This window comes from Kitasatospora sp. NPDC041917 (assembly GCF_055589745.1).
This window is the reverse complement of sequence record NZ_JBVJBI010000020.1, coordinates 1-56,984: the sequence shown is the minus strand read 5'-3', so window position 1 is coordinate 56,984 and position 56,984 is coordinate 1. Positions and strand designations below refer to the sequence as shown.

Below are 56,984 nucleotides of genomic sequence, written 5' to 3'. Positions count from 1 at the left end.
TACCCGGCGGCGCAGGCCCAGCCCGGTTACCCGCAGCCGCAGCCCGCGTCGGGGTACCAGGCCTATCCGCCGGCCGCCCAGCCGCAGCCGGCCTACCCGGCCCAGGACCACCACCAGGGCTACGCCCCGGAGCAGGGGCAGGACTACGGCCAGGGGTACGGCCAGGGGCACGACGCGACCCGGGCGGGCGGCTCGGGACGCGGCGGACGTTCGTCCAACAAGCTGATCATCGGCGGCGTGGTGGCGGGCTGTGCGGCGGCCGGCATCCTGGTCGCCGTCCTGATGAGCGGCGGCGACGAGACCAAGGACGACAGGAAGACCACCCCGGCGGCCGCCACCGCCGGCGCCACCACCACCCCGGGGGCGCCGAGCGCGAGCGGCTCCGGCGCGGCCGTCGACCCGGAGGTCAAGGCCCAGGCGCAGCCGCTGTCGGACCTGCTGAGCACCGCGAGCGACAGCCGCAGCTCGGTGGTCTCCGCGGTCGCCTCGGTGCAGAAGTGCGACAAGCTGCCCGAGTCCCAGCAGGCGCTGACGGCCGCGGCCGGCAAGCGGCGCGAGCTCCAGAGCAAGCTCGGCCAGCTGAAGGCCGACAAGCTGCCCGGCGGTCAGCAGCTGGTCGACCAGCTCAACGCGGCCTGGACGGCCTCGGCCCAGGCCGACGACGAGTACGCGCTCTGGGCGCAGGACGCGCAGGGCTCCTGCGACGCGAAGAAGCAGGACAACCAGCACTACAAGAACGCCGTCCAGGCGAGCGGCACCGCGACCACCGCGAAGAAGCAGGCCGCCACGCTCTGGAACGCGATCGCCGCCCAGACCGGACTGCCCAACCGGAGCGACGGCGACCTCTGAGCGACGGCGGTCGACGAGGGACGGCGACGGCGGCTCCTGAACGACGCCGGCCCGTGAGCGACGGCGGCCGGTGAACGACGAGGGGGGACGGGCCGCAAAGGCCCGTCCCCCCTCTCTCGCCCCGGGCGGTCCGGGTCAGGCCGGCGGACGGCCCCCGGTGAGCGCCCAGCGGATGTCCACGAAGCCGGGCTGCTGCAGGGTCATCCGGCCGTTCTTGACCACCTGGTAGGTGACCCAGGTGTTCACCAGGCGCGGCGACCCGCCGCTGGGCAGCATGTTGGTGGTGCCCCAGTTGAGCGGCGGGGTGATCCCGACGTCGATGCCCTCCCCGCTGTCCAGCAGCGAGGAGACCGTCTTCGGGGTGACCGTCCGGCCGCCCTCCGCCAGCTTCTGCACCGCCGTCCGGAACACCTCGTACGCGACCCAGGTGGTCTGCACGCCCGGGTCGGAGACGTCGATGGGGTGCCCGCCGGTGGTGTCGGTGCGCACCACCGCGCGCAGCCCGTCCCAGATCTTCGCCGACTCCGGCGGGTACCAGCTGGTGACGTAGGCGCCGCCGAGCGGGCCGGAGTCGCCGCCGGTGGAGTCCACCACCGACTGCTGGACGCTGCCGATCACCGAGGCGATCCGGGTGTTCTTCGCGTTCAGCCGCCGGTAGGAGTCCAGCAGGTTGCCGGTCGGCTCGGCGGCCAGGGCGCTGGTGATGCAGTTGCCCGGCTCGTCCTTGCCGATCGCCTTGCGGATCACCGGGGTGTAGTCGGAGGACTGCTCGGGCGCCTTGACGTCCGTCAGCCTGATCCCGGCCGGCCGCAGGGCGGTGCCCAGGTAGCCGAGCAGGTTGTCGCCGGCCGGGGTGTCCGGGCGGACCAGGGAAACGGTCCGGCAGCCGGCGTCCACCAGCTGGCGGCCGTTGCCCGCGATCAGTGCCGGCATGCCGCCGTCCACCGGGTAGGACAGCGGGCTGGAGAACTCCGGCTGGGAGAGCCCGTAGCCGCCGATCAGCGGGATGCCGGCGCGCTCCAGCACCGGCATGAACGCCTCGCCCCACTGGCTGTAGGAGCCGATCACGGCGACCACCTTGGCGTCCACCGCCTGCTGGGCACAGGCGCGGGCACCGTCCGCGGTGTTGTGCTCGTTGCAGGTGATCACGCGCAGCCGGTGGCCGTTCACGCCGCCCTTGGCGTTGACGTCCTGGCCGATGGCGGAGGCGAGCGCCGTCATGCCCGGGCGGTCGGCGGAGCCCGTGCCGGCCGGGGCCCAGGTCATCACGGTCAGGTCGTCGCCGGTGGTCGAGGCATCGGCCGGTCCGCCGCACGCGGAGGCCGAGAAGAGGGTGGGGAGCAGGGCCGCGGCGGTGGCGGCGGCTGCGATCGGGCGGCGGCGGCGCCGCCCGATCGGGGGACGGGCCTGGAAGGAGTCCCTTCGGCTGGTCATCGCTTTTCCCTCTCTGGGGCGCACTCCGGCGCACCGGAGCAAGCCAAGCCCCGGCGTCACAAGCCGAGAGGGCAGAAATGCGAACGGATGGCGAACGGCCGCCGAAATCCGGAGTGGTACGCGTGTAGATCGCGAGTGGAGCACGAACAGACGGGGAACGTACGATCGTTCACCATGTCCGCCAGCACAGATTCTTCGTATCGGTCCGCCCGAAACCCTTCTCGTCCGGGCCACCGCTCCAGCACGATGGGCGGCATGCCGCTCAACGACCTGCCCTGGTGGCGCTGGCGAGCCCGACTGCGCTCGGCGCTGCACATGCTGTCCGACCCCGGTTTCCAGCAGGAGACCTGGCTGACCGGCCGGGAGGGGTACGGCGACGTGACCGACGCCGTCTACCGCCTCGTCGAGGACACCTGGCTGGACCGCTGGTCGGCCGAGAAGTACATCGGGACGATCCTCCGCGACTCCGCCGAGGCCGCGCTGGTGGACGTCGCGGTGCTGCGGGCCGTGCAGATGCTGCACGAGGTCGGTGCGGACGCGCCGGCCTCCGCCTACCTCGGCCACCCCGGCTGGCCGGAGACCGTCCGGGCCGCCCGCGAGGCGCACGTCGTGCTGGCCTCGGGCGACGGGGACGACCCGGACGCGTCGCCCAAGTCGCTGGACGTGCTGCGCATCCTCACCCAGCTCTGACCCGCCGGACCGCCGCCGTCCCGCAGTACGGGCAGCGGGGCGGCGGGTGTCCGGGATGTGACACGCTGGACCATCCACGCACGTCACGACCTCAGAACGGGAAACTCCCAGTGGAACAGCAGCCGGTCAGCGCCCAGTACGTCCTCACGCTGTCCTGCCCCGACAAGCAGGGCATCGTCCACGCTGTCTCCAGCTACCTCTTCATGACCGGCTGCAACATCATCGACAGCCAGCAGTTCGGGGACGGTGACAGCGGGCTCTTCTTCATGCGGGTGCACTTCTCCGCCCCCGAGCCGGTCACCGCCGACAAGCTGCGGGCCAGCTTCGCCGCGATCGGCGCCTCCTTCGGGATGGACTGGCAGATCCACCCGACCGAGCAGCGGATGCGGATCGTGCTCATGGTCAGCAAGTTCGGGCACTGCCTGAACGACCTGCTCTACCGCACCCGGATCGGCGCCCTGCCGGTGGAGATCGCCGCGGTCGTCTCCAACCACACCGACCTGCGGGACCTGACCGAGAGCTACGGCATCCCGTTCCACCACATCCCGGTCACCAAGGACACCAAGGCCGAGGCCGAGCAGCGGCTGCTCGACCTGGTCGCCGAGGAGAACGTCGAACTGGTCGTGCTGGCCCGCTACATGCAGGTGCTCTCCGACCGGCTGTGCACCGAGCTGTCCGGCCGGGTGATCAACATCCACCACTCCTTCCTGCCGAGCTTCAAGGGCGCCAAGCCGTACCACCAGGCGCACGCGCGCGGCGTGAAGCTGATCGGCGCCACCGCGCACTACGTCACCGCCGACCTGGACGAGGGCCCGATCATCGAGCAGGAGGTGGCCCGGGTCACCCACGACGTCAGCCCCGACCAGCTGGTCGCGCTCGGCCGGGACGTCGAGTGCCAGGCGCTGGCCCGCGCGGTGAAGTGGCACAGCGAGCACCGGGTGCTCCTGGACGGGACCCGTACGGTCGTCTTCGCGTGACCGCTCCGCGCAGGCGTTTCGCGTAGGCGTTCGCGCGGACGGCGGGCCGCTACGGCCGGGAGAGCAGCGGGAGCGCGTGCAGCACCTCTCGGACCGCGGCCCGGTCGCCGTGCTCGCCGACCGGCAGCCGGTCCGGGTCGCGGTGCGCGGCGGCCAGCTGGCACAGCTCCAGGCCGTCCAGCACCATCGACGCCACCGGCTCCCCGCCGGGCGGGCCGCCGCTGCCGACGGCGGCGCCGTCGCCGTCCAGGGCGATCAGCCACTCGCCGCCCGCCGGGCCGTCGACCATCAGCCGCACCCGCCGGGCCGTCCGGGCCCCGCCCTCCGGCGCACCCGGCGCCCCGGCGTGCTCGGGCCGGGCCGCGCGCAGCCCGGCCAGCGCCCGGGGGAGCAGCCGGACCACCAGCTCCACCATCTGCCGCAGGTGCTGCGGCGTCGGCGGGTCGTACGGGTAGGCGACCGCCCGGGCCACGTCCTCGCCGTGCACGAAGCACTCGAAGGCGCGGTCCACGAAGGCGTCGCGCAGCGGCAGCACCGCGAAGCCGTAGTCGACCGGGGTGTTGCCCTGCGGCACGAGCGCGGCGCTGCGCACCAGGTCGTGGGCCTGCCGCCGCCAGCGGGAGCGCACCGACTGCGGCGCCAGGCCGGCCTGGTCGGCGATCAGCCGGGCGGTGCGCGCGGTGACCCCGGCGTACCGGCCGCCCTGCGGCGGGACGCGCGGCACGGACGGTCCGGCGGCCGGCTCCTGCGGGGGCACCCGCCGCCCGGCCGGTGCGGCGGGCGGGCCCGGAGCGGCCGGCACCGGGTCGGGCAGGCCGAGTGCCAGCGCCAGGAAGCCGTCCACCGCGGTCAGGTGGCCCAGCACCTCGGCCGGGCGCAGCCGCTCGGTGCCGCCGTGCCACGGCAGTTCCGCCACCTCCTGCCACTCCTCCGGGCCGAGGTCGCGCAGCAGCGCGTCGAGCTTGGCGGTCTCCGCCGTGTACGGCATGCCCCAGGCGGGGACGGGCAGTTGGGCCGGCCGACGGGCCAGGCACCAGTCGAGCACCTGCTGGCGCAGCGAGCCGGGCTGGTCCAGCGGCTCGTCCAGGGAGAGCCAGCCGGCCGCCTCGCGCAGCCGGGCCGCCTCCTCGGCGCACTCCCGGCAGTCGCGCAGGTGCTGCTCCAACTCGGCGGCCTCGCGGGCCGGGCAGGCGCCGAGGGCCCACGCGCCGAGCATCGAGCGCAGGGCGTCGTGCCGCTCCTCAGTGCTGCTCACGTCTCCCCGTTCCCGTCCCCGTTCCCGTCCCCGATGCCGTCCCCGATGCCGTCCTGGCGGGCGCGTTCGTCGGCCAGTTCGGTGGCCAGCAGCTCCAGACCGAGCCGCATCCGCTGCTTGGCGGCCTGCTCGCTGATGCCGAGCAGTCGGGCCGTCTCGCGGTAGGTGCGGCCGTCGTAGTAGGTCACCGCGATGGTCTCACGCAGGGGTTGGGGCAGGGAGTCGACCACGTACTGCATCCTCGCGGCGGTGGCCACGGCGCGGATCTCGGCCTCCGCGCCCGGTGCGAGTTCGGTGGCCCGCCGGGCCCGCAGCCGTTCGACCGCGCGGTGGTGGGTCAGCGCGCCGAGCCAGGAGCGCAGGGTGCCCCGGTCGGGGTCGAAGTCGTCGGGGTGCTCCCAGACGTGGGCGAAGACCTCCCGGGTGAGCTGGGTGGCGGCGGCCTGGTCGGCGAGTATCCGTCCGGCCAGGCCGTGCACCATCGGTGCGAGCTGGTCGTAGAGTTCGCCGAGCGCCGTCTCCTCGCCGCGGGCGAGGCGGCGCTGCAACTGCTCGTCCCAGCGCGGGGTCCGCTCCGGGGTGGCCATCGGGAACCACCCTCCTGACCGGGTTCGCTGGCTTACCCAACGGTATCTTGCGGCCGGGTGGCGCCGGGGGCGATTGCGGCAAGAACGGAACCGTTCCTGGCGGATCACCCCTCCTCATGGATGTGCCTCCCGGCCCGGATCCCTCGCCCGGATCCCCGGCCCGGATCCCTCCGGGTTCCTCGCCGGGGTCCCTCGCCCGGGCCGGGTCGTCCTCCCGCGGCCGGATCGTCGGACGGTACGACGGTCGGCCGGTGGGACCCGTCCGCCGATGCCACTGTTCGAGGGCCGTCGGACATATGTCGCACGGGTGGTTCGTGAGTGGCGGGCGGGGTGCGCGGGGCGCGCGGCGGTAGGTTCCCGACTGCGGGACCGGCGGGTCGGCCCGGGGTGGACGATCACCGGTACGAGCCTCGCGAGAGTGAGCGGGACAGTATGCACCGCGCTGTCGCCCGATCGCCGGAATATGCCCGAAGCGCTTGCTGCGGTCCGTCCCCCCGCCCATCCTGAGGCGTATTCGTGTCGCGGCCGGGTGCCCGACCGACGAGACGGCGCGGGCGAGTGGGCGCGGACGGACAGACCGGGCGGGCGCCCGGGCACGGCTCGGGTGGCGCCGGGCGACGTGCGGGGGCCCGCCGGCCGATCCGGCCCGATCGGGACTATGGCCGAACTGCGAATGCGGGTGGTGGAGCGGTGCAGGTTCTTCAGGTACAGCTGGCGGTGCAGGCTGACCCCGCCGAGGTCGGCCGGGCCCGCCGGTGGGTGCGCTCGCGGCTGCTGAACCACGGGGTGGACCCGGACGCGCCGATGGCCGAGACGGTGGTGCTGGTGGTCTCGGAGCTGGTGACCAACGCCGTGGTGCACACCGGCTGTCCGGCCGTGCTGAGGCTCTGTCTGCCGGTGGCCGACGGCCCGCAGGAGGGTGGACCGGCCGCCCCGCTGCGGGTGGAGGTCGCCGACGCGAGCCGGGCCGCACCGACGCCGCGGCACGCGGGCGCGGACGAGGACGCGACCAACGGGCGCGGTCTGGAGCTGGTCGAACTGCTCTGCGAGCGCTGGGGCTGGTACCCGGAGGACTCGGGCAAGCGGGTCTGGTGCGAGATCGGCAGCGACGCCCGTCCCGCGGATCCGCTGGCCGACGTGGACTGGGCGGCTTTGGCGCAATAGCGGCTTTCGCGGCGGCCGTCGGACCGTGCCGATCACGGTGCTGATCACCGGCCGAAAGGTGACGCAACCATTCCGAATTTCGGACTACCCATTGACGTGACGTATCCGACTGATCACGCTTGGGTGCGGCGCTCCGTCGCGAGGGGACGCCGAGGGGACGTCCGTCCACCGCCGCGGTGCCGCTGTCCAGGGGATTCGTGCCGGCAGGGCGGACCGCGGACGGCCGGTCACGGGCCGCTCCTCGGCGAGTGCGGAGGGCGTGGCGCGGAATCAGGGCTCGCGCGCCGGGGTTGGATGGCGGCCTGCCGTACCGTGCTCGGGGTGGGCGCGGCCTGCCGCCATCCGATCCGCCGTCGGCGCGCGACGGGATCCGGCCACCGGTCGGGCGGTCGCCGGGCCGTGCTCAGGAAGCGCGGCCTTCCGGGAGGGAGCGGAAGGTGCGCCGGTAGGCGCTCGGTGCGACGTCGAGCCGGCCGCGCAGCTGCAGTCGCAGCGAGGCGGCGGTGCCGAAGCCGGACTCCCGGGCGACCTGGTCGATCGTCAGATCGGTCCGTTCCAGCAACTGGCGGGCCCGCTCGGTGCGCTGGGTGGTGATCCACTGGCCGGGGCTGGCGCCGGTCTCCTCGCGGAAGCGCCGGGTGAAGGTCCGTACGCTCATCCCCGCCCGGTCGGCGAGCTGGCGCAGCGCCAGTGGCCGGTCCAGGTGCTCCAGCGCCCAGGCGCGCACCGCGGCGGTGCCGCTGCCGCCGGAGTCCACCGGGCTCGGGGCCTCCACGTACTGCTTCTGCCCGCCCTCGCGCCACGGCGGCACCAGGCAGTTGCGGGCCACCGCGTTGGCCACCGCGCTGCCGTGGTCGCGGCGCACCACGTGCAGGCACAGGTCCACCCCGGCGGCCACCCCGCCGGAGGTGAGGATGTCGCCGTCGTCGGTGTAGAGCACGTCGGGGTCCAGCCGCACCTTGGGGAACAGCCGGGCGAAGCGCTCGGTGTAGCGCCAGTGGGTGGTGGCCGGGCGGCCGTCCAGCAGGCCGGCGGCGGCCAGGATGAAGGAGCCGGTGCAGATCGACATCAGCCGGGTGCCGGGCCGGATCCGGGCCAGCGCGGCGGCAAGGGGCGGGGTGAAGCAGGCGTCGGCGACGGCCGGAGCGGAGTCGGCGGAGGCCGGGATCAGTACGGTGTCCGCCCGTTCCAGCAGTTCGGGTCCGTGGTCGACCATGACCCGGAAGTCGGCGCTGGTGGTGACCGGCCGTCCGTCCAGGGTGCAGGTGGCCACTTCGTACAGCGGCCGTCCGTCCGGGTCCTTGGCGCCGCCGAAGATGCGGGCGGGGATGCCGAGTTCGAAGGCGATCACGCCCTCCAGGGCGAGTACCGCGACCAGGTGTGCCATGCCGTCCCCTCGGGCGTCGGTGGGTCCGGGCCAGGGTACTGCGGGCCATGGCCCGAATCTTGCGAAAGCTGTCATTCAGGCCACTCGTCCGGTCCCGGGCGGCCCGGAACACTCGTTCGCGTGACCGAACGCAGCGCCCTCGCCCCCGCATCCCGCTCCGAACCGCCCGACCCGGCCAAGCGCCCCCGGGTGCACTACGCCTGGGTGGTGGCCGGCGTCTCCCTGCTCGTCCTGCTCGGCTCGGCCGGCTTCCGCTCCACGCCGAGCCTGATGATGGACGCCCTGCACAACGAGTTCGGCTGGTCGCTCGGGACGATCTCCAGCGCCACCTCCGTCAACCTGACGCTCTACGGCCTCACCGCCCCCTTCGCCGCCGCCCTGATGGACCGGTTCGGGGTGCGCCTGGTGGTGGTCTGCGCGCTGCTGACCATCTCGGTCGGCTCCGGGCTGACCATGCTGATGCGCGAGCCCTGGCAACTGGTGCTCTGCTGGGGCGTGCTGGTCGGCCTCGGCAGCGGCTCGATGGCCGGAGCCTTCGCCACCACCATCACCGGGCGCTGGTTCCGGGCCCGCCAGGGCCTGGTCACCGGGGTGCTGACGGCCGCCGGAGCGGCGGGGAACCTGGTCTTCCTGCCGATCGGCGCCTGGCTGGTCGAGCAGCACGGCTGGCGTTCGGCCGTGGTCGTGGTCTCGCTCGCCGCCAGCGCCGTCGCCGTCCCGGTGCTGCTGCTGATGCGCGAGCGCCCCGCCGACCTCGGCCTGCTCCCGTACGGTGCGACCGAGGCCCCGGCCGCGACGGTCACCGACGGCCGAGCCCTGGCCCGCTCGCTGCGGGTGCTGCGGAACGCCGCGCGCGTCCGGGCGTTCTGGCTGCTGGCCGGCTCCTTCGCGATCTGCGGCGCCACCACCGCCGGCCTGGTCGGCACCCACTTCATCCCGGCCGCGCACGACCACGGCATGCCGGTCACCACCGCCGCGAGCCTGCTCGCGCTGATCGGCGTGTTCGACGTGCTCGGCACCGTCTTCAGCGGCTGGCTCACCGACCGGGTCGACTCCCGGGTGCTGCTGACGGTCTACTACGGGCTGCGCGGCCTGTCCCTGCTCCTGCTGCCGCAACTGCTGGCCGGATCGCTCCAGCCGCCGATCCTCGCCTTCGTGATCTTCTACGGCCTGGACTGGGTGGCCACCGTGCCGCCGACCGTCGCGCTGTGCCGCCGGCACTTCGGCGAGGACGCCCCGATCGTCTTCGGCTGGGTGCTCGCCGCCCACCAGATCGGCGCGGCCGTCGTCGCCGGACTGGCCGGCCTGGCCCGTGACGCCCTCGGCAACTACGACCTCACCTGGTACGGCGCCGGCGCGCTGTGCGCGGTCGCGGTCGGGCTCTGCCTGGCGCTGCGCGGGGGGCGGGCCGATCGGGCGGTGCCGGCCCTCCCGTGACGGGCGGTCCGCGCGCCCGGGGGCGGCGCCGGCCCTCCCGGTAGGACCGTCGTACCGGAGGTCTAGGCTCCGCTCCATGGCGCTCACCTTCACCCTGGACCCCGAGCTCGACCCCGATCTGAGGACGGCCGTCGTCCGGCTGTGGGCCGACGTCACCAACGCCGGCGGGGCGGTCGGCTTCGTGGCGCCGGTCACCGAGGAGGAGGTCCGGGACACCGCCGAGCGCCAGTTCGCCGGGGTCGGACCGGACGGCCCGGACCGGTTGCTCGTCGCGCACGAGAGCGCGACGGGCCGACTGGTCGGCGTGCTGTTCTTCGAGTCGATGCGCTTCGACCTCATGGAGCACTGGCGGATGCTCAAGCGGGTCATGGTGCACCCCGACTTCCAGGGCCTGGGCCACGGCGCCCGACTGCTCGCCGAGGCCGAGCGGACGGCCCGGGAGTGGGGCCTGGAGTCGCTGCGGCTCACCGCGCGCGGCGGCCTCGGGCTGGAGCGGTTCTACGCCCGCAGCGGCTACCGGGAGGTCGGCCGGGTGCCGGCCGCGATCCGGGTCGCCCCCGGGGACGACCGGGACGACATCACCCTCTGGCTCGACCTGCGCTGACGACCGCCCGCCGGGCCGGGGGCCGGATCGGGTGCCCCGTGCCCCGCTCCGGCCGTCAGGCATGCTTGACTGGAGAACCCGCCCCAGCGCAACGAAGAAGGACGTGTCGAGTGACCAGCAACGGCCCGGAGAAGTCGCACGCCACGCTCCGCTACACCTCGCTGCGGGTCAGCATCTTCCTCGGCTGCCTGCTGGTGGCCCTGCTGCTCGGGCACTTCGGCGTCATCCCGGTCAGCGGTGAGGCCGGCATGATCTTCCTGTTCCTGCTGGCCGCGGTCGCCTCCGCGCCGCTCAGCTACGCGCTGCTGAGCAGGCAGCGCGACGAGATGTCCGCGCAGATCAGCGGCAAGGTCTCCGGGATGCGCAGCCGTACCGCCGACCGGATCGCCGCGCAGAACGCCGAGGAGGACGCCGCCGACGACGCCGCCCGCTCGGCCACCGCCGGCCAGAACTGACCCGGGCCCGGCCCCGGAGCGCAGCCGCCGTGCCCGCCACCCGAGACTCCGAGCCGTCCGAGCCGTCCGCCGGGCAACCGTCCTCCGAGGGGGCGTCCGTCGAGGCGGCGTCCGCCGGGCAACCGCCCTCCGAGGGGGCGCTCGGCACCTGGCCGGCCCCCGTCCGCCGCCCCACCGGGCGGGACGTGGCGCGGCTCGCCGGGGTCTCCCAGGCCACCGTCTCCCTGGTCTTCTCCGGCGCCGAGGCCGGCCGACGGGTCTCCGAGGCCACCCGGGAGCGGGTCCGGGAGGCCGCCCGCAGCCTCGGCTACCGCCCGCAGGCGGCCGGGCGCCAGCTGCGGCTCGGCCGCAGCGGGATGATCCTGCTGGCCGTGCCGAACCTCCAGGGTCCGTTCTTCGGCCGGGTGCTGGAGGGCGTCCACGAGGAGGCCGGCCGCAACGGCCTGGCCGTCGTGGTCAGCTCCGGCTGGGGCAGCGCCACCCTGGCCGAGGCCGCCACCGCCGGCCGCTTCGACGGCCTGCTGATCTGCTCCCCGGACGACAGCCAGCTCGGTGAGCTGCCCGTCGACACCCCCGCCGTCTTCCTGGACGCCGACCCCGGCACCGACCGGGCGCGTCCGACCGTCGAGCTCGACGTGGCCGGCGGGATGCGTGCCGCGGTCGAGCACCTGGCCGCGCTCGGCCACCGCCGGATCGGCCGGCTGCGCTCCAGCCACTCCGCCTACACCTTCCGGGTCCGGCAGGCCGCCTTCGAGCAGGCCGTCCGTGAACTCGACCTGGACGTCGTGGAGTTGGGTGTGAGTCTGAACGACGGCCACCGGGCCGCGCGGACCGTCGCGGGCCGGCTGCTGGAGCGGACGGACCGGCCGCGGGCGGTGATCTGCGACGACGACGTGGTCGCCTCCGGGGTCTACCAGGCCGCCGCCGAACGGGGGCTGCGGGTGCCGGAGGACCTGTCGGTGGTCGGCATGGACAACGTCGCGGTGGCCGCGCTGCTCGCCCCGCCGCTGACCACCGTCGACCTGCCGGGCGAGGAGCTGGGCCGGGCGGGCGCGGCCGCGCTGGCGGCCCTGCTGCGCGGGGAGCGGGTGGCGCCGGTCGCGCCGCTGGCCACCTCGCTGGTGCTGCGCTCCTCCACGGCGCCGGCCGGTACGGCCCCGACCTGGCGGTGACGGTCCGTCACCGGTGACAGGACTGCGCCCGTCGGCCAGACCACCGGCGGGCGCAGTCGTTCGTGGGGGTGGGTCAGCCCACCGGGACGGGCCGGGCGGCCGGGGCGAGCGGCACCGGGTGGAACCAGCGCCGGGCGCCGAACAGCACCAGCCCGCCGAGTGCGATCCCGCCCACCGCGCACAGCGCCACCGGGCGCAGCGAGTCCTCGGCGAGCTTGCCGGAGACGGCGTAGCCGAGCGAGTTGCCGGTGGCGAACAGCGTCACCAGCCAGGCGAAGGCCTCGGTGACGGTGCCGGTCGGCGCCAGTTCGGCGACCAGGACGAACGCCGCCGCCAGCAGCGGGGCCAGCATGACCCCGGAGAGGAAGGCCAGCGCGGCCATCGGGTACGGCCCGGGCAGGGTGACCAGCGGCAGGTAGGAGGCGGCCATCGCGAGGGCCATCACCCAGGTGCGGGTGGCCGTGGTCCGGCGCCAGGTGACCGCGCCGTAGGCGAGCGCGCCGAGCAGGCCGCCGAGCGCCGCCAGTGCCAGCAGGGTGCCTCCGCCGCCGGGCAGCGTACCGACGTGCTGTTCGGCGTAGGCGATGAACAGCACGTTCTGCGCGCCGACCGCCCAGCCGGCCCCGGCCAGTCCGACCAGCAGCAGCACCAGTCCGGGGGAGCGCAGCGGCCCGAGCAGTCCGGCGGACCGTTCCTGCGCCGGGGCGCGCCAGGCCCGGGCGGGCCCGGCGGTGGCGACGATCAGCGCGCCGGCCAGTCCGAGCCCGGCGGCCACCCAGAGTGCGGCGACCGGGCTGAACAGCCCGGAGATGGTGGCGACGGCCAGCGGGCCGGCCACGTAGAGGATCTGCTGGGCGGCCGAGTCGAAGGCGTACGCGGTGTCGAGCTGCTTCTCCTCGACCACGTCCGGCCAGAGCGAGCGCAGGCAGGGCTCCAGCGGGGGCATGGCGAGGCCGGCGATCGCGGCCCCGATCGGCGCACCGAGCGCGGAGCCGGGGGCGAGGGCGAGCAGCGCGTACCCGCCGCCGGCCACCACGGCGGAGGCGAGCAGGACGCGCGGCTGTCCGGTGCGGTCCACGATCCGGCCGAGCACCGGGCCGCCGACGGCGGCGGCGATCGCGTAGGCGGAGGTGGCCAGTCCGACCCGGCCGTACGTCACCCCGGCGTCGCGCAGGGCGAGGGCGATGACGAGGGCGGTCATGCCGGCGGGCAGGCGGCCGAGCAGGGTGCCGAGCAGCAGACGGGTGACGTGCGGGGCACGGAGCAGGGCGAGGTAGCCCATCGGCCGTCCTCTCCGGGTGGGCAGGCAGGGGCAGGGACGTCGTCAAAGTTATACGTATAACTGCTCAGCGGTCAATCGGGCCGCCGAGTAGGCCTGATGGGGCGTCAGCTTCGTTCGTGTCCGGAGTCCGGGCCGGTGGCGGGCCTCGGGCGGCGTGCGCGCTGCGTGACCTCAAACAAGTACTTTGAACATCTCAAACCTTTACTGCTAACGTATCGGCCATGACAGCCTCAGACGCACTGCGGATGCACGGCCCGGGCCCCCTGCCCGGCGCCGCCCGCCCGTGTGCTCTGACCGGTGCTGTGGACAGCCCGCGCCGTTGTCGCGCCATGCGCTGTGCTGCCCTGAGCTGTACCGCGGCGGCACGCCCCTGACCGGGGGCCCGACCCCTCCCGTCCGGCCCCGCGCCGTGCCGCCCGCTCCGCCCCCACCTCACCGTCAGCAACGCCCTCCCCCGGAGACGCTCCCCCATGTCCACAGCGCCCGAGGCGACCTCGTCGCCGTCCGTGCTCGCCCGCATCCGCAAGACGCCCTTCTGGGTGCAGATCGTCGCCGGCCTCGTGCTCGGCGTCGGCCTCGGCTACCTGGCCCGCGCCGCCGACATCTCCTGGCTGGCCACCACCCTGGAGACCATCGGCAAGATCTTCGTCCAGCTGCTCAAGCTGGCCGTCCCGCCGCTGGTGTTCACCGCGATCGTGGTGAGCGTCGCCAACCTGCGCAACGTCACCAACGCGGCCCGCCTGGCCACCCGCACGCTGCTCTGGTTCATGATCACCTCGCTGATCTCGGTCGGCATCGGCATCGGCCTGGGTCTGCTGACCAACCCGGGCGAGGGCACCAACCTGAAGACCGAGGGCCTCAAGGCGCTCGACTCCAAGGGCACCTGGATCGACTTCCTGACCGGGATCTTCCCGACCAACATCGTCGACTCCTTCACCAAGGTGAACGTGCTCCAGATCGTCTTCCTGGCGGTCGTGGTCGGCGCGGCGATCCTCAAGCTCGGCGCCAAGGCCGAGCCGGTCCTCAAGCTCAGCGAGTCCGTGCTGGAGCTGACCCAGACCGCGCTCTGGTGGGTCATCCGGCTCTCCCCGCTCGGCACCCTCGGCCTGATCGGCAAGTCCGTCGCCAAGTATGGCTGGGACCTGCTGAAGCCCTTCGCCACGCTGACCCTGGACATCTACCTCGGCTGCGCGCTGGTGCTGTTCGTCGTCTACTCGCTGGTGCTGCGCTTCGCCGCCGGGCTCAACCCGCTGCACTTCTTCAAGGGCGCCTGGCCCGCGATCCAGCTGGCCTTCGTCTCCCGCTCCTCGGTCGGCACCCTGCCGGTCACCCGCCGCGTCACCGAGCGCCTCGGCGTCCCGAGCGAGTACGCGTCCTTCTCCGTGCCGTTCGGCGCCACCACCAAGATGGACGGCTGCGCCTCGATCTACCCGGCCGTCGCCGCGATCTTCGTCGCCCAGGTCTTCAACATCGAGCTGGGCATCAAGGACTACATCCTGATCGCCTTCGTCTCGGTGGTCGGCTCGGCCGCCACCGCGGGCCTCACCGGCGCGATCATCATGCTGACGCTGACCCTGTCCACGCTGGGCCTGCCGCTGGAGGGCGTCGGCCTGCTGCTCGCCATCGACCCGATCCTGGACATGATGCGCACCGCGACCAACGTCGCCGGCCAGGTCGTCGTGCCGATCGTGGTCGCCGCCCGGGAGAAGATCCTGGACGTCGCCGCGTACAACAACCCGTCCGGGGACCTGTACGACGAGGCCCCGGAGCCGGCCGTCGCCGCAGGCCAGGGCGGCGCGGCCCCGGTCGCGGCCTGAGGCGGAACGTGCGGTCGAACGCCAGAGGGGACGTTCGACCGGCATGACGGAAAGGGCCCTCTCCCGGTGACGGGAGAGGGCCCTTTCCGCATTCCTTCGCTCCGTGCCCGAACTTCCACTCCGGGACGGGCTTTCGAAAAGGCAGGGGGCCCGCCGACCGGCGGGCCCCCTTGGGTACTGCTCTTGTGCTCATGGTGGCGGCTGTCGGGAGCCGCCGGCGGACCCGTACGGGTCCCGAGCGATCAGAACATCAGAGGATGGTCAGACAGCGGTGACGTTCTCCGCCTGCGGGCCCTTCGGGCCCTGGGTGACGTCGAAGGTGACCGTCTGGTTCTCCTCCAGCGAACGGAAGCCGTTCGCGTTGATGGCGGAGTAGTGAACGAAGACGTCGGGGCCGCCGCCATCCTGGGCGATGAAGCCGAAGCCCTTCTCAGCGTTGAACCACTTGACGGTTCCCTGAGCCATGCCGTTCTCCTTGCGATGCGTGTCGGGGGCCACACCGTGTGACACCCGGTCCGCTGCGCTGATCGCCCTGCCTCCGGACGTGTCCGAAATTTTTCGATATTGCTGAAAAACTACAAAAAGCCTGCGGTTACATGCTCCGCAGGCTTCAAGTACTGCAAGGGGAATCAAACTGCAACTGAGGGCAACGCTAGCATGCGGCCGCTGTGACGACCAGAGGTCACTTGCGGCGTGGAAGGCGCGTGTCGTAAGGCCCGGAGTGGGCGTGGAAAGGAGCGTCGACGCCGCGTCGACGGCGCGTGAGGGCGTGTCGGACGGCCGGTGCGAGCCGCCGCGAACAGCAGGCATACGCTGCGGGGAGGCACGAACAGCAAGGGAGCGGCGCAGTGGCAGCACCGGAGGCACGGACACCGGACGCGCGGACGCGGGAGCCCCAGGAGAACACACCGGTCAGGCCCCGGGTCGGCCACATTCAGTTCCTGAACTGCGTACCCCTCTACTGGGGACTCGCCAGGACCGGGAACCTGCTCGATCTGGACCTCACCAAGGACACCCCGGAGAAGCTGAGCGACCAGCTCGTCGACGGCACCCTGGACATCGGCCCGATCACCTGCGTGGAGTACCTGCGCAACGCGGACGACCTGCTGGTCCTGCCGGACATCGCGGTCGGCAGCGACGGCCCGGTGATGTCCTGCCTGATCGTGAGCAAGGTGCCGCTCGCCGACCTCGACGGCCGCCGGGTCGCCCTCGGCTCCACCAGCCGCACCTCCGTACGGCTCGCCCGGCTGCTCCTGGAGGAGCGCGAGGGCGTGCGCCCGGACTACTTCAGCTGCCCACCGGACCTCAGCGCGATGCTCGCCGAGGCCGACGCCGCCGTCCTGATCGGCGACCCGGCCCTGCGCGCCTACCTCGGGCAGGCCGCCGACCTCGGGCTGACCGTCCACGACCTCGGCGAGATGTGGAAGGAGTGGACCGGACTGCCCTTCGTCTTCGCGGTCTGGGCGGTGCGGCGCGAGTTCGCCGAGCGCGCCCCGGAACTGACCGCCGCGGTGCACCGGGCCTTCCTGGAGTCCCGCGACCTGTCGCTGGTGGAGGCCGGCAAGGTCGCCGAACAGGCCGCCCGCTGGGAGGCCTTCGGGGCGGACGTGCTGGAGCGGTACTTCAGCGAGGCGCTCGACTTCTCGCTCGGCGAGCGGCAGCTGGCCGGCGTCACGGAGTTCGCCCGGCGGGTCGCGCACGACAGCGGGTTCGCCCCCGACGTCGCGGTGCGGCTGCTGGAGCCGGCGGCGTTGCCGCTGGGGATGCAGCAGGGGATGTAGGGGAGGTAGGGGATGTAGGGGCGCCGTCCGGCTGCGGGGTTCCCGCACCTGTTCGCGGGCCCCTGCCCGTCTTCGTACGACCGGCGCCGCCGCGCGGGCGGAAGGGTGAAGACAGGCCCGAGGGCCGGGCGGAGCACCGCCCGGCCCGGTACGGTCTGCACCCGAGGCGCGTCCGGTGGGCGGTCGGCGGAGCGCGCGTGCGAGGGCGAGGGGAGCGTGCGGGATGCGGGCACTGGGGTCGGACGATCCGCGCCGGGTGGGCGGCTACCGGCTGCTGCGGCGGCTCGGCTCGGGCGGAATGGGCCGGGTCTACCTCGGCCGGACGGCCGGCGGGCGCACCGTCGCCGTCAAGGTGGTGCGGTCGGAGCTCACCGACGACGCCGAGTTCCGCGCCCGCTTCCGTCAGGAGGTCGCCGCCGCCCGGCGGGTCGGCGGCGCCTGGACCGCGCCCGTGCTGGACGCCTACACCGAGGGCGCCCGCCCCTGGGTCGCCACCGGCTACGTGGCGGGCCCCGCGCTCGGCGACGCCGTCCGGACGTACGGGCCGCTGCCCGAGCCGGCCGTGCGCTCGCTCGGCGTCGGGCTCGCCGAGGCCCTGGCCCACGTCCACGGACTCGGCCTGGTGCACCGGGACGTCAAACCGTCCAACGTGCTGCTCACCCTGGACGGACCGCGGCTGATCGACTTCGGGATCGCCCGGGCCCTGGACGCCGCGGGCGGCCTCACCCGTTCCGGTTACGTGGTCGGGTCGCCCGGCTTCATGTCACCCGAGCAGGCGAACGGGCAGGCGGTCGGGCCGGCCGGGGACGTCTTCTCGCTCGGCGCCGTCCTCGCCTTCGCCGCCACCGGCGTCCACCCCTTCGGCGAAGGGGTCAGCGCGGCCGTGCTGCTCTACCGGGTGCTGCACGAGGAGCCGGACGTGGCCGGGCTGCCCGAGCCGCTGCGCGGGATCGTCCTCGGCTGCCTGGCCAAGGACCCGGCCGCCCGGCCCACCCCGCGGCAGCTGCGCGCCCGGCTGGACCCGGACGGTACGGCCGCCGCCCGGCTGGCGCAGGGCGGCTGGCTGCCGGGGGAACTGGCGGCGGGGGTGGGACGCAGCGCGGTGGAACTGCTGGACCTGGACCTGGACGGGGAGATGGGGGAGCCGGGGGAGCAGGGGGAGACGGGGGAAGCGGCTCCGGACGGGGTGGGCGCGGACGCGGGTGCCTCCGGTGCCTCGGCCAGGGCGGTGCGGACACCGACCTTCGTGTCCGCGGGCGGGCCGCAGGGCGCGGGGGAGCACCCGCCGCTGAGCGGGGCCGTCCGGGACGGGATCGCGAAGGGGGCGCGGCCGCGGCGGGCGCGGAACGCGGCGGCGGTCGCGGCGGTGCTCGTGCTGCTCGGGGGCGGTGGGTACGGGCTGTACGGGTGGCTGCACCGGGCCGAACCGGCGGTGTCGGGCCCCACGGCGGCGCCGCTGCCGGAGGCGTCCGCCGACCCGGGCCGGGCCGTCCCGCCGAGCGGCGTCGTCACCTCCGGGTCCACCTCGGCCTCCGGCGCTCCGGGAAGCGCGACGGCGTCCGCCCCGGGTGCGGTGCCGCCCGGGACGGGCGGGCCGAGCGTGGTGCCCGCCGCCTTCCTGGGCACCTGGAGCGGGGACATGGTCACCGACAAGGGGCTGCCCGGCGGGACCACCACGCTCACCGTCCGTCCGGCGGCGATCGGTCAGGAGAGCACCACCAGCCGCAACGCCGTCTCCGGGCTGCTCTCGATCAGCTGCGAGGGCGCCTGGACCCTCAAGTCGGCCTCCGCCACCAAGCTGGTGTTCCAGTCCCGACTGGTCCGTTCCTCGATCCCCGGCGCCTGCACCGGCGGCTCCAACGCGGAGACGCTCACCCTGCAGTCCGACGGGACGATCCGTTTCGCCTCCGCCGACCCGCCGGCCGGGAACCCGGCCGGCACGATGCGCAGGGCCGACGGGGCTGGCGGGGCTGGCGGGGCCGACGGCTGAGGGTTGCGGCGGGGACGGGCCGGGGCATGGTCCGGTCGCGGTCCGATCGTGTTCCGGTCGCGGTACAGGGGTGGCCCGGACGCGGCCCGGGGCGGCCCGTGCGCAGTTCAGCGGGCTGACGCGGGCGGCGGAATGTGCTGGCGTAGGCTGGTTCGGCCGTACCCGAGTAGCACTTGAGAGAGAGAAGGCCGCCAGGTGACCGAGCTCGCAGCGACCACCCTCGATGCGTCCAGCACCGACCTGAAGGCCGTGCTCGACCGCGCCACCGCCGGTGACCGGATCACCCCGGAGGAGGCGCTGGAGCTCTACCGCTCGGCGCCGCTGCACGCGCTCGGCTCCGCCGCCGACGCGGTGCGCCGCCGTCGCTACGCGGGTACCGAGCACATCGCGACGTACATCATCGAGCGCAACATCAACTACACCAACGTCTGCGTGACGGCGTGCAAGTTCTGCGCCTTCTACGTGCCGCCGAAGAGCGACAAGGGCTGGTCCCGCGAGCTCGACGAGATCCTGCGCCGCTGCGCCGAGACGGTCGAGCTCGGCGGCACCCAGATCATGTTCCAGGGCGGCCACCACCCGGACTACGGCGTGGAGTACTACGAGCGGGCGTTCTCGGCGATCAAGGCCGACTTCCCGGAGCTGGTGATCCACTCGCTGGGCGCCTCCGAGGTCGAGCACATGGCGCGGATCTCGGGCGTCTCCGTCGAGGAGGCCATCACCCGGATCCACAAGGCCGGCCTGGACTCCTTCGCCGGCGCCGGCGCCGAGCTGCTGCCGGAGCGGCCGCGCAAGGCGATCGCCCCGCTGAAGGAGTCCGGCGAGCGCTGGCTGGAGATCATGGAGATCGCCCACGGCCTCGGCGTGGAGTCCACCTCCACCATGCTGATGGGCACCGGCGAGACCAACGCCGAGCGGATCGAGCACCTGCGGATGATCCGCGACGTGCAGGACCGCACCGGCGGCTTCCGGGCCTTCATCCCGTACACCTACCAGCCGCAGAACAACCACCTGAAGGGCTCGACCCAGGCCACCGTCTTCGAGTACCTGCGGATGATCGCGATCGCCCGCCTGTTCCTCGACAACGTCGCCCACATCCAGGGCTCCTGGCTCACCACCGGCAAGGAGGCCGGCCAGCTGTCGCTGCACTACGGTGCGGACGACCTCGGGTCCGTCATGCTGGAGGAGAACGTCGTCTCGGCGGCGGGTGCCAAGCACCGCTCCAACCTCACCGAGCTGATCCACCTCATCCGGGCCGCCGACCGCGTCCCGGCGCAGCGCTCGACCACCTACGAGCACCTGCGGGTGCTGGACGACCCGGCCAATGACCCGGTCGACCCGCGCGTCGCCTCGCACATCGCCTCCACGGCGATCGAGGGCGGCACCGCGCACCCCGAGCTGAAGATCCTGGACAACTGAGTCCCCTTCTCCTCCTCTCCTCCTGGCCCTTCCCGTGCCGGTGTCGTTGATGCCGGTGTCCCTGTCCCTGTTGCCGTTGCCGTTTCCGCTGGCGTTGGCATTGCCGCCGGCGTTGCTGTCGAAGTCGAAGGCGCTGTTGTGCTGACTCTGCACCGGGCGGCGTTCGTGCTGCCCGACCCGGCCGATCCCACCGCCCCGTCCATCGCCGACGGGGCGGTGGTGGTGCGTGGCGAGCTGGTGGAGGCGGTCGGGCCGTACGGGGAGCTGGCGGCCGCCCACCCGGGCGCGCGGGTACGGGACTGGGGCGCGGCCGTGCTCACCCCCGGGCTGCGCAATCCGTACGGACACCGACTGCTCGAACGGGCGTACCACCCCGATCCGCGGGAGGAGGTCGGCGTCGAGCCGGTGGCGGACGGGCTGGCCGGGTCCACGGACGAGGCGCGGTGCGGGGCCAGCGCACGGCGGGGACTGCAGCGGATGCTCGGGTACGGCGTGACGGCGGTGGCCGGGCCCTTCGAACGGGCCTCGGTGCGGACGGCGGTGGCGCGGTCGGGGGTCGTGGGACTGCCCGGGGCGTCCGCTTCCGCCGGTTCTGCTGCTTCTGCAGGTCCTACTGGTCCGGCCGGTCCTGCCGGTCCTGCCGGTTCGTCAGGAGGGCCGGGCGACGAAGGCGCGGGGTCGCTGGACCCGCTGGCCGTCCTGCCGCTCGCGGAGGCCGTGTACGGGCGGGTGGCGGCCGGGCGGCGGGCGGACTTCGCGGTGTTCGCGGTCGCGGGGGGCGGGATCGGGGACGGGGGCGCGGAAGCCGTGTCGGGCGCGGACGTGGGCGCGGGTACGGGTGCGGGCGCGGCGGCGGGCGCGGAGCCGGCGGCGGGTGGGTGCCTGGCCACGGTGCTGGGCGGGCGGTTGGTGTACCGCCGACGGTGAGACGGTCGTCACGGCGGGTGTGACGTACTCGCCAGTAGCCGGATTTCCTTGTGGCGAACGGGACTTCCTTCGTGTGCACCCGAACTCCGGTGCCGGTGCCGGAGAGTGATTGTCCCTTCATCGTGACCTGAGGGCCCGCCAGCGGATACGATCCCGGACAGCTCACTCCGTACCCTCACCACACCACTGCCCGCGCCCGCGGGCGGCGGGGCCGTGTCCCCGGCCCCGAAGGCAAGCCAGGACAGGAACCATGCAAACCGCGACCGTTCCCCCGCCGCGCACCCCGCGGATGGGCCGTGGTTGGTACCTCGCCGCCGTGCTCAGCGCCGTGCTGGCCGTCGGCATGTGCCTGCTCGGTTGGCGCCAGGCCGACCAGGCCGACCGGATCGAGGCGCACCCGGTGAGAGTCGAGGGGGTCGTCACCCAGCTCCCGACCGGCGGCGGCACCTACAGTGCCGTCAGCTACCGGGCCGGCGGGGAGCCGCACACCGCGGCCGCGCTGCCGCTCTCGGACAGCGCCAGGCTCGGCGACAGGATCTGCCTGGAACACGCCGCCGACGACCCGGGCGCGGTGCGGATCTGCGGCGACACCTACCCGCAGCCCGTCGGCGTGGGCCTGGCCCGGTTCAGCGTGCCGGTGGCCGTCGTGCTCTTCGTGATCTGCGTGCTGCGCATCCGACGGCATCACAAGGCCCTCGCGCTCCGCGGCGGGCAGGGGAAGCTGGCCGCCAACCTCGCGCTGGCGACGGGGGCGCTGGCGGACGGGATGCCCGCGATAACGCACGGCAAGCGGTCGCGTCGGCGGCGCCGCGCGGGCGGGCGGCGCGCTCAGCACTGACCGGCCGAGCCCGGTACGGGTGGGCCGGGTCCGGCCGCGGGCCCGGCGGTCGGCCCCGGGCCCGCGGGCGCGGGCCGGGGTTCGGCCGGGTTCGACTCCGGGTTCGGGTCCGGGTCGGTGTGCCCCGTTGGTCGGGGCGTCCGTGCGAGGGTGAACAATGGGGGCGTGACCCGAGCCTCTCTGGACAAGCAGCCGCACGAAGTCGCCGCCATGTTCGACGACGTCGCGGCCAAGTACGACCGCACCAACGACGTGCTCTCCCTCGGCCAGGCCCGTGCCTGGCGTCGGGCGGTGGCCGAGACGGTGGCCGCCGGGCCGGGGGACCTCGTGCTCGACCTCGGGGCCGGCACCGGCACCTCCTCACTGCCCTTCGCCGAGGCCGGGGCCGAGGTCGTCCCGTGCGACTTCTCGGTCGGCATGCTCGCCGAGGGCAAGCGCCGCCACCCCGAGCTGGCGCTCACCGCCGGCGACGCCACCCGGCTGCCGTTCGCGGACGACACCTTCGACTCGGTGACGATCTCCTTCGCGCTGCGCAACGTCCAGGACACCGACGCGGGGCTGCGCGAGATGCTGCGGGTCACCAAGCCCGGCGGCAAGCTGGTGATCTGCGAGTTCTCCACCCCGACCTGGACGCCGTTCCGGACGGTCTACACCGAGTACCTGATGCGCGCGCTGCCGCCGGTGGCCACCGCCGTCAGCAGCAACCCGGACGCGTACGTCTACCTCGCCGAGTCCATCCGGGCCTGGCCGGACCAGCCCGGGCTGGCCACCAGGCTCCAGGACAACGGCTGGTCGAAGGTCGCCTGGCGGAACCTGACCGGTGGGATCGTCGCGCTGCACCGGGCCTACAAGATCGCGTAGCCGGGCTCGGCCGATCCGGCCCCGGCCGATCCGGGCGCGGGCCCCGGGCCCGGGTGTCACGGCTTCGGGTGCCGCGGCTCGATCGGTACGGCGCGGGCCCGCGGCTCGGGTCCGGCGGTCGGGGGCGGGGGCGCATCCGGTGACGTGAGCGGAACTAGACTGCCGGAGACAGAGCCGCCGTCCCCCAGCCGCAGTTCCAGGAGTGTGTCCACGTGTCCGAGACCGCAGCCGATCTGACGAAGCCGGACAGCCCCGTGGAGAGCACGGCCGACGTCATCGTGGTCGGCGCGGGCCCGGCCGGCTCCACCACCGCGTACTACCTGGCCCAGGCCGGGCTGGACGTGCTGCTGCTGGAGAAGACCGCCTTCCCGCGCGAGAAGGTGTGCGGCGACGGCCTGACCCCGCGTGCCACCAAGCAGCTGGTGGACATGGGCATCGACGTCTCCACCGAGAACGGCTGGCTGCACAACAAGGGCCTGCGCATCATCGGCGGCGGTGTCCGGCTGGAGCTGGACTGGCCCGAGCTGTCCTCCTTCCCCGACTACGGCCTGGTGCGCAAGCGCGCCGACTTCGACGAGCTGCTCGCCCGTCAGGCCGAGAAGGCCGGCGCGCGGCTCTACGAGCGCTGCAACGTCAGCGGGCCGGTCCTGGACGAGCGCACCGGCCGGATCGTCGGCGTCACCGCCAAGCTCGGCGACGAGAAGCGACCGGTCACCTTCCGGGCCCCGCTGGTGGTCGCCGCCGACGGCAACTCCACCCGGCTCTCCCTCGCCATGGGTCTGCACCGGCGCGAGGACCGCCCGATGGGCGTCGCCTACCGCACCTACTTCACCTCGCCGCGCCACGACGACGACTACCTGGAGTCCTGGCTGGAGCTGTGGGACACCCGCGGCAGCGAGCGCAAGCTGCTGCCCGGGTACGGCTGGGTCTTCGGCATGGGCGACGGCACCTCCAACGTCGGCCTCGGCATCCTCAACTCCTCGCCGGCCTTCGGCGAGCTGGACTGGCGCGAGGTGCTCAAGGCCTGGTGCGCCGGCATGCCGGAGGAGTGGGGCTACACCCCCGAGAACATGACCGAGCCGATCCGCGGCGCCGCACTGCCGATGGCCTTCAACCGGCAGCCGCACTACACCCGCGGCCTGCTGCTGGTCGGCGATGCGGGCGGCATGGTCAATCCCTTCAACGGCGAGGGCATCGCCTACGCGATGGAATCCGGCCAGATCGCCGCCGGGGTCATCGTGCAGGCCCTCGCCCGGGTCACCGACGGCGGCCGCGAGCGCGCCCTCCAGGCCTACCCGCGCATCCTCAAGGACGTGTACGGCGGCTACTACACGCTGGGTCGCGCCTTCGTGAAGCTCATCGGCAACCCCAAGGTGATGCAGATCGCCACCCAGCGCGGCCTCACCCACCCGATGCTGATGCGCTTCACCCTCAAGCTGCTCGCGAACCTCACCGACCCGCAGGGCGGCGACGCGATGGACCGCGTGATCAACGGTCTCGCCAGGGTCGCGCCGAACGCCTGACCCGGATCGGGTGCCCGACCCGGTCGGGCGCCCGGTCCTGTTCGGCGCCCGGTTCGGTCGGGTGTCTGGCCCGTCCGGGCCAGGAGGAGGCCTGACCCGAGGGGACGGCGCGCCTCTGACGGGGGCGTCGCCTATGCCTCATCGACCGCCGGGGGTTCCTCCGGTGCCCGCCGGGAGGCGGTGGAGCGCTGTTCGACGTAGGCGAGGCGCTCGGCGAAGACCCGGGCCGCGTCGGGGGTGAGGGTCCTCAGGGCGACGAGGGCGGAGAAGACGACGTCGCAGAGCTCGTGCTGGACGTCCTCCCAGGTGTGGGTGACCCCCTTGCGCGGGTTCTGGCCGGTGGCACCGACCACCGCCGCACCGACCTCGCCGATCTCCTCGGAGAGCTTGAGGATCCGCAACAGTCGCTCCTCCTGGGGCGACTGCGTGCTCTGCTCGTCCAGCCATGCGACCAAGTGGTCGACGCTCTCCCAGATCCGGCTGTCCATGCGGTGCTGCTCCTGCTCCCGTTGCGGTGTCGTTGGTGCTGCCACCGTACGGGAGCGGGGAGCGGGGAGCGGGGGATGGCGGGTGGCGGGTGGCGGGCCGGGGCTGTCCGGCCCGCCCGGTCAGCGGGCGTTGATCTTCACGTTGCGGATGTTCACCGGGAGCGTGGGGAAGCCGTCGCCCGGGTTGTTCTGGTCGTCCTCGCCGCCGGCGGCGATCTTCTGGAGCACGTCCAGTCCGGCGGTGATCCGGCCGAAGGGCGTGTAGGCGGGGGAGAGCTTGGTGTCCTTCCAGACGAAGAAGAACTGGCTGCCGTTGGTGTTCGGGCCGGCGTTGGCCATGGCCACGGTTCCGGCCGGGTAGGTGGCGCCGGTCAGGTTCTCGTCCGGGAAGGAGTAGCCCGGACCGCCGCTGCCCGTGCCGGTCGGGTCGCCGCACTGGAGGACGTAGATCCGCTGGGTGGTGAGGCGGTGGCAGTGGCTGCGGTCGAAGTAGTCGTGCTCGGCGAGGAACCGGAACGAGAAGGTGGTGCAGGGCGCCTTGTCGGTCAGCGCCTCGAAGGTGATCTGGCCCTGGCTGGTCCGCAGTGTCGCGCGGTAGGGCTTCGCCGCCTTCTTGGCGTCGAACACCGGGATGCCCTTGAAGTTGTCGGCCGGGACGGCCGGTGTGTAGGTGCAGCCGGCGGTGGGGGTGCCGGCCGCGGGGGCGTCCGCGACGGCGGTGCCGGTGCTCGCCACGAGCGGGAGGACGGTGGCGGCGGCGACCAGCGCCCAGTGCGTGCGCTTCACGTGACGGACCTTCCGGGGAGTGGACGGCGGGGTTGTCATGCGTGCATCATCCACGGCCGGATGGGGATGCGGTAGGGGTTGGGGCGGCCGTGGCTGCTCGGGCGGCAGTGGTGTGACGGTTTGTCAGTTCTGTTCCGTGGTGGTCGTGGTGGTCGCGGTGGTCGTGAAGAGCCCGGCGCTCGCGGCCAGGGCGGCGGCGTCGGCGGCCCGCTCGGCGGTGCGGGCGTCCAGGGGCTCGCCGGAGACGAACAGGCGGTAGTAGAGCGGTGCGGTGGCGGCCCGGACCACCTCGGCACCGTCCGTCCCCGAGGGGAGCTCGCCCCGGGCGACGGCCCGTTCGGCCACCTCGGCGGCCTGGCGGTGCCGGGCCGCGAAGAAGGCGCGGAGGGCGGCCGCGCCGGCGTCCGAGCGCTGGGCGGCGGAGATCAGCGCTATCGGTGTGGGGCCGAGCACCGGGTCGGTGAAGACGCTGAACACCTCCTGGGTGATCCGGCGGAGGTCCTGCTGGAGGTCTCCGGTGTCGGGCAGGGGCCAGGGTTGGTCGGCGGAGGCGGTCAGGGCGTCGGCGACCAGGCCGTCCACTCCGCCCCAGCGTCGGTAGAGGGTCGCCTTGTGGGCGCCGGAGCGGGTGGCGACCGCCTCGACGGTGAGGCCGTCGTACCCCTTCTCGGTGACTTCGGCGAGCGTCGCGGCGACCACTTCCGCTCGGACCCGGGCGCTGCGGCCGCCCGGGCGCGGGGTGGGGGTGCGGGGTTCCGGCGCGGGGTGGGTGGCCTCAGTCAAAGTCGACTCCGGTCGCGTCAGGGATTGCTGTGGCGTGACGGTCGCGCCGTGCTCATCGTAATGCGACTCAAGTTGCATTACGAGCAGAGCCTGCCCGCCCGCCGCGGCCACCTGCTCGTCGCCCGACCCATCGGTGCCCGCGCAGGGCATTGATCATCGGCGGTTTGGTGCGCGAGGATGGCGCACCTTTGCTCCACGCTCCACCTCGTCCACCGCCGGGCTCTCCGCCCGGCCCTTTGGGTCCGTCCGACGCCGTACGGTACTCGCGCCCGCCGGTTCCGTCCGTTCGGAGGGATCTTTCGCATGTCAGCCTCCTTGTCCGACCTGCCCGAGGGTTCGTCCTCGTCGGTCCTTCGTGATCTTCCGGTCCTGCTCGTGGCCGTGGTGTGGGGATCGAGCTTCCTCGCCGTCCAGCGCGTGGCCGAGCCCGGGACGGTCGTGGCGATGCTCGTGCTGCGGTTCGGGCTGGTGCTGCCGCTGCTCGGGATGGTCGCCTGGCGCGCCCTGCGGAGGCTGAGCCGTGCCGAGTGGCTCGGCGGTGCCGCACTGGGGCTGGTGCTCAGCGGGATCTTCCTGCTGGAGACCTACGGAGCCGTGCACACCTCCGCGACCAACGCCGGACTGATCATCAGCCTCGCCATGGTGCTCACCCCGCTCGGCGAGAGCGCCCTCGGCCGGACCGCACCACCGAAGGCCTTCCTCGCGGCCGCCGGGCTGGCCGTCCTCGGTGTCGCCCTGCTCACCGGCGACGGCGGGCTGCGCCCTCCGACGCTCGGAGATCTGCTGGTGCTGGGCGCCGCCCTCGTCCGCTCGGCGTACGTCCTCGCGATGGCCCGCACCCGAGCCGTCCGCGACACCGACATGCTCGCCGTCACCTGGGTCCAACTCGCCGTGGCCACCGGCGTGTTCTCCGTCGTCGCGCTGTCGGTCGGCCCTGCGCCGTGGACGGTCGCCCGTTCGTACGGAGCCGGCCAGTGGGCCTGGCTGCTGCATCTGTCCTTGTTCTGCACTCTGTTCGCCTTCTTCGTCCAGATGTGGGCCGTGCGGGCCACGTCGCCCTCGCGGGTGAGCCTGTTGCTCGGCACCGAGCCGTTGTGGGCCGCCGTCTTCGGGATCACCCTGGCCGGGAACCGAATGGGCCCGCTCGCCCTGCTCGGCGGAGCCCTGGTGCTGGTCGCGACGGAGTGGGGCCGGCGCACGGCCCCCGCGCCGGCCCTGATCCGGAACGAGGGCGAGGGCGCGAGCGGGAGGGATGCGGTGGGGCCGAGCGCGGAGCCGGCCCAGGTGTGACCGGCCGCCCTCGTCACCGGTGCCGCCACAGCGTCCGGCGGGCGTAGTCGAGGGTGACCGCACCGAGCAGCGGGCCCCAGGCGACCAGGGGCAGGTAGGCGAGCGTCATCACCACGCCGGCCAGCCCGTGCGGAGAATCCGGTTCGGCCAGGTTGCGGGCCCAACCGCCGAGGAGCGCGGTCGTACCGAGGGAGGTGAGGATCACCGAGCCCAGCAAGGCCGGGACGATCGCGGCGAGTGGCCGGACCCGTCGGCCGCCCAGCAGCGGTATCCACCGGGGCGCCACCAGCCCCCAGGGCCGGACCAGGCCCAGGGTCAGGAAGGCCAGCGACTCGGCCAGGGCGCTCAGCGCCACGCAGTAGAGCGTGCCCCAACCCGGTTGGTGCTCGGCGTACGCGGCGAGCGTCGCGCCGCTGAAGCCGACCGGGACGCCGAAGCCGAAGGCGATCCGCCACAGCCCCGAGGGGACGGTGGTCAGGACGGCGGCCTTGGCGGCGAGCCGGGCCCAGCGCGGCGCGGGCGGGACGTCCGGGACGTCCGGGACGTCCGGGACATCCGGGGTGTCCGCCGCGGCCCGGTGGGCGGTGCCGCGGGCGTTGATCACGAGCTTCGACATGGTGGTGGACTCCCTTCGGCTCCGGCCTCCGTGGCCGGTGCGACGACTCAAGACTGGAGCCCCGCCAGGGGTTCGCGGCAGATGCCGATCGGGCTGTTCCTCCTGCTCAACCCGCCTTTGAAATATGCCGATCGGCACAGGCGCGGCGCATGGGCGGCGTCGTAATGTGACGGCAGTCGAGGAGTCGAGGAAGGTGGTGACGATGACTCAGATCCTGTCCGGGGTCGTCCTGGTCCTGGTGCCGACCGCCTGGTCGGTGCGGCGGCGGTACGGGGCGGCGGCCGCGACCATGGCGCTCGGGGCTGCGTCGGTCGCGGTCACGGCCGCCGTCTGGTTCCTCGGCCGCTGGGTGGAGGGGCAGCGCTGGGCCGGGCTGTTGGGCCTGGTGGAGCTGGCCGTCCTGCTGCTGTCGGTGGTCGTCGGCCTGCGCGCCGAGGACGGCCCGTGGTGTGCAGCGGCCGCCTGGACGGCCTGCGGAGCGGTCGCCCTCTGGCCGTCCCGGTTCGTGTTCATCGAGGGGCCCGCGGACACGCTCACGCTCTTCGGGTTCGGATCGATGCTCTCCCTGCCGGCCGTGCTGATCGGGCTCTACCTGCGGGGCCTGGACGAGGTGCGCAACAAGGCAGTGGCCGAGGCCAGGCGGGCGCAGCGGCTGGAGCTGGCCCACGACCTGCACGACTTCGTGGCGCACGATGTCAGCGGCATGGTCGCCCAGGCCCAGGCGGGTGCCTACCTGGCCGGGATCGATCCGGCCCGGGCGGCGGAGATGTTCCAGCGAATAGAGCAGGCCGGGCAACGGGCGCTGGCCTCGCTGGACCGGACGGTACAGCTGCTGCGCAGCGAGGAGGGCGGAGGCCGCGGTCCGCAGCCCGGACTCGCCGAACTTGCCGAGGTGGCCGAGCGGTTCACCGCGACGGGTGGAGCCGAGGTCCGTCTGGAGCTGCCGGAGGAGCCGGTGCCGCGCGAGGTGGAGGGCACCGTCCACCGGATCGTGGTCGAGTCCCTGACCAATGTCCGGCGGCATGCTCCGGCCGCGCGGGAGATCGAGATCCGGGCCCGCCGCAGCGGCGGACGGCTGGAACTGACGGTGACCAACGACGGTCGGGCCCCGGGCCCGGCAGGGCGGCCGCGCCGGGGCGGCGGCAGCGGCCTGCCGGGCTTGGCGGCCCGGGTCGAGGCCCTCGGAGGTTCGCTGGAAGCCGGCCCGCACGAGCGGGAGGCCTGGCGGGTGACGGCGGTGCTGCCACTGGAGGTGGCCGGTGCGGGGCCGACGGGTTCGTAGGAGCCGAGGCGGGACGGGTAGCGGGGAGGTACGGAGATGGGCAGCGGCACAGGGCCGATTCGGATTCTGATCGCGGACGACCAGGCGGACGTGCGCAGTGCGTTCCGGATGATCCTGGACGTTCAGCCGGACATGGTGGTGGTGGCGGAGGCGGCAGACGGTGCCGCTGCGGTGCAGGAGGCCAGGAGGCTGCGGCCGGATGTGGTGCTCGCGGACATCCGGATGCCGAAGCTCGACGGTCTGGAGGTCACGCGGCAGTTGGCCGACCAGTGCAAGGTGATCGTGGTGACCACCTTCGACCTGGACGAGTACGTGCACACGGCACTGCGGCACGGGGCGGCCGGATTCCTGCTGAAGCGGTCGGGGCCGGTGCTGCTGATCGAGGCGGTCCGGGCGGCGATGGCGGGGGATGCGTTGATCAGCCCGCAGATCACCGTCCGGCTCCTGCGGCACATGGCACTCCCGGGTGCGGATCCGGTGCCCGGGCGGGGCGGCGCCAAGGCGGCCGCGGTGGCTCCGCAGTCGACAGCCGGCCCGACGGAGGAACTGACCACGAGGGAAAGGGAGATCGCCGAGCTGGTGGCAGACGGCGCGACCAACGCCGAGATCGGCGCGGGGCTGTTCATCTCGCCGGGGACGGTGAAGAACCACCTCGCCAACATCCAGCGCAAGATCGGAGCCCGTAACCGGGTGGGCATCGCGGCCTGGATCTGGGAGCAGGCGGCCGGCCGCCAGTAGCCGGCCCCAGCCCGGGGCGAGGGCCCGGAGGCGAGGGACCGGGGCCGTCCGCACCCCGCCTGCCCCACCCCGCCTGCCCCGCCCTGCCCTGCCCTGCACGCCTCCCCTTGCGCGCCTCCCCCTGCGGGCCTGCACCGGGCACCCCGTCTGCGCGCCTCGGCCCGCTCGAAATGCCGGGCCGAGGCGGGCCTGTCCGAGGCGACACGGAGGCGGCACGGAGGCGACACGGAGGTGGCACGGAGGAGGCACGTGAAGGTGCCCGATGGAGGAATCGGGCGGCTGGGGGAGCGCCAGGGGAACCCCGTTCAACGACAAGCTCGCGCGCTTGTGAACGAAGGGTCAAGCGAGCGTTCGGACCCCCGCCACCCCTGCGAGTGAGCCTCTATAACACGTCAACATGACGCCTGGAAATTTGCTCAGGTCGACGCATAGTTGATATAGGAACACGCCCCTGACCTGCCGCTTCACAGGTAAATGCGACTGCTTGTGATCATTTGACTGCTTTGCGTCGACAAATCTGGGCATGTTCATATTCGACCCCATTCGAAGGGTGTCGTAGATCACAAAGGTGACCGTGAACTGCGTGTCGCAGATCACAAGCCGACGGGCATAGGATGCGCTCGTTCCAGGCTTTGTGAACTGCCTCACATGAGGTGGATCTCGGGAACTGGAACGCGGGTTCACCTCTGTGTGACCCGCCGGTTCCGATCTGCAGTCAAGGACGACTGGACGGAGGGAGCGGGGGCTATGAATGCCTACGCGCCGATCCTCGTACTCGGTGCCATCGCGGCGGCGTTCGCGGTCGGCTCCGTCGTGATGGCCTCACTCACCGGCCCCAAGCGCTACAACCGGGCCAAGTTGGAGGCGTACGAGTGCGGCATCGAGCCGACCCCGCAGCCCGTGGGCGGCGGTCGGTTCCCGATCAAGTACTACCTGACGGCGATGCTCTTCATCGTCTTCGACATCGAGATCGTCTTCCTCTACCCCTGGGCGGTGACCTTCGACGCCCTGGGGATCTTCGGGCTGGTCGAGATGCTCCTGTTCATCGCCACCGTCTTCGTCGCGTACGCCTACGTGTGGCGGCGCGGCGGCCTGGAGTGGGACTGAGCGCGGGGTGGTCCGAGCGCGGGGTGGCGACCCCACCCGTCCGCCGGCTGCGCGCCCGCTTGTGAACGAGCGGACAAGCCAGAACCGGCCCACGTATCAGCGGACTCGAGGGCATTGAGAGGGATCTGATGGGAATCGAGGAGAAGCTGCCGAGCGGCTTTCTGCTCACGACGGTGGAGACGGCCGCCGGCTGGGTGCGCAAGGCGTCACTCTTCCCGGCCACCTTCGGTCTGGCCTGCTGCGCGATCGAGATGATGACCACCGGGGCGGGCCGTTACGACCTGGCCCGGTTCGGCATGGAGGTCTTCCGGGGCTCCCCCCGGCAGGCCGATCTGATGATCGTGGCGGGGCGGGTGAGTCAGAAGATGGCCCCGGTGCTGCGCCAGGTGTACGACCAGATGCCCAACCCCAAGTGGGTCATCTCGATGGGCGTCTGCGCCTCGTCCGGCGGGATGTTCAACAACTACGCGATCGTCCAGGGCGTCGACCACATCGTGCCGGTGGACATCTACCTGCCCGGCTGTCCGCCCCGTCCGGAGATGCTGATGGACGCCATCCTGAAGCTGCACGACAAGATCCAGCACGAGCCGCTGGGCGTGAACAGGCGCCGGGCCGAGGAGCTCGGTGAGGCGCTCGCCCTGAAGGCCACCCCGATCAGCGAGATGCGGGGGCAGCTGCGATGAACGACCAGGTACCCGAGACCCGCCGCGAGCAGCCGGTCCGCGAGATCCCGGTCGAGGTGGTCGGCCGCCGCCAGGGCATGTTCGGTGCCACGGGCAGCGGCGACACCTCCGGCTTCGGAGGTCTGGCCGACCCGATCGTGCTGCCCGGTCCGAGCGAACGCCCGTACGGCGGCTGGTTCGACGAGGTCGCCGACGAGCTGGAGGGCGCCCTGGAGGAGCAGGACCTGGACCCGGTCGAGGTGATCGAGAGGACCGTGGTCGACCGCGGCGAGCTCACCTTCCACATCGACCGCGACCACCTGCTGGGGACCGCCCGCATCCTCCGCGACGACCCGGCGCTGCGCTTCGAACTGTGCCTGGGCGTGAGCGGCGTGCACTACCCCGGCGACAAGGGCCGCGAGCTGCACGCGGTCTACCACCTGCGCTCGATCACCCACGGCCGGCTGATCCGGCTGGAGGTCACCGCACCCGACGCCGACCCGCGCATCCCCTCCGTGGTGAGCGTCTACCCGACCAACGACTGGCACGAGCGCGAGGCCTACGACTTCTTCGGCCTGGTCTTCGAGGGCCACCCTGCGCTCACCCGGATCATGATGCCGGACGACTGGCTGGGCCACCCGCAGCGCAAGGACTACCCGCTCGGCGGCATCCCCGTCGAGTACAAGGGCGCCCAGATCCCGGCTCCCGACCAGCGGAGGTCGTACAGCTGATGAACACCCAGCACTTTGGAGAGACCGAGGAAGCGGACGCCCGCGATACCACCGAGGGCCGGGTCTTCACCGTCACCGGCGGTGACTGGGGCGAGGTGGTCGAGGCGGTCGGCCGGGCCGACGACGAGCGCATCATCGTCAACATGGGCCCCCAGCACCCGTCCACCCACGGCGTGCTGCGGCTGATCCTGGAGATCGACGGCGAGACGGTGAAGGAGGCCCGCTGCGGCATCGGCTACCTCCACACCGGCATCGAGAAGAACATGGAGTTCCGCAACTGGGTCCAGGGCACCACCTTCGTGACCCGTATGGACTACCTGACCCCGCTGTTCAACGAGACCGCCTACTGCCTGGCGGTCGAGAAGCTGCTCGGCATCACCGACGACGTCCCGGACCGCGCCAACGTCATCCGCGTGATGATGATGGAGCTCAACCGGATCGCCTCGCACCTGGTCTGCCTGGCCACCGGCGGCATGGAGATCGGCTCCACCACCCTGATGATCTACGGCTTCCGGGACCGCGAGCTGATCCTGGACGTCTTCGAGCTGGTCACCGGTCTGCGCATGAACCACGCGTACGTGCGCCCCGGCGGCCTCGCCCAGGACCTGCCGCCCGGCGCCGTCGACCAGATCCGCGAGGTGGTCAAGGTCTTCCGCTCCCGGATGCACGAGTACGACAAACTCGCCACCGGCAACCCGGTGTTCAAGGCCCGCCTGGTCGACGTCGGCTTCCTGGACCTGCCCGGCTGCCTGGCCCTCGGCGCCACCGGCCCGATCCTGCGCGCCACCGGCCTGCCGCACGACCTGCGCAAGACCGACCCGTACTGCGGCTACCAGGACTACGACTTCGAGGTCGCGATCGCCGACAGCGCCGACTCCTACGGCCGCTTCCTGATCCGCCTGGAGGAGATGAAGCAGTCGCTGCGGATCGTCGAGCAGTGCCTGGACCGGCTGCGTCCGGGCCCGGTCATGGTGGCCGACAAGAAGATCGCCTGGCCCGCCCAACTGGCCGTCGGCCCGGACGGGCTGGGCAACTCCCTCGACCACATCCGCAAGATCATGGGGACCTCGATGGAGGCCCTGATCCACCACTTCAAGCTGGTCACCGAGGGCTTCCGGGTCCCGGTCGGCCAGGCGTACGTGGCGGTCGAGTCGCCCAAGGGCGAGCTGGGCGTGCACGTGGTCAGCGACGGCGGGACGCGCCCGTACCGGGTCCACTTCCGGGATCCGTCGTTCACCAATCTGCAGACGATGGCGGCGATGTGCGAGGGCGGCCAGGTGGCCGACGTGATCGTCGCGGTGGCCGGGATCGACCCGGTGATGGGAGGCGTGGACCGGTGACCAACGTCGAACTCGGACTGCCGGCACTGCCGGCCGCACCGTACTCCGAGGAGGTGCACGCCAGGCTGGCCGCCGACGCCGCCGAGCTGATCGCCCGCTACCCGCAGCCCCGCTCGGCGCTGCTGCCGCTGCTGCACCTGGTGCAGGCCGAGGAGGGCTTCGTCAGCCCGACCGGGATGCGCTTCTGCGCCGAGCAGCTGGACCTCACCACCGCCGAGGTCACCGCGGTCGCGACCTTCTACACCATGTACCGGCGCCGCCCGGCCGGGAAGTACCACGTCGGGGTCTGCACCAACACGCTGTGCGCGGTGCTCGGCGGCGACCAGATCTTCGCCGAGCTCCAGGAGCACCTGGGTGTCCGCAACAACGAGACCACCGAGGACGGCGAGGTCTCGATCGAGCACATCGAGTGCAACGCGGCCTGCGACTACGCGCCCGTGGTGATGGTCAACTGGGAGTTCTTCGACAACCAGACCCCGGAGAGCGCCCGGCAGCTGGTCGACGACCTGCGCGCCGGCCGTGAGGTCCGGCCCACCCGCGGTGCCCGGCTGTGCGGCTTCAAGGAGACCGCCCGGATCCTGGCCGGCTTCCCGGACGAGCGTCCGGGCGCCAACGACGAGTCCGGAGCCGGCGGCGCGCCGTCCCTGGCCGGTCTGCGGCTGGCCCGCGGCGAGGCGCTGCCCGGCACCGCCGGCACCAAGGTGGTCTCCCCCCGCCCCGCGTCCCCCCGCCACGAGGGCAGCGGCCCGGCGAACAACGGCCAGGCGAGCAACGGCCAGGCGAGCAACGGCCAGGCGAGCAACGGCCCGGCAAGCAACCCCCAGGCGAGCAACAGCCAGACGAACAACGGCCAGGCGGGCAAGGGCCAGGAAGGGAGCGAAGCGTGATGACCTCCGCCGAGCCGGCCGAGAAGCTGCTCACCCCGGTCCTGTCCGACTCCTGGGACGACAGCCGCCCCTGGACGCTCGACACCTACCGCCGCCACCACGGCTACGAGGGCCTCAAGGCGGCCCTCGCCATGCCGCCGGACGACGTGATCGCCGTGGTCAAGGAGGCCGGCCTGCGCGGCCGCGGCGGCGCAGGCTTCCCGACCGGCATGAAGTGGCAGTTCATCCCCCAGAACGACGGCAAGCCGCACTACCTGGTGGTCAACGCGGACGAGTCCGAGCCGGGCACCTGCAAGGACATCCCGCTGCTGTTCGCCAACCCGCACGCGCTGATCGAGGGCATGATCATCGCCTCCTACGCGATCCGCTGCGACCACGCCTTCATCTACCTGCGCGGCGAGGTCGTCCCGGTGCTGCGCCGGCTGCACGCGGCCGTCGCCGAGGCGTACGGGGCCGGGCTGCTGGGCCGGAACATCCTCGGCTCGGGGATCGACCTCGACATCACCGTGCACGCCGGGGCCGGCGCCTACATCTGCGGCGAGGAGACGGCGCTGCTGGACTCGCTGGAGGGCCGCCGCGGCCAGCCGAGGCTGCGGCCCCCGTTCCCGGCGATCGCCGGCCTGTACGCCTGCCCGACGGTGGTCAACAACGTCGAGTCGATCGCCTCGGTGCCGCCGATCCTGTCCCGCGGCAAGGAGTGGTTCAAGGCCCTGGGCACCGAGAAGTCCCCCGGCTTCACGCTCTACTCGCTCTCCGGCCACGTCACCAACCCCGGCCAGTACGAGGCCCCGCTCGGCATCACGCTGCGCCAGCTGCTCGACCTCAGCGGCGGCATCCGCCCCGGGCACCGGCTGAAGTTCTGGACCCCGGGCGGCTCCTCCACCCCGATGTTCACCGACGAGCACCTCGACGTCCCGCTGGACTACGAGGGCGTCGGCGCGGCCGGCTCGATGCTCGGCACCAAGGCGCTCCAGGTCTTCGACGAGACCACCTGCGTGGTGCGGGCCGTCACCCGCTGGACGGAGTTCTACGCCCACGAGTCCTGCGGCAAGTGCACCCCCTGCCGCGAGGGCACCTACTGGCTGGTCCAGCTGCTCCAGCGGATCGAGGCGGGCGAGGGCGTCGACGGGGACCTGGAGAAGCTCCTCGACATCGCCGACAACATCAACGGCAAGTCCTTCTGTGCCCTGGGCGACGGCGCGGCCAGCCCGATCGTCTCCTCGCTCCAGCACTTCCGGGCCGAGTACGAGCAGCACCTGGCCGAGCGCCGCTGCCCGTTCGACCCGGCAGCCTCCACCGTCTGGGCCGACGGCCCCCGCCCCGGCCACCAGTCCGCCACCGAAAGGGAGGTGCACGCGTGACGATCACAGAGCCAACCGCCTCCGAGACCGCGGTCGAACTGGTCACGCTCACCATCGACGGCGTCGAAGTGCGGGTCCCCAAGGGAACGTTGGTGATCCGGGCCGCCGAGACCATCGGCACCCAGATCCCGCGCTTCTGCGACCACCCGCTGCTCGATCCGGCCGGTGCCTGCCGCCAGTGCATCGTCGAGATCGAGGGCCAGCGCAAGCCGGTCGCCTCCTGCACCGTTCCGGTGGCCGAGGGCATGGTGGTGCGCACCCAGCTCAGCTCGCCGGTGGCCGAGAAGGCCCAGCGCGGCGTGATGGAGCTGCTGCTGATCAACCACCCGCTGGACTGCCCGGTCTGCGACAAGGGCGGCGAGTGCCCGCTGCAGAACCAGGCGATGACCAGCGGCGCCGCCGACTCCCGTTTCGAGGGGATGAAGCGCACCTACGAGAAGCCGGTGCCGATCAGCAGCCAGGTGCTGCTGGACCGCGAGCGCTGCGTGCTGTGCGCGCGCTGCACCCGCTTCTCGCAGCAGATCGCCGGGGACCCGTTCATCGACCTGGTGGAGCGCGGGGCACTGCAGCAGGTCGGCACCGGCGAGGGCGACGACTTCGAGTCGTACTTCTCCGGGAACACCATCCAGATCTGCCCGGTGGGCGCGCTGACCTCGGCGGCGTACCGGTTCCGCTCGCGTCCCTTCGACCTGGTCTCCTCGCCGAGCGTGTGCGAGCACTGCGCCTCGGGCTGCGCGCAGCGCACCGACCACCGGCGCGGCAAGGTGCTGCGCCGGCTGGCGGGCGAGGACCCGGCGGTGAACGAGGAGTGGAACTGCGACAAGGGCCGCTTCGCCTTCCGCTACGCCCAGCAGCGCGACCGGCTGACCACCCCGCTGGTGCGGGTGGACGGCGAGCTGGTGCCGGTCTCCTGGCCGGAGGCGCTGGCCCGGGCGGCCGAGGGGCTGCGCGGGGCCCGGACCGGGGTGCTGGCCGGCGGCCGGGTGACGGTCGAGGACGCCTACGCGTACGGGAAGTTCGCTCGGGTGGTGCTGGGCACCAACGACGTGGACTTCCGGGCCCGCCCGCACAGCGGTGAGGAGGCGGACTTCCTGGCCGCGGCGGTGGCCGGGCGGGGCGTCGACGTGAACGGCGCCGGTGTGGCGTACGAGGACCTCGACCGGGCGCCGGCGGTGCTGCTGGCGGGCTTCGAGCCGGAGGAGGAGTCGCCGATCGTCTTCCTGCGGTTGCGCAAGGCGACCAGGGCGACGGGCCTGAAGGTGTTCTCGGTGGCCGCGTTCGGTTCCCGGGGCCTGGCGAAGCTGCGCGGCGCGCTGCTGCCGGCCGCCCCCGGCACCGAGCCGGAGTGGTTCGCGGCGCTGGCGGCGGACGAGCCGCTGAACGACGACGCGGGCCGGGCGGCGGAACTGCTGCGCACCCCGGGTGCGGTGATCCTGGTGGGCGAGCGGCTGGCCGCCGTCCCGGGCGGGCCGACGGCGGTGCTGCGCCTGGCGCACGCGACCGGCGCCAAGCTCGCCTGGGTGCCGCGCCGGGCCGGTGAGCGCGGGGCCGTGGAGGCGGGCGCGCTGCCGGGCCTGCTGCCCGGCGGCCGTCCGGTGGCCGTCGCGGCGGCCCGGTCGGAGGCGGCCGAGCTGTGGGGCGGGGCCGAGCTGCCGTCCCGGCCGGGCCGGGACACCGACGGGATCCTGGCGGCGGTCGTGGCCGGAGAGCTGGACGCGCTGCTGGTCGGCGGCGTGGATCCGGACGACCTGCCGGACCCCGTGCTGGCCGACGAGGCGCTGGCGGCGGTGCCGTTCCTGGTGTCGCTGGAGCTGCGGCCCTCGGCGGTGACGGCGCGCGCCGACGTGGTGCTGCCGGTGGCTGCGGCGGCGGAGAAGGCCGGCACCTTCCTGGACTGGGAGGGCCGGGTGCGGATGTTCGAGGCCGCGCTCAAGCCGGACCAGCAGATGGGCCGTCACCTCCAGCCGGACCTGCGGGTGCTGAGCATGCTGGCGGACGCGTTGGGCGGGCGGCTGGGACTGCCGGACGTCCGGGCGGCCCGGCTGGAGCTGGACCGCTTCGCCCCCTGGGAGGGCGACCGCACGGCCGACCCGGCGGCCCACCCCGGCCCGCTGCCCCGGCCGGCCGCCGGCCAGGCGGTGCTGGCGGGTTGGCGCCTGCTGCTGGACAACGGCGCGCTGCAGCAGGGGGATCCGCACCTGGCGGGCACCCGGCACCGGGCGGTGGCCCGGATCTCGGCGGAGACGGCCAAGGAGATCGGCGCGGTGGCGGCCGGGGCCCTGCGGCTGACCGGCCCGGCCGGATCGCTGACCCTGCCGCTGGAGGTCACCGACTCGATCCCGGACCGCACGGTCTGGGTCCCGCTCGGCTCCACTCCGGGCGGTGCCCCGCGCGCGCTCGGCACCACCGTCGGCCACCTGGTCACGATCGCCGCGGCCGAGGCGGAGCCCGAGCCCGAGCCCGAGCCCGCGGTCGAGGTCGAGGCCGAGGTCGAGGCCGATCCCGGCCTGACGACACAGGACGGGGCGGCACAGGACGGGGCGGGACAGGCCCGGGCCACACCCGACCGGTCGGCGCAGGACGAGCAGGAACAGGACGAGTCGGCCCGGGCGCAGGCCCAGGCCCAGGCCGGTTCGACCGTGGACGGGACCGCGGGAGAAGGGGAGGACCGATGACTCCGCAGCCGTACGAGACGCTCCACTTCTTCGGGCAGGACCCGTGGTGGCTGGTGCTGCTGAAGGCGGTGTTCTGCTTCGCCTTCCTGGTCCTGACGGTGCTGATCGCGATCGTCTGGGAGCGCAAGGTGGTGGCCTGGATGCAGCTGCGCATCGGGCCCAACCGGCACGGCCCGTGGGGCATGCTGCAGTCGCTGGCGGACGGCGTGAAGCTGGCGCTGAAGGAAGACCTGGTGGTCAAGGGCTCGGACAAGGTGGTCTACATCCTGGCCCCGATCGTCTGCGCCATCCCCGCGTTCATGGCCTTCGCGGTGATCCCGTTCGGCCCGGCCGGCAACGAGGTGTCGATCTTCGGCACCCGCACGCCGCTCCAGCTGACGGACTTCCCGGTGGCGTTGCTGTACGTCCTGGCGACGGCCGCGGTGGGCATCTACGGCATCGTGCTGGCGGGCTGGTCCTCGGGTTCGACGTACCCGCTGCTGGGCGGGCTGCGCTCGTCCGCGCAGATGATCAGCTACGAGATCGCGATGGGCCTGTCCTTCGCGGCGGTGTTCATCTACTCGGGTTCGATGTCGACCTCGGAGATCGTGGCGCACCAGCAGCCGACCTGGTTCGCGGCGCTGCTGCCGGTGTCGTTCATCGTCTACATCATCGCGATGGTCGGCGAGACCAACCGGGCGCCGTTCGACCTCCCGGAGGCCGAGGGCGAGCTGGTCGGCGGCTTCAACACCGAGTACTCCTCGCTGAAGTTCGCGATGTTCATGCTGGCCGAGTACGTGAACATGGTGACGGTCTCGGCGGTGGCCTCGACCCTCTTCCTGGGCGGCTGGCGGGCCCCGTGGCCGGTGTCGACGTTCTGGGAGGGCGCCAACCACGGCTGGTGGCCGATGCTGTGGATCACGCTGAAGATCCAGTTGCTGCTGTTCTTCTTCATCTGGCTGCGCGGCACGCTGCCCCGGTTCCGCTACGACCAGTTCATGAAGCTGGGCTGGAAGGTGCTGATCCCGGTCTCGCTGGTGTGGCTGGTGCTGATCGCGAGCGTGCGGGCGCTGCGCAACGAGGGCTACGACTTCGGCGAGGTGGTGCTGTACGTGGGCGCGCCGGTCGGCGTGATCCTGCTGCTGGCGCTGCTGCGGGACTTCCTGAGGAAGCAGCCCGAACCCGAGGTCACCCCGCCCAAGGCCGATTTCGACCCGATGGCGGGCGGCTATCCGGTCCCGCCGCTGCCCGGCCAGGTGCTCCCGCCGGTGCCGCGCCGGCGCAGCCGCGCCCCGAAGCAACTCCAGGACGCCCTCAACGGGGCCGACCATTCCGAAGGGAGCTGAACCGAGATGTCCGACCAGTCCGATCGTACGGGTCGCCCCGAACGGGCCGACCGTCCGTCGATCCTCGGCCCGGCCGCCGGCTTCGGCGTGACCTTCAAGGCCATGTTCAAGAAGCGGCTCACCGAGCAGTACCCGGAGCAGAAGAAGCCCACCGCTCCGCGCTTCCACGGCCGCCACCAGCTGAACCGGCACCCGGACGGCCTGGAGAAGTGCGTCGGCTGCGAGCTGTGCGCGTGGGCCTGCCCGGCCGACGCGATCTACGTGGAGGGCGCGGACAACCGGGACGAGGAGCGCTACTCCCCGGGTGAGCGCTACGGCGTGGTGTACCAGATCAACTACGCCCGCTGCATCCTGTGCGGGCTGTGCATCGAGGCCTGCCCGACCCGGGCGCTGACCATGACCAACGAGTACGAGCTGGCCGACTCCTCCCGGCGGGACCTGATCTTCACCAAGGAGCAGCTGCTGGTGGGCCTGTCCGAGGGCATGGTCGACACCCCGCACGCGATCTTCCCGGGCACCGACGAGGGCGCGTACTACCGGGGCGAGATCACCGCGGCGGCGCCGGGCACGGTCCAGCAGGAGCGCACCGACCGGGACCAGGAGGTGCAGCAGTGATCGCGCGGCTGGCGGAAGCGACCGGGACGACCTCGACGGGTGAGGCCGTCCAGTTCTGGGTGCTCGCGGTGATCGCGGTCGGCGGCGCGCTCGGCATGGTGCTGATGCGCAAGGCCGTGCACAGCGCGCTCTGCCTGGCGGCCACCATGCTGGCGCTGGCGGTCTGTTACATGGCCCAGGGCGCGGTGTTCCTGGGCGTGGTGCAGATCGTGGTCTACACCGGCGCGATCATGATGCTGTTCCTGTTCGTGGTGATGCTGGTCGGTGTCACCAGCGAGGATTCGCTGAAGGAGCAGCTGAAGGGCCAGCGGTTCGCCGCGGCGCTGTGCGGGCTGGGCTTCGGCGTGCTGCTGATCGCCGGGATCGCCAACGCGAAGCTGGACCACTTCACCGGGTTGTCCGAGGCGAACGCCGAGGGCAACGTGCCGGGCCTGGCCCGGCTGATCTTCACCCGGTACGTGTGGGCCTTCGAGGTCACCGGCGCGCTGCTGATCACCGCGGCGATCGGTGCGATGGTGCTGACCCACCGGGAGCACGTGAAGGCGCCGAAGACGCAGCGCGAGCTGGCGGCGCAGCGGATCATGGACAACATCCAGCTGCCGCCGCTGCCGGCGCCGGGCGTGTACGCGCGGCACAACGCGGTGGACGTCCCGGCGCTGCTGCCGGACGGCACGATCGCCGAGGACTCGGTGATGGCGACGCTGCGCGAGCGCGGCCAGGTCCGGGACGTCAGTCAGGCGATGCTGCGGCGGATGGCGGAGCTGGAGAACAGCACGGCGGACTGGTTGGGCCGTCCGTCCTCGGAGCGGCCGGCGGCGACGGCTCCGCGCAAGTCGCTGGAGCCGGTGCCGGCGAACGGCGAGCCGGTGCCGGCGAACAACGTGAAGCACCCGGCCGGCGAGGAGGGCGCGGAGTGAACCCGGTCAACTACCTCTACCTGTCGGCCCTGTTGTTCACCATCGGCGCGGCCGGGGTGCTGATCCGGCGCAACGCGATCGTGCTGTTCATGTGCGTGGAGCTGATGCTGAACGCCTCGAACCTCGCCCTGGTGACCTTCTCCCGGCTGCACGGGACCCTGGACGGCCAGATCATCGCGTTCTTCACGATGGTGGTGGCGGCGGCCGAGGTCGTGGTCGGCCTCGCCATCATCGTCTCCATCTTCCGGACCAGGCACTCCGCTTCGGTCGACGACAGCAACCTGATGAAGCTGTAGGCGGAGGACCTTCGGTGAACTCTCTCATTCCGCTGCTGGTGGCGGCTCCACTGGCCGGTGCCGCCCTGCTGCTGCTCGGTGGCCGGGTGCTGGACCGCTACGGCCACTGGCTGGCCACCGCGCTCGCGGCGCTCTCGTTCGGCTTCGGCCTGGCCCTGTTCTCGGACATGCTCGGCCGTGACGCCGAGAACCGGGCGCTCACCGTGCACCTGTTCAGCTGGATCCCGGTGAACGGCTTCCAGGCCGACTTCTCCTTCCTGCTCGACCAGCTGTCGATGACCTTCGTCCTGCTGATCACCGGCGTCGGCACGCTGATCCACCTCTACTCGGTGGGCTACATGGCGCACGACGAGCGCCGGCGCCGCTTCTTCGCGTACCTGAACCTGTTCCTGGCCGCCATGCTGCTGCTGGTGGTCGCGGACAACTACCTGCTGCTGTACTTCGGCTGGGAGGGCGTGGGCCTGGCCTCGTACCTCCTGATCGGCTTCTGGCAGCACAAGCCGAGCGCGGCGACGGCGGCGAAGAAGGCCTTCATCGTCAACCGGGTCGGCGACATCGGCCTGTCCGTCGCGATCATGCTGATGTTCGCGGAGTTCGGCTCCTTCGCCTTCGGCCCCGTCTTCGGCGGTGCGCACGAGGCGAGCGAGGGCAAGCTGACGGCGATCGGCCTGATGCTGCTGCTGGCGGCCTGCGGCAAGTCGGCCCAGGTGCCGCTGCAGTCCTGGCTGGGGGACGCGATGGAGGGCCCGACCCCGGTGTCGGCGCTGATCCACGCGGCCACCATGGTGACCGCGGGCGTCTACCTGATCACCCGTTCCTCGACGATCTTCGACCTGGCGCCGGACGCGCAGACCGCCGTGGTGGTGGTCGGCGCGGTCACGCTGCTGTTCGGTGCGATCGTCGGTTGCGCCAAGGACGACATCAAGAAGGCGCTGGCCGGCTCGACCATGTCGCAGATCGGCTACATGGTGCTGGCGGCCGGGCTCGGTCCGATCGGCTACGTCTTCGCGATCATGCACCTGGTGACCCACGGCTTCTTCAAGGCCGGGCTGTTCCTCGGCGCCGGGTCGGTCATGCACGGCATGAACGACGAGGTGAACATGCGTCACTACGGCGGCCTGCGCACGTACATGCCGGTCACCTTCGTCACCTTCGGCCTCGGCTACCTGGCGATCATCGGCTTCCCGGGCCTGTCCGGTTTCTTCTCCAAGGACAAGATCATCGAGGCGGCCTTCGCCAAGGGCGGCACCGAGGGCTGGATCCTCGGGCTGTGCACGCTGGTCGGCGCGGCGATCACCGCGTTCTACATGACCCGGGTGATGGTGCTGACCTTCTTCGGCGAGAAGCGCTGGCAGCCGGCCGGCGGCACCGGCGGCTCCGCCGCGGGGGAGGGCGACCTGCCGCACCCGCACGAGTCGCCCAGGACCATGACGATCCCGATGGTCCTGCTGGCCTTCGGCTCGGTGTTCGCGGGCGGGCTGTTCGCCTTCAACGACTCCTTCCTGAAGTGGCTGGAGCCGGTCACCGGGTACGAGGAGGGCAACTCCCCGCTCGCCCCGCTGACCGTCACCCTGCTGACCACGGCCTGCATGCTGGCCGGCGTCGGCCTCGCCTACCTGATGTACGGGCGCTCGCCGGTCCCGGTGGTGCCGCCGGTCGGCTCCCCGCTCACCCGGGCCGCCCGCCGGGACCTGCTGCAGGACGACTTCAACCACGCGGTGCTGGTGCGGCCGGGCTCGGCGCTCGCCGCGGCGCTGGTCTTCTTCGACAGCCGCGGCCTGGACGGTGTGGTCAACGGCCTGGCCGCCGCGATCGGCGGGCTCTCCGGCCGGCTGCGGCGGATCCAGAACGGCTACGTCCGCTCCTACGCGCTCTCCATGTTCGGCGGCACGCTGGTGCTGGTCGCCACGACTCTCCTGATGAGGTCCACGTGATGACTCGTCCTGATATCCGTTGGGAGGGCAGGCCATGAGTGAGCGCAGCGAACGAACCGTCAAGCGGTGCGCGCGGACGGACGCCCCTGCCGGGCGCGGCGAGGTGGGCGCATGAGCGTCCTCCTGACCGCCACCTGCGCCGTGCCGGCGGCCGGCGCGGTGCTGACCGCGGCGCTGCCGGCCGGGTCCTCCGAGAGCCGGCGCCGGAACACCAAGGCCGTCGCGCTGGGCGTCTCGGCCGTCACCCTGGTGCTGGCCGCCGTGGTGGCGACCCGGTTCGACCCTCAGGGCGCCCGCTTCCAGCTGAACGAGTCGTACAGCTGGATCCGCTCCTTCGGCATCACCTTCTCGCTCGGCGTGGACGGCATCGGTGCGGTGCTCGCCCTGCTCACCGCCGTCCTCGTGCCGTTGGTGATCCTCGCCTCCTGGCACGACGCCGATCCGGGGCCGGCCGGTCCCGACGGCACCTTCGAGAACAGCAGGAGGACCCAGGGCTTCTTCGCCCTGATCCTGGCGGTGGAGGCGATGGTGGTCGTCTCCTTCTACGCCACCGACGTCTTCGTCTTCTACGTGTTCTTCGAAGCCATGCTGATCCCGATGTACTTCCTGATCGGCGGCTTCGGCGACCGGGCGGGCGGCCCCGAGTCGGCGCGTCAGCGCTCCTACGCGGCCGTGAAGTTCCTGCTCTACAACCTGCTCGGCGGCCTGGTGATGCTGGCGGCCGTGATCGGCCTGTACGTGATCGCGCAGGACCAGGGCTTCGGCACCTTCGACCTGCCGACGCTGACCTCGGCGATCGCCGACGGCCGGCTCCAGCTGACCGGCACCGCCGAGAAGGCGCTGTTCCTGGGCTTCTTCTTCGCCTTCGCGGTGAAGGCCCCGCTGTGGCCGCTGCACACCTGGCTGCCGAACGCGATGGGCGAGTCCACCGCCGGCACCGCGGTGCTGATCACCGCCGTGGTGGACAAGGTCGGCACCTTCGCGATGCTGCGCTTCTGCCTCGGGCTGTTCCCGGACGCCTCGAAGACCTTCGCCCCGGCGATCCTGGTCCTCGCGCTGATCGGGATCGTCTACGGCGCGCTGCTGGCGGTCGGGCAGAAGGACATCAAGCGCCTGGTGGCGTACGCCTCGATCTCGCACTTCGGCTTCATCATCATGGGCATCTTCGCGCTGACCAGCCAGGGCCAGAGCGGCGCCACCCTCTACATGGTCAACCACGGCCTGTCCACGGCGGCGTGGATGCTGGTGGCCGGCTTCCTGATCTCCCGTCGCGGTTCGCGGCTGATCGCCGACTACGGCGGTGTGCAGAAGGTCGCCCCTGTACTCGCCGGGACGTTCCTGATCGGCAGCCTGGCCACCCTGTCGCTGCCCGGGCTCGCCCCCTTCGTCAGCGAGTTCCTGGTGCTCGTGGGCACCTTCACCCGCTACCCGGCGATCGGCGTCGTGGCCACCTTCGGCATCGTGCTGGCCGCGCTGTACGCCCTGCTGCTGTACCAGCGCACCATGACCGGCCCGGTGAAGGACGGGGTGCGCACGATGCCCGACCTCAAGGCCCGGGAACTCGCCGTGGTCGGCCCGCTGGTGGCGCTGACCATCCTGCTCGGCGTCTACCCCAAGCCGCTCACCGACCTGGTCAACCCCTCGGTGAACGCGACGCTCTCGCAGATCCACCAGACCGACCCGGCGCCGGCCCACCCGGTCGCCGCCACCTCAGGAGGTGAGCAGAAGTGAGCGCCACCGCGATGCTCGCCGCCGCGGGCGGCAACACCCCCAGCATTCCGGCGCCGCACATCGAGTACGGCCAGCTCTCGCCGATGCTCGTGGTGTTCGCCGCCGCCGTGGCCGGCGTCCTGGTGGAGGCCTTCGTGCCCCGCCGGTACCGGCACTGGACCCAGGTGACGCTCGCGCTGGCCGGGCTGGCCGGCGCCTTCGTCGCCGTGGTGGTGCTGGCCGTGCAGAGCCACGGCTTCACCCGGATCGACCTGCTGGCCATGGAGTCGGTCGCGATGGACGGCCCGGCGCTGTTCCTCCAGGGCGTGATCCTGCTGGCCTCCGTGGTCGCGGTGCTCACCTACGCCGAGCGCAGGCTGGAGCCGAAGGCCGGTGGCCTGCCCGCCGACGCCTTCGCCGCCCAGGCCGCCGCCACCCCCGGCGGCGAGCAGGAGCGGGCCGCGGTCCGGGCCGGCTTCGCCACCAGCGAGGTCTTCCCGCTCACCATGTTCGCGGTCGGCGGCATGCTGCTGTTCCCCGCCGCCAACGACCTGCTGACCATGTTCGTGGCGCTGGAGGTCTTCTCGCTGCCGCTGTACCTGCTGTGCGCGCTGGCCCGGCGCCGCCGGCTGCTCTCCCAGGAGGCGGCGGTCAAGTACTTCCTGCTCGGCGCCTTCGCCTCGGCGTTCTTCCTCTTCGGGACCGCGCTGCTGTACGGCTACGCGGGCAGCGTGAAGCTCGGGGACATCGGGGACGTCATCTCCGGCAAGGCGATGACCACCCCCGCGCAGCTGAGCACCACCCAGAGCGACGCGCTGGTGCTGACCGGCCTGGCGATGCTCGCGGTCGGCCTGCTGTTCAAGGTCGCCGCGGTCCCCTTCCACTCCTGGACCCCGGACGTCTACCAGGGCGCGCCGACCCCGGTGACCGGCTTCATGGCGGCGGCCACCAAGGTCGCGGCGTTCGGGGCCTTCCTGCGGCTGTTCTACGTGGCCTTCCCGGGCCTGCGGCTGGACTGGCGGCCGGTGATGTGGGGCGTGGCGATCCTCACCATGGTGGTGGGCGCGGTGCTCGCGGTGACCCAGCAGGACGTCAAGCGCCTGCTGGCGTACTCCTCGATCGCGCACGCCGGGTTCATCCTGACCGGCGTGATCGCCGTCAACAAGCAGGGCATCTCCTCGGTGCTGTTCTACCTGTTGTCGTACTCCTTCGTGACGCTCGGCGCGTTCGCCGTGGTCACCCTGGTGCGCGACTCCAAGGGCGAGGCGACCCACCTGTCCAGCTGGGCCGGGCTCGGGCGGCGCTCGCCGCTGGTGGCGGCGGTGTTCGCGCTGTTCCTGCTGGCCTTCGCCGGGATTCCGCTGACCTCCGGCTTCACCGGGAAGTTCGCGGTCTTCCAGGCCGCGGCCAGCGGCGGGGCGACCCCGCTGGTGGTCGTCGGTGTGCTGAGCTCGGCGGTGGCCGCGTTCTTCTACATCCGGGTGATCGTGCTGATGTTCTTCTCGGACCCGCAGCCGGGCGGCCCCACGGTGGCGATCCCGAGCGCCTTCACGGCGACCGCGATCGGGGTGGGGGTGCTGGTCACACTGGGTCTCGGGCTGCTCCCGCAGTACTTCCTCGACCTGGCGTCCAAGGCCTCGCTGTTCGTGCGCTGATCCTGGCGTGCACCGCCTCCGACCAGGGCCCCGTCCGGGCCGCGCCCAGTCCGCGCGGCCCGGACGGGTCTTTGTCGGGAGCCGGGGCCGGGGGAGTTCCGAGGGCTCTCCCACCTTTATTTCCAGCCGAATTCGCCCCCACCGCCGTCCGGCCCGCACAGCCGCCCTGACCAGGGCATCAGGCCCGATCATGACAGGATCCGCACGCCCGTGCAGTGATCCACTCACGACCGGATACCCTGCCTGTATGGCCAGCGGCGGCACTCAGGGACCAGGCCGCTAGATCGACCAGGGACAGAGGAGTGGTCTTCGTGACCGTCGTGGAACCCTTCGGGCTCAGCGTGCAGGACCGCGACCTGACCCGGGATGTCCAGGCCGGACTGGACGCGGTGGAGGCGGCGCTCGGCGAGGCCGTCAAGTGCGACGTCCCGTTCATCACCGTCACCGCCAGTCACCTCCTCGAAGCCGGCGGCAAGCGCTTCCGTCCGCTGCTCCTGCTGCTGGCCGCCCAGTTCGGCGACCCGGGGGCGCCCGGCGTGGTGCCCGCCGCCGTGGTGGTCGAGCTGACCCACCTGGCCACGCTGTACCACGACGACGTGATGGACGAGGCGCCGGTGCGCCGGGGTGCCCCGAGCGCCAACTCCCGCTGGGACAACTCGGTCGCGATCCTCACCGGCGACTTCCTGTTCTCCCGCGCCTCCCAGGTGCTCGCCGATCTCGGCCCGGAGGCCGTGCGGATGCAGGCCGAGGCCTTCGAGCGGCTGGTGACCGGTCAGATCCTGGAGACCCGCGGCCCCGGTCAGGACATGGACCCGCTGCTGCACTACCTGGACGTCCTGGAGGGCAAGACCGGCTCGCTGATCGCCGTCTCCTGCCGGATAGGAGCGCTGATGGCCGGTGCCGAGCGCGAGCTGGTGGACACCCTCGGCGAGTTCGGCGAGCGGATCGGCATCGCCTTCCAGCTGGCCGACGACGTGCTCGACATCGCCAGTGACGGCCACGAGTCCGGCAAGACCCCCGGGACCGACCTGCGCGAGGGTGTGCCGACCCTGCCGACCCTGCTGCTGCAGCAGATGCCCGTCGACCCGGCCGACCCGGCCGACGCCCGGCTGCGCGAACTGCTCGACCAGGACCTCTCCGACGACGACCTGCACGCCGAGGCGCTGCGCCTGCTGCGCGCCCACCCGGCGCTGGAGCGCGCCCGCGCCGAGACCCTGCGCCGGGCCGAGGAGGCCAGGGCGCTGCTGGCCCCGCTGCCGGACTGCGCCGCCAAGGCCGCCCTGGAGGGGCTCTGCGACGCGGTGGCGATCCGCACCATGTGAGCCCCCGGGCTCGTCCGGGCCGGGCCGCGGTGCGGCCGGGCCCGGCCCCCCACCGCACTGACTCCGGGATGGGGGAGACTGACTCCCGTCAGCACACGCCTGCCGGGAAGGTCGTTATGCGTCGCGTCGTCATCGCCGAGGACTCCGTACTTCTGAGGGAGGGACTGACCCGGCTGCTCACCGATCGCGGCATGGAGGTCGTCGCCGGGGTCGGGGACGGCGAAGCCCTGGTGAAGACCATCCACGACCTGGCGGCGGCCGACGCCCTGCCGGACGTCGTGGTCTCCGACGTGCGGATGCCGCCGAGCCACACCGACGAGGGGCTGCGGGCCTGCGTGGAGCTGCGCGGCCGTTACCCGCAGCTGGGTGTGCTGGTGCTGTCGCAGTTCGTGGAGGAGCGCTACGCCTCCGAGCTGCTGGCCGGTTCCACCCGGGGCGTCGGCTACCTGCTCAAGGACCGGGTCGCCGAGGTGCGCGAGTTCGCCGACGCGGTGGTCCGGGTCGCCGATGGCGGCACGGCGCTGGACCCGGAGGTGGTGCAGCAGCTCCTCAGCCGCAGCCGCAAGGGCGACGTTCTGGCCAATCTCACGCCGCGCGAGCGCGAGGTGCTCGGGCTGATGGCGGAGGGCCGCACCAACGCGGCGGTGGCCAGGCAGCTGGTGGTCTCCGACGGCGCGGTGGAGAAGCACGTCAGCAACATCTTCCTCAAGCTGGGGCTGGCTCAGAGCTCGGAGGACCACCGCCGGGTGCTGGCGGTGCTCACCTACCTCAACTCCTGACGCCCCGGCTCCGTCGCCCGGGCTTCCCGGGGGCGCGCCCCCGGGGAGCGCATCTCGGCCATGCGCCTCCGAGGTGCTCGCGTCCGCCCGCCCGAGCCGGAATGATCTCCGGCGGGCGGGCGTTGTTGCTCATGTGCGGTATGGCCGCGGGCCGGTGAAATTGCTGCCGTGGTTCCGGCCGCCGTCGTGTCGGCCCGCATAGGATGCGAGAGGTGCACCAGGCGGACGGGGCACGGGGCCGCGCCCGCGGTGGTGTGCCCACGAGGAGGTCCGCGGCAGTGACCAGTCAGGTCGATCAGTCAGAGGCAGTGGACGGCCCGGACGGCGACGAGGCCCGCGCCGGGAACGGTGACGCGCGCTCGGGTGCGGCCGCTCCCGCCGGACCGCCGGCCCCGGGCGGCCCTCCGGTGAAGCCGGGCAAGCCCATCCGCAGACTCGATCGGGTGATCATTCGCTTCGCCGGCGACTCCGGTGACGGCATGCAGCTGACCGGTGACCGGTTCACCTCGGAGACGGCGTCCTTCGGCAACGACCTGTCCACGCTGCCGAACTTCCCGGCCGAGATCCGGGCGCCCGCCGGCACCCTGCCGGGCGTCTCCTCCTTCCAACTGCACTTCGCGGACCACGACATCCTGACCCCGGGCGACGCCCCGAACGTGCTGGTCGCGATGAACCCGGCCGCGCTGAAGGCGAACCTGCCGGACCTGCCGCGCGGCGCCGAGATCATCGTCAACACCGACGAGTTCACCAAGCGCGCGCTGGCCAAGGTCGGTTACCCGGCGGACCCGCTGACCGACGGTTCGCTGGACGGCTTCCACCTGCACAAGGTGCCGCTGACCGCGCTGACCCTGGAGGCGCTCAAGGACAGCGGCCTGGCCCGCAAGGACGCGGAGCGGGCGAAGAACATGTTCGCCCTGGGCCTGCTGTCCTGGATGTACCACCGGCCCACGCACGGGACGGAGTCGTTCCTGCGCACCAAGTTCGCCAAGAAGCCGCAGATCGCCGAGGCGAACATCAGCGCCTTCCGGGCGGGCTGGAACTTCGGCGAGACCACGGAGTCCTTCGCGGTCTCCTACGAGGTGCCGCCGGCCAGGCTCCCGGCCGGGCGCTACCGCAACATCTCCGGCAACCTCGCGCTGTCCTACGGGCTGATCGCCGCCGCGAAGCGCTCCGGCCTGCCGCTGTACCTGGGCTCGTACCCGATCACCCCGGCCTCGGACGTGCTGCACGAGCTGAGCCGGCACAAGAACTTCGGGGTGCGCACCTTCCAGGCGGAGGACGAGATCGCTGGCGTCGGCGCCGCGCTCGGGGCCGCCTTCGGCGGGGCGCTCGGGGTGACCACCACCTCCGGGCCGGGGGTCGCGCTGAAGTCGGAGGCGATCGGCCTGGCCGTCTCGCTCGAACTGCCGCTGCTGATCGTGGACATCCAGCGCGGCGGCCCGTCCACCGGCCTGCCGACCAAGACCGAGCAGGCGGACCTGCTGCAGGCGATGTTCGGCCGCAACGGCGAGGCGCCGGTGCCGATCGTCGCCCCGGCCACGCCCGCGGAGTGCTTCGACGCGGCGCTGGAGGCGGCCCGGATCGCGGTCACCTACCGCACCCCGGTGTTCCTGCTCTCGGACGGCTACCTGGCCAACGGCTCGGAGCCCTGGCGGATCCCCGCCGTCGACGAACTGCCGGAGATCGACCCGCAGTTCGCCACCGGCCCGAACCGCGAGGACGGCGCCTTCTGGCCGTACCTGCGCGATCCGCGGACGCTGGCCAGGCCCTGGGCGGTGCCCGGCACGCCCGGCCTGGAGCACCGGATCGGCGGCATCGAGAAGCAGGACGGCACCGGCAACATCTCCTACGACCCGGCCAACCACGACTTCATGGTCCGCACCCGGCAGGCCAAGATCGACGGCATCACGGTGAAGCCGGTCGAGGTGGACGACCCGACCGGCGACGCCCGGGTGCTGGTGATCGGCTGGGGTTCGACCTACGGGCCGATCACCGCCGCGGTGCGCCGGGTGCGCGCGGACGGCGGCGAGGTCGCCCAGACGCACCTGCGCAACCTCAACCCGTTCCCGGCCAACCTGGGCTCGGTGCTGCGGAGTTACGAGAAGATCATCGTGCCCGAGATGAACCTGGGGCAGCTGGCCCTGCTGCTGCGGGCGAAGTACCTGGTGGACGCCGAGTCCTACAACCAGGTGCGCGGGCTGCCGTTCAAGGCCGCCCAGTTGGCGGACGTGCTGTGGGCCGCGATCGGCACCCTGGACGAGGAGGACCACCGATGAGCGAGCACGCCTTCCCGTCCCTGAAGCTGGTGCCCAAGGCCGAAGGGCCGCAGAGCGCCCGGGACTTCAAGACCGACCAGGAGGTGCGCTGGTGCCCCGGCTGCGGGGACTACGCGATCCTGGCGGCGGTGCAGTCCTTCATGCCGGAGCTGGGCATCAAGCGCGAGAACACGGTGTTCGTCTCGGGCATCGGCTGCTCCTCGCGCTTCCCGTACTACATGAACACCTACGGGGTGCACTCGATCCACGGCCGGGCGCCGGCGATCGCGACCGGGCTGGCCACCGCGCGCCAGGACCTGAGCGTCTGGGTGGTGACGGGCGACGGCGACGCGCTGTCGATCGGCGGCAACCACCTGATCCACGCCCTGCGACGGAACGTCAATCTGAAGATCCTGCTGTTCAACAACCGTATCTACGGCCTCACCAAGGGCCAGTACTCGCCGACCAGCGAGGTCGGCAAGATCACCAAATCCACCCCGATGGGCTCGCTGGACGCGCCGTTCAACCCGCTGTCGCTGGCGATCGGCGCCGAGGCCACCTTCGTCGCGCGCACCATCGACTCGGACCGCCAGCACCTCCAGTCGGTGCTGCGGGCGGCCGCCGAGCACCGGGGCACGGCGCTGGTGGAGATCTACCAGAACTGCAACATCTTCAACGACGGCGCCTTCGAGGTGCTGAAGGACCCCGGCAGCCGGGACGAGGCGCTGATCCGGCTGGAGCACGGGCGGCCCGTCCGCTTCGGCGCGGACCTGGCGAACGGCGTCTTCCGGGGGCCGGACGGCGAGCTGTTCACCGCCCCGGTCACGGCGGAGAACGAGGCGGACGTCCTGGTCCACGACGCGCACGCGGCCGGCCCCGCCGCCGCCTTCGCGCTCTCCCGGATCGCCGACGCGGACACCCTGCACCACACCCCGATCGGCGTGCTGCGCAGCGTCGAACGGCCGGTCTACGACGAGCTGATGGCGGACCAGCTGGCCACCGCCGCCACCCAGCGTGGCGAGGGCGACCTGACCGCGCTGCTCGCCGGCAACGACACCTGGACGGTGGACTGACCGCCCCGCCGTCCGGTCCGAGCGAGCGGCGCCCCCTGTCCCGGCCGGGACAGGGGGCGCCGTCGTCATTTCCTGCGGCTCGTCGTGGCCTACTGCTCGTCGTGGCCTACTGCTCGGCCCACTCGACCAGCTCGACCACCACGCCGTTCGGGTCGCTGACCTGGAAGAGCTTCTCGCCCCAGGGCTCCTCGCGCAGCGGGAGGGTGATCGTGACGCCCTCGGCGCGCAGCCGCCGTTCCTCGGCGGCGATGTCCTGGACGACGAACGCCAGGATCACGCCGTCCGCGATGCGGTGGCGCTGCTCCTCCGGCAGGACTTCGAGGCCGCGCCGCAGGTAGACGACGTTGACCCCGCCGCCCGGGTGTCCGAGCGAGACGAAGCCGTCGGCCGACATCTCCTCGGTGTAGCCGAAGTGCCGCTGGAGGAAGGCGGCGGAAGTGGTGACGTCCTCGACGGTCAGGGAGACGGTGGTCCTGGTGATCTGCAAGGCGGAGAACCCTTTCGTCGGCGTTCGGGCGTTATCCCGTACGCAGTACACTATACATAGTACGGAGAATTGCGCCAGGGCTTCCGCGAGGACCCCTCCGGGCCGGAACGGCCGAGGGAGGCTCCCCGGGCGGGGAGCCTCCCTCGGACGGCCGATGCGGAGCGGGTCAGTAGACGCAGGGGATGCCGCCGTCGGCCTGGGCGTCGACGGCGGGGCCCTGCATGGGCAGATTGGCGGCCGGGTCGGCCGGGGCGCCGCCCGCGGAGGTGGTGGGTTCGTCGGCGGCGACGCCGGTGAAGGTGGTGCCGAGGGTGACGACGACGTGGTCGGCGGCGGCGCTCGCGGACTCGGCGGCCGTCACGCCGTAGCGGGCCGCGATCTGCTCGGCGGCCTCCCTGGCGCCCTTGCCGTAGACGACCGTGGTGGTCTTCGGCCGGGTGCCGGCCGACCCGGTGCGGCCCTCCTTGAAGCCCAGGCCCGCCAGGGCCTTGGCCTCGGCGGCGGAGGTCACGCCCGCGGCGGAGGAGGCGTTGAAGACGTCGACCGTGACGGGCCTGGCGGAGGTCGCGGTCGGCGTCGGGGCCGCGGTCGGCTGGGCCGCTGCGGGGGCCGCCCCCGCGGCCGGGTCGGCCGGGGCCGGCGCCGCGGCGGCGTCGGCGTAGCCGAAGAGCTGCTTGACCACCTTCTGGACCTTCGCCGGGGTCACCAGGTTGACGTCCTGGCCGTTCCTGGTGCCGAACCCGTCGAAGGTCAGGGTGTTGAACTCGACGTTGCCGCCGGTGAGGTTGGGGGCCTGCTGGGCGAAGTCGAGCACGTTCCACTCGTTGTCGATCACCAGGTCCTTCTGCATGACGCCCATCAGCTCCTGCATCTTGCCGAGGTCGCCGATGACGCCCTTCTGCTTGAGGTTGTGCACGACCGAGGAGATGAAGGCCTGCTGGCGGTGGGTGCGGGCGAAGTCGCCGGAGTTGCCGTCCGGGCCGTCGAGGTTGTGGCGCTGGCGGACGAAGGAGAGCGCCTGCGAGGCGTTGAGCTTGTTGACGCCCTTGTGGAAGTCGGCACCCGAGCCCTGGCCCTCCATGGCCGGGTCCCTGGTGTCGTGGGTGAGGCAGACCTCGATCGGCTGGAGGGCCTTGGCGATGTCGTAGAAGCCCATCAGGTTGACCTCGGCGATGTGGTCGATGGGCTGGTCGAGGAACTTCTGCACGGTGCGGATGGTGGCCGCGCGGCCGATGTCCCGGCCGGCCTTCTCCAGGTCGGCGCCCTTGAGGCCCTTGGCGCGCAGGCCCGCGTCGGCCTTGTCCTTGGCCGCGCCGTAGGCCTCCTTGATCTTGGCCATGCCCAGCTGGGAGCCGTCGGCGCCGTAGGTCATCACATAGTCGTCGCGGGGTATCGAGACGGCCTGCACCTTGCCGCCGTTCGCCGGGATGTGCAGCAGGATCAGGGAGTTGGTGTTGTAGCCGCCGATGTCGGAGCTGTGGCCGGCGTGCAGTTCGTCCTGGACGAACTCGGGCGGCAGGTCCGTGCCGTCCATGTTCTTGCGGCTGTCCAGGCCGATCAGCAGCAGGTTGACCGAGTTGTCGAGGTGCTTGGGCGCGTCCTTCTTGGTCTCGGCGATGACGCCGGAGGTGGTCATCCCGTCGGTGAGCTGCTTGTACTCGTACCAGACCACCCCGCTGGCGGCGAACACCGCGAACCCCACGGTGCAGGCCACCACCCGGCCCGCGATCAGCACGGGGGAGGAGCGGCGGGCCGCGGCGCGTCCGTCGGTTCCGGCGTTGTCAGCCATGCTGCCTCCTCCTCGCCCGGACCAGCCGGAACGCGATCACGACGACGGCCGCGACCGCGGCCTCGGCCATCACGGGAAAGCCGTGCACCACCCACGTGGCGGCGCCGGTGGCCAGGGCCTTGCCCTGGTACCGGTCGCGGTGGGCGGCCAGCTCGACGGCGGCCGTCACCCCCAGGACGACCAGCGGCGAGGCGGCGAGCACCCACCACCAGCCGTGGCGGCCGCTCAGCGCCGCCGCCAGGCCGGTGCCGAGCACCGCGGCCACCGCGAAGGCCAGGCCCATCCCGGGGCCGGAGAGTTCGTCGACCGCGGCGCCGGCCAGCGGCAGTCCGATCGCGAGTGCCACCGGCAGCGCGGGACCGCCGGGCAGGGGGCGTATGTGTCCGGCGGGTCCGTCCGCCGCCCGTCGGCGCGCCCGCTTGTCGGCCGACCGTCCTCGTTGCCCCGCCACGCCCTCACCCCGGTGTTCCCGTGCTCCGCGCGCCACGGTGGCGCCTGCGCCGCGTGCCGACCGTCCGGTCCGTCCGGTCCGTCCGGTCCCGGGCCGGTCCTCGTCCGGACCGTGGGCCCGTCGTCCGTCGTTCCGGAACTCTGTTCGTGGCGCTGCCAGTTCCGGACGCCGGTTTCCGGCCGGCCGGTTCCCGCCCGGCCGCCCGAGATCGGGGGAGGCGCTTCCGTATCACCTCTACACGGGTGTAGAAGTCGTACGCAGCATAGAGCACACGTGTTCGGCGGCACGTCCGGGTTCGCCGTGACCCGGATAAACTACACCGGGTAGTTTCTGAGCGGCCGGCCGATGCGCCGGCGGAAGAGGAGAGGGCCGTGGCGACGACGGGCGGAGCGGGTCGGCCGGAGAAGCGCAAGGCGATCACGCAGGCCGCGACGGCGGTGTTCGGGCGCGAGGGGTACGTCCGGGCCAGCATGGACGCGATCGCGGCCGAGGCCGGGGTGTCCAAGCGGACGGTCTACAACCACTTCGCCGACAAGGAGACCCTCTTCCTGTCGGTGGCCCTGCAGAACTCGGCGGAACTGACGGAACGCATCCGGGAGTTGATGGCGAAGTACCTCGACCGGGTGGTGGAGCTGCGCCAGGACCTGATCGACTTCGCCGTCCAGCGGGCCCGCGCCGTCCTGTCCGCCGGGGAACACGGGGCGCTCGGCCGGGCGATCCGGGCCGAAGTGGCCAACATCCCGGCGGACGTCCTGGAGGCCTGGCTGGAGGCCGGGCCGATCGCCTCCCAGCGCGACCTCGCGCAGCACTTCGCCGCGCTCGCCGAGCGCGGGCTCCTCACGGTCGAGGACGCCGCGCTGGCCGCCGAGCAGTTCACGCTGCTGACCTTCCACGGCATCGCCGAGCGCTCCTTCTGGGGCGCCCTCCCGGTGGCGGACGAGGACGTCGAGCGGATCGCGGCGGCAGGTGTGGACGCCTTCCTGCGGATCCACGGCGCGTCGTCGGCGGCGTCGTCGCCGACGGCACGGGGCTGACGGCACGGGCTGGGCAGGTCCGGGCGGGGCGGCAGTGCGCCGCCCCGCCCGGACCGTCCGGGCATCACTTCCAGTTGAGGCCCTTGCCGAGGGTGTACGGCTCGCCCCAGTACTCCGCGCCCGCGACTTTGGAGGCCTCCGGGGACATCG

The 56,984-nt window shown here is 72.5% G+C and carries 50 protein-coding genes and 1 pseudogene (1 of these 51 running past the window's edge); 38 read left to right on the top strand and 13 right to left on the bottom strand.

What is annotated here, in order from left to right; all coding sequences use genetic code 11:
- Positions 1-849 carry the 3' portion of a hypothetical protein gene (locus tag ACZ6EM_RS23890; RefSeq protein WP_465773195.1) on the top strand. 372 nt of this gene lie to the left of the window's left edge, so 849 of the gene's 1,221 nt are visible here — the last part of the coding sequence; its start codon lies beyond the left edge, outside the window; it ends in the stop codon at positions 847-849.
- 135 nt (positions 850-984) lie between these two features.
- Here ACZ6EM_RS23890 and ACZ6EM_RS23885 read toward each other — a convergent pair whose 3' ends face one another.
- On the bottom strand, positions 985-2,283 hold the full coding sequence (locus tag ACZ6EM_RS23885) for an ABC transporter substrate-binding protein (RefSeq protein WP_401052862.1): 1,299 nt from the start codon (positions 2,281-2,283) through the stop codon (positions 985-987).
- 255 nt (positions 2,284-2,538) lie between these two features.
- On the opposite strand from ACZ6EM_RS23885, the gene ACZ6EM_RS23880 reads away from it, so the two are divergent.
- Positions 2,539-2,973 carry an SCO4402 family protein gene (locus tag ACZ6EM_RS23880; protein WP_452179021.1) on the top strand — a complete coding sequence of 145 codons (435 nt, stop codon included), beginning with the start codon at positions 2,539-2,541 and terminating at the stop codon, positions 2,971-2,973.
- A 110-nt stretch (positions 2,974-3,083) separates the two neighbouring features.
- The gene (gene purU, locus ACZ6EM_RS23875; RefSeq protein WP_359902185.1) at positions 3,084-3,950 is read left to right on the top strand and encodes a formyltetrahydrofolate deformylase; all 867 of its coding nucleotides are present in this window, start codon (positions 3,084-3,086) and stop codon (positions 3,948-3,950) included.
- Between the two features lie 49 nt (positions 3,951-3,999).
- On the opposite strand, the gene ACZ6EM_RS23870 is transcribed toward purU, so the two are convergent.
- On the bottom strand, positions 4,000-5,205 hold the full coding sequence (locus ACZ6EM_RS23870; protein WP_380538396.1) for a zf-HC2 domain-containing protein: 1,206 nt from the start codon (positions 5,203-5,205) through the stop codon (positions 4,000-4,002).
- Positions 5,202-5,792, bottom strand: a complete 591-nt coding sequence (locus ACZ6EM_RS23865) for a sigma-70 family RNA polymerase sigma factor (RefSeq protein WP_465773194.1) — start codon at positions 5,790-5,792, stop codon at positions 5,202-5,204. Before ACZ6EM_RS23865 ends, ACZ6EM_RS23870 begins: the two co-directional genes overlap by 4 nt.
- A gap of 690 nt (positions 5,793-6,482) precedes the next feature.
- Here ACZ6EM_RS23865 and ACZ6EM_RS23860 point away from each other — a divergent pair.
- Positions 6,483-6,956: an ATP-binding protein gene (locus tag ACZ6EM_RS23860; RefSeq protein ID WP_359902194.1), complete on the top strand. Its 474-nt coding sequence runs from the start codon at positions 6,483-6,485 to the stop codon at positions 6,954-6,956.
- A gap of 403 nt (positions 6,957-7,359) precedes the next feature.
- Here ACZ6EM_RS23860 and ACZ6EM_RS23855 read toward each other — a convergent pair whose 3' ends face one another.
- Positions 7,360-8,343, bottom strand: a complete 984-nt coding sequence (locus ACZ6EM_RS23855) for a GlxA family transcriptional regulator (protein ID WP_401049420.1) — start codon at positions 8,341-8,343, stop codon at positions 7,360-7,362.
- A gap of 120 nt (positions 8,344-8,463) precedes the next feature.
- Here ACZ6EM_RS23855 and ACZ6EM_RS23850 point away from each other — a divergent pair, with 120 nt between their 5' ends.
- The 4 genes from ACZ6EM_RS23850 to ACZ6EM_RS23835 all read left to right on the top strand — a co-directional run bounded on the left by ACZ6EM_RS23850 (position 8,464) and on the right by ACZ6EM_RS23835 (position 12,011).
- On the top strand, positions 8,464-9,780 hold the full coding sequence (locus tag ACZ6EM_RS23850) for an MFS transporter (RefSeq protein ID WP_380538402.1): 1,317 nt from the start codon (positions 8,464-8,466) through the stop codon (positions 9,778-9,780).
- A gap of 76 nt (positions 9,781-9,856) precedes the next feature.
- Positions 9,857-10,384 (top strand): GNAT family N-acetyltransferase, encoded by a 528-nt coding sequence (locus tag ACZ6EM_RS23845; RefSeq protein ID WP_452179020.1) that lies wholly within the window; start codon positions 9,857-9,859, stop codon positions 10,382-10,384.
- Positions 10,385-10,494: 110 nt separating this feature from the next.
- On the top strand, positions 10,495-10,839 hold the full coding sequence (locus tag ACZ6EM_RS23840; RefSeq protein ID WP_401049423.1) for a DUF4229 domain-containing protein: 345 nt from the start codon (positions 10,495-10,497) through the stop codon (positions 10,837-10,839).
- Positions 10,840-10,868: 29 nt separating this feature from the next.
- The gene (locus ACZ6EM_RS23835; protein ID WP_465773193.1) at positions 10,869-12,011 is read left to right on the top strand and encodes a LacI family DNA-binding transcriptional regulator; all 1,143 of its coding nucleotides are present in this window, start codon (positions 10,869-10,871) and stop codon (positions 12,009-12,011) included.
- A gap of 73 nt (positions 12,012-12,084) precedes the next feature.
- Here ACZ6EM_RS23835 and ACZ6EM_RS23830 read toward each other — a convergent pair whose 3' ends face one another.
- On the bottom strand, positions 12,085-13,293 hold the full coding sequence (locus tag ACZ6EM_RS23830) for an MFS transporter (RefSeq protein WP_401049426.1): 1,209 nt from the start codon (positions 13,291-13,293) through the stop codon (positions 12,085-12,087).
- Positions 13,294-13,763: 470 nt separating this feature from the next.
- Between ACZ6EM_RS23830 and ACZ6EM_RS23825 the strand changes: the two genes are divergently transcribed.
- Positions 13,764-15,110 (top strand): dicarboxylate/amino acid:cation symporter, encoded by a 1,347-nt coding sequence (locus ACZ6EM_RS23825; protein WP_452179018.1) that lies wholly within the window; start codon positions 13,764-13,766, stop codon positions 15,108-15,110.
- A gap of 261 nt (positions 15,111-15,371) precedes the next feature.
- Here ACZ6EM_RS23825 and ACZ6EM_RS23820 read toward each other — a convergent pair whose 3' ends face one another.
- Entirely contained in the window at positions 15,372-15,575 is a 204-nt protein-coding gene (locus ACZ6EM_RS23820; protein ID WP_188301247.1) for a cold-shock protein, read from the bottom strand.
- 383 nt (positions 15,576-15,958) lie between these two features.
- On the opposite strand from ACZ6EM_RS23820, the gene ACZ6EM_RS23815 reads away from it, so the two are divergent.
- The 7 genes from ACZ6EM_RS23815 (at position 15,959) to ACZ6EM_RS23785 (ending at position 24,446) form a co-directional block, all read left to right on the top strand.
- On the top strand, positions 15,959-16,891 hold the full coding sequence (locus tag ACZ6EM_RS23815; RefSeq protein WP_401053589.1) for a menaquinone biosynthetic enzyme MqnA/MqnD family protein: 933 nt from the start codon (positions 15,959-15,961) through the stop codon (positions 16,889-16,891).
- 223 nt (positions 16,892-17,114) lie between these two features.
- The gene (locus ACZ6EM_RS23810; RefSeq protein ID WP_465773192.1) at positions 17,115-18,881 is read left to right on the top strand and encodes a serine/threonine-protein kinase; all 1,767 of its coding nucleotides are present in this window, start codon (positions 17,115-17,117) and stop codon (positions 18,879-18,881) included.
- A 195-nt stretch (positions 18,882-19,076) separates the two neighbouring features.
- Entirely contained in the window at positions 19,077-20,297 is a 1,221-nt protein-coding gene (mqnC, locus tag ACZ6EM_RS23805; protein WP_452179471.1) for a cyclic dehypoxanthinyl futalosine synthase, read from the top strand.
- A gap of 138 nt (positions 20,298-20,435) precedes the next feature.
- A complete protein-coding gene (locus ACZ6EM_RS23800; protein ID WP_465773191.1) occupies positions 20,436-21,224 on the top strand; it encodes an amidohydrolase family protein in 789 nt (262 codons plus the stop codon).
- A gap of 250 nt (positions 21,225-21,474) precedes the next feature.
- A complete protein-coding gene (locus ACZ6EM_RS23795; protein WP_387691510.1) occupies positions 21,475-22,062 on the top strand; it encodes a hypothetical protein in 588 nt (195 codons plus the stop codon).
- A 165-nt stretch (positions 22,063-22,227) separates the two neighbouring features.
- Complete coding sequence (locus ACZ6EM_RS23790; protein WP_359902232.1) at positions 22,228-22,923, top strand: demethylmenaquinone methyltransferase; 696 nt, start codon at positions 22,228-22,230, stop codon at positions 22,921-22,923.
- 212 nt (positions 22,924-23,135) lie between these two features.
- Complete coding sequence (locus tag ACZ6EM_RS23785) at positions 23,136-24,446, top strand: geranylgeranyl reductase family protein (RefSeq protein WP_359902234.1); 1,311 nt, start codon at positions 23,136-23,138, stop codon at positions 24,444-24,446.
- A gap of 131 nt (positions 24,447-24,577) precedes the next feature.
- Here the strand turns inward: ACZ6EM_RS23785 and ACZ6EM_RS23780 are convergent, their stop codons facing one another.
- The 3 genes from ACZ6EM_RS23780 to ACZ6EM_RS23770 form a co-directional block, all read right to left on the bottom strand.
- Positions 24,578-24,934: a MazG-like family protein gene (locus ACZ6EM_RS23780; protein WP_452179473.1), complete on the bottom strand. Its 357-nt coding sequence runs from the start codon at positions 24,932-24,934 to the stop codon at positions 24,578-24,580.
- A 120-nt stretch (positions 24,935-25,054) separates the two neighbouring features.
- The gene (locus tag ACZ6EM_RS23775; RefSeq protein ID WP_401047858.1) at positions 25,055-25,720 is read right to left on the bottom strand and encodes a peptidylprolyl isomerase; all 666 of its coding nucleotides are present in this window, start codon (positions 25,718-25,720) and stop codon (positions 25,055-25,057) included.
- 123 nt (positions 25,721-25,843) lie between these two features.
- Positions 25,844-26,503 (bottom strand): TetR/AcrR family transcriptional regulator, encoded by a 660-nt coding sequence (locus ACZ6EM_RS23770; protein WP_465773190.1) that lies wholly within the window; start codon positions 26,501-26,503, stop codon positions 25,844-25,846.
- Positions 26,504-26,806: 303 nt separating this feature from the next.
- Here ACZ6EM_RS23770 and ACZ6EM_RS23765 point away from each other — a divergent pair, with 303 nt between their 5' ends.
- Complete coding sequence (locus tag ACZ6EM_RS23765) at positions 26,807-27,793, top strand: DMT family transporter (RefSeq protein WP_465773189.1); 987 nt, start codon at positions 26,807-26,809, stop codon at positions 27,791-27,793.
- Positions 27,794-27,806: 13 nt separating this feature from the next.
- Here the strand turns inward: ACZ6EM_RS23765 and ACZ6EM_RS23760 are convergent, their stop codons facing one another.
- Entirely contained in the window at positions 27,807-28,409 is a 603-nt protein-coding gene (locus ACZ6EM_RS23760) for a hypothetical protein (protein ID WP_465773188.1), read from the bottom strand.
- Between the two features lie 202 nt (positions 28,410-28,611).
- On the opposite strand from ACZ6EM_RS23760, the gene ACZ6EM_RS23755 reads away from it, so the two are divergent.
- From ACZ6EM_RS23755 to ACZ6EM_RS23660, 20 genes and pseudogenes are all read left to right on the top strand, one after another.
- Complete coding sequence (locus ACZ6EM_RS23755) at positions 28,612-29,691, top strand: sensor histidine kinase (RefSeq protein WP_465773187.1); 1,080 nt, start codon at positions 28,612-28,614, stop codon at positions 29,689-29,691.
- A 36-nt stretch (positions 29,692-29,727) separates the two neighbouring features.
- Positions 29,728-30,429 carry a response regulator gene (locus ACZ6EM_RS23750; RefSeq protein WP_465773186.1) on the top strand — a complete coding sequence of 234 codons (702 nt, stop codon included), beginning with the start codon at positions 29,728-29,730 and terminating at the stop codon, positions 30,427-30,429.
- Between the two features lie 747 nt (positions 30,430-31,176).
- Positions 31,177-31,536, top strand: a complete 360-nt coding sequence (locus ACZ6EM_RS23745; protein WP_030060100.1) for an NADH-quinone oxidoreductase subunit A — start codon at positions 31,177-31,179, stop codon at positions 31,534-31,536.
- 128 nt (positions 31,537-31,664) lie between these two features.
- The gene (locus tag ACZ6EM_RS23740) at positions 31,665-32,219 is read left to right on the top strand and encodes a NuoB/complex I 20 kDa subunit family protein (RefSeq protein ID WP_074005520.1); all 555 of its coding nucleotides are present in this window, start codon (positions 31,665-31,667) and stop codon (positions 32,217-32,219) included.
- A complete protein-coding gene (locus ACZ6EM_RS23735; protein WP_465773185.1) occupies positions 32,216-32,929 on the top strand; it encodes an NADH-quinone oxidoreductase subunit C in 714 nt (237 codons plus the stop codon). The genes ACZ6EM_RS23740 and ACZ6EM_RS23735 overlap by 4 nt, the downstream gene beginning before the upstream one ends.
- Positions 32,929-34,269 (top strand): NADH-quinone oxidoreductase subunit D, encoded by a 1,341-nt coding sequence (locus tag ACZ6EM_RS23730; RefSeq protein WP_465773184.1) that lies wholly within the window; start codon positions 32,929-32,931, stop codon positions 34,267-34,269. Before ACZ6EM_RS23735 ends, ACZ6EM_RS23730 begins: the two co-directional genes overlap by 1 nt.
- A complete protein-coding gene (gene nuoE, locus ACZ6EM_RS23725; protein WP_465773183.1) occupies positions 34,266-35,156 on the top strand; it encodes an NADH-quinone oxidoreductase subunit NuoE in 891 nt (296 codons plus the stop codon). The genes ACZ6EM_RS23730 and nuoE overlap by 4 nt, the downstream gene beginning before the upstream one ends.
- Positions 35,156-36,517, top strand: coding sequence for an NADH-quinone oxidoreductase subunit NuoF (nuoF, locus tag ACZ6EM_RS23720; protein ID WP_465773182.1), 1,362 nt, complete (start codon positions 35,156-35,158; stop codon positions 36,515-36,517). Before nuoE ends, nuoF begins: the two co-directional genes overlap by 1 nt.
- Positions 36,514-39,015, top strand: a pseudogene (locus ACZ6EM_RS23715) (NADH-quinone oxidoreductase subunit G); the annotation flags it as partial. The gene nuoF and the pseudogene ACZ6EM_RS23715, both read left to right, overlap by 4 nt.
- Positions 39,016-39,188: 173 nt before the next feature.
- Positions 39,189-40,517: an NADH-quinone oxidoreductase subunit NuoH gene (gene nuoH, locus ACZ6EM_RS23710; RefSeq protein WP_359902264.1), complete on the top strand. Its 1,329-nt coding sequence runs from the start codon at positions 39,189-39,191 to the stop codon at positions 40,515-40,517.
- A 6-nt stretch (positions 40,518-40,523) separates the two neighbouring features.
- Positions 40,524-41,132, top strand: a complete 609-nt coding sequence (nuoI, locus tag ACZ6EM_RS23705) for an NADH-quinone oxidoreductase subunit NuoI (protein ID WP_401044021.1) — start codon at positions 40,524-40,526, stop codon at positions 41,130-41,132.
- Positions 41,132-42,049: an NADH-quinone oxidoreductase subunit J gene (locus ACZ6EM_RS23700; RefSeq protein ID WP_401044036.1), complete on the top strand. Its 918-nt coding sequence runs from the start codon at positions 41,132-41,134 to the stop codon at positions 42,047-42,049. Before nuoI ends, ACZ6EM_RS23700 begins: the two co-directional genes overlap by 1 nt.
- Positions 42,046-42,345, top strand: coding sequence for an NADH-quinone oxidoreductase subunit NuoK (nuoK, locus tag ACZ6EM_RS23695; RefSeq protein ID WP_195911268.1), 300 nt, complete (start codon positions 42,046-42,048; stop codon positions 42,343-42,345). The genes ACZ6EM_RS23700 and nuoK overlap by 4 nt, the downstream gene beginning before the upstream one ends.
- Positions 42,346-42,359: 14 nt before the next feature.
- A complete protein-coding gene (gene nuoL / locus ACZ6EM_RS23690; RefSeq protein ID WP_401044019.1) occupies positions 42,360-44,279 on the top strand; it encodes an NADH-quinone oxidoreductase subunit L in 1,920 nt (639 codons plus the stop codon).
- A 111-nt stretch (positions 44,280-44,390) separates the two neighbouring features.
- On the top strand, positions 44,391-46,010 hold the full coding sequence (locus ACZ6EM_RS23685) for an NADH-quinone oxidoreductase subunit M (protein ID WP_380538445.1): 1,620 nt from the start codon (positions 44,391-44,393) through the stop codon (positions 46,008-46,010).
- Positions 46,011-46,021: 11 nt separating this feature from the next.
- A complete protein-coding gene (nuoN, locus tag ACZ6EM_RS23680; protein ID WP_465773220.1) occupies positions 46,022-47,644 on the top strand; it encodes an NADH-quinone oxidoreductase subunit NuoN in 1,623 nt (540 codons plus the stop codon).
- 311 nt (positions 47,645-47,955) lie between these two features.
- Complete coding sequence (locus ACZ6EM_RS23675; protein WP_359902275.1) at positions 47,956-48,966, top strand: polyprenyl synthetase family protein; 1,011 nt, start codon at positions 47,956-47,958, stop codon at positions 48,964-48,966.
- Positions 48,967-49,082: 116 nt separating this feature from the next.
- Complete coding sequence (locus ACZ6EM_RS23670) at positions 49,083-49,745, top strand: response regulator (protein WP_380538449.1); 663 nt, start codon at positions 49,083-49,085, stop codon at positions 49,743-49,745.
- Positions 49,746-50,023: 278 nt separating this feature from the next.
- A complete protein-coding gene (locus ACZ6EM_RS23665) occupies positions 50,024-52,021 on the top strand; it encodes a 2-oxoacid:acceptor oxidoreductase subunit alpha (RefSeq protein ID WP_380351861.1) in 1,998 nt (665 codons plus the stop codon).
- A complete protein-coding gene (locus ACZ6EM_RS23660) occupies positions 52,018-53,073 on the top strand; it encodes a 2-oxoacid:ferredoxin oxidoreductase subunit beta (RefSeq protein WP_401054562.1) in 1,056 nt (351 codons plus the stop codon). Before ACZ6EM_RS23665 ends, ACZ6EM_RS23660 begins: the two co-directional genes overlap by 4 nt.
- Before the next feature lie 106 nt (positions 53,074-53,179).
- On the opposite strand, the gene ACZ6EM_RS23655 is transcribed toward ACZ6EM_RS23660, so the two are convergent.
- The 3 genes from ACZ6EM_RS23655 to ACZ6EM_RS23645 all read right to left on the bottom strand — a co-directional run bounded on the left by ACZ6EM_RS23655 (position 53,180) and on the right by ACZ6EM_RS23645 (position 55,695).
- Complete coding sequence (locus tag ACZ6EM_RS23655) at positions 53,180-53,560, bottom strand: VOC family protein (RefSeq protein WP_465773181.1); 381 nt, start codon at positions 53,558-53,560, stop codon at positions 53,180-53,182.
- Between the two features lie 166 nt (positions 53,561-53,726).
- Positions 53,727-55,349 carry an LCP family protein gene (locus ACZ6EM_RS23650; RefSeq protein ID WP_452180729.1) on the bottom strand — a complete coding sequence of 541 codons (1,623 nt, stop codon included), beginning with the start codon at positions 55,347-55,349 and terminating at the stop codon, positions 53,727-53,729.
- Complete coding sequence (locus ACZ6EM_RS23645) at positions 55,342-55,695, bottom strand: DUF6542 domain-containing protein (protein ID WP_401045600.1); 354 nt, start codon at positions 55,693-55,695, stop codon at positions 55,342-55,344. Before ACZ6EM_RS23645 ends, ACZ6EM_RS23650 begins: the two co-directional genes overlap by 8 nt.
- A gap of 476 nt (positions 55,696-56,171) precedes the next feature.
- Here ACZ6EM_RS23645 and ACZ6EM_RS23640 point away from each other — a divergent pair, with 476 nt between their 5' ends.
- A complete protein-coding gene (locus ACZ6EM_RS23640) occupies positions 56,172-56,834 on the top strand; it encodes a TetR/AcrR family transcriptional regulator (protein WP_401045603.1) in 663 nt (220 codons plus the stop codon).
- The last annotated feature ends 150 nt before the right edge of the window (positions 56,835-56,984 follow it).

What these genes read in the sequence shown, in the direction of transcription:
- ACZ6EM_RS23885 (WP_401052862.1), bottom strand. Translation starts at nt 2,283, where the DNA reads ATGACCAGCCGAAGGGACTCCTTCCAGGCCCGTCCCCCGATCGGGCGG.
- ACZ6EM_RS23880 (WP_452179021.1), top strand. Translation starts at nt 2,539, where the DNA reads ATGCCGCTCAACGACCTGCCCTGGTGGCGCTGGCGAGCCCGACTGCGC.
- ACZ6EM_RS23865 (WP_465773194.1), bottom strand. Translation starts at nt 5,792, where the DNA reads ATGGCCACCCCGGAGCGGACCCCGCGCTGGGACGAGCAGTTGCAGCGC.
- ACZ6EM_RS23855 (WP_401049420.1), bottom strand. Translation starts at nt 8,343, where the DNA reads ATGGCACACCTGGTCGCGGTACTCGCCCTGGAGGGCGTGATCGCCTTC.
- ACZ6EM_RS23845 (WP_452179020.1), top strand. Translation starts at nt 9,857, where the DNA reads ATGGCGCTCACCTTCACCCTGGACCCCGAGCTCGACCCCGATCTGAGG.
- ACZ6EM_RS23830 (WP_401049426.1), bottom strand. Translation starts at nt 13,293, where the DNA reads ATGGGCTACCTCGCCCTGCTCCGTGCCCCGCACGTCACCCGTCTGCTG.
- ACZ6EM_RS23825 (WP_452179018.1), top strand. Translation starts at nt 13,764, where the DNA reads ATGTCCACAGCGCCCGAGGCGACCTCGTCGCCGTCCGTGCTCGCCCGC.
- ACZ6EM_RS23820 (WP_188301247.1), bottom strand. Translation starts at nt 15,575, where the DNA reads ATGGCTCAGGGAACCGTCAAGTGGTTCAACGCTGAGAAGGGCTTCGGC.
- ACZ6EM_RS23810 (WP_465773192.1), top strand. Translation starts at nt 17,115, where the DNA reads ATGCGGGCACTGGGGTCGGACGATCCGCGCCGGGTGGGCGGCTACCGG.
- ACZ6EM_RS23795 (WP_387691510.1), top strand. Translation starts at nt 21,475, where the DNA reads ATGCAAACCGCGACCGTTCCCCCGCCGCGCACCCCGCGGATGGGCCGT.
- ACZ6EM_RS23780 (WP_452179473.1), bottom strand. Translation starts at nt 24,934, where the DNA reads ATGGACAGCCGGATCTGGGAGAGCGTCGACCACTTGGTCGCATGGCTG.
- ACZ6EM_RS23765 (WP_465773189.1), top strand. Translation starts at nt 26,807, where the DNA reads ATGTCAGCCTCCTTGTCCGACCTGCCCGAGGGTTCGTCCTCGTCGGTC.
- ACZ6EM_RS23760 (WP_465773188.1), bottom strand. Translation starts at nt 28,409, where the DNA reads ATGTCGAAGCTCGTGATCAACGCCCGCGGCACCGCCCACCGGGCCGCG.
- ACZ6EM_RS23755 (WP_465773187.1), top strand. Translation starts at nt 28,612, where the DNA reads ATGACTCAGATCCTGTCCGGGGTCGTCCTGGTCCTGGTGCCGACCGCC.
- ACZ6EM_RS23750 (WP_465773186.1), top strand. Translation starts at nt 29,728, where the DNA reads ATGGGCAGCGGCACAGGGCCGATTCGGATTCTGATCGCGGACGACCAG.
- ACZ6EM_RS23745 (WP_030060100.1), top strand. Translation starts at nt 31,177, where the DNA reads ATGAATGCCTACGCGCCGATCCTCGTACTCGGTGCCATCGCGGCGGCG.
- ACZ6EM_RS23740 (WP_074005520.1), top strand. Translation starts at nt 31,665, where the DNA reads ATGGGAATCGAGGAGAAGCTGCCGAGCGGCTTTCTGCTCACGACGGTG.
- ACZ6EM_RS23735 (WP_465773185.1), top strand. Translation starts at nt 32,216, where the DNA reads ATGAACGACCAGGTACCCGAGACCCGCCGCGAGCAGCCGGTCCGCGAG.
- ACZ6EM_RS23730 (WP_465773184.1), top strand. Translation starts at nt 32,929, where the DNA reads ATGAACACCCAGCACTTTGGAGAGACCGAGGAAGCGGACGCCCGCGAT.
- nuoF (WP_465773182.1), top strand. Translation starts at nt 35,156, where the DNA reads ATGACCTCCGCCGAGCCGGCCGAGAAGCTGCTCACCCCGGTCCTGTCC.
- nuoH (WP_359902264.1), top strand. Translation starts at nt 39,189, where the DNA reads ATGACTCCGCAGCCGTACGAGACGCTCCACTTCTTCGGGCAGGACCCG.
- nuoI (WP_401044021.1), top strand. Translation starts at nt 40,524, where the DNA reads ATGTCCGACCAGTCCGATCGTACGGGTCGCCCCGAACGGGCCGACCGT.
- ACZ6EM_RS23685 (WP_380538445.1), top strand. Translation starts at nt 44,391, where the DNA reads ATGAGCGTCCTCCTGACCGCCACCTGCGCCGTGCCGGCGGCCGGCGCG.
- nuoN (WP_465773220.1), top strand. Translation starts at nt 46,022, where the DNA reads ATGCTCGCCGCCGCGGGCGGCAACACCCCCAGCATTCCGGCGCCGCAC.
- ACZ6EM_RS23670 (WP_380538449.1), top strand. Translation starts at nt 49,083, where the DNA reads ATGCGTCGCGTCGTCATCGCCGAGGACTCCGTACTTCTGAGGGAGGGA.
- ACZ6EM_RS23660 (WP_401054562.1), top strand. Translation starts at nt 52,018, where the DNA reads ATGAGCGAGCACGCCTTCCCGTCCCTGAAGCTGGTGCCCAAGGCCGAA.
- ACZ6EM_RS23650 (WP_452180729.1), bottom strand. Translation starts at nt 55,349, where the DNA reads ATGGCTGACAACGCCGGAACCGACGGACGCGCCGCGGCCCGCCGCTCC.